52 protein-coding genes and 7 tRNA genes (2 of these 59 cut by a window edge) are annotated in these 57,671 nt (G+C 54.7%); 49 read left to right on the top strand and 10 right to left on the bottom strand.

What is annotated here, in order from left to right; all coding sequences use genetic code 11:
* The 8 genes from kdpA to potE form a co-directional block, all read left to right on the top strand.
* Positions 1-104, top strand: partial view of a potassium-transporting ATPase subunit KdpA gene (kdpA, locus tag L3069_RS06270; RefSeq protein WP_038415693.1) — the end only. Its footprint begins 1,576 nt before the window's first position; only the last 104 of its 1,680 coding nucleotides appear in the window; its start codon lies beyond the left edge, outside the window; the stop codon is at positions 102-104.
* Between the two features lie 18 nt (positions 105-122).
* The gene (gene kdpB / locus L3069_RS06265) at positions 123-2,171 is read left to right on the top strand and encodes a potassium-transporting ATPase subunit KdpB (RefSeq protein WP_038415692.1); all 2,049 of its coding nucleotides are present in this window, start codon (positions 123-125) and stop codon (positions 2,169-2,171) included.
* Between the two features lie 12 nt (positions 2,172-2,183).
* A complete protein-coding gene (gene kdpC, locus L3069_RS06260; RefSeq protein WP_022647452.1) occupies positions 2,184-2,759 on the top strand; it encodes a potassium-transporting ATPase subunit KdpC in 576 nt (191 codons plus the stop codon).
* The gene (kdpD, locus tag L3069_RS06255) at positions 2,760-5,447 is read left to right on the top strand and encodes a two-component system sensor histidine kinase KdpD (RefSeq protein WP_038415691.1); all 2,688 of its coding nucleotides are present in this window, start codon (positions 2,760-2,762) and stop codon (positions 5,445-5,447) included.
* On the top strand, positions 5,444-6,121 hold the full coding sequence (kdpE, locus tag L3069_RS06250; RefSeq protein WP_022647450.1) for a two-component system response regulator KdpE: 678 nt from the start codon (positions 5,444-5,446) through the stop codon (positions 6,119-6,121). Before kdpD ends, kdpE begins: the two co-directional genes overlap by 4 nt.
* Before the next feature lie 278 nt (positions 6,122-6,399).
* Complete coding sequence (gene speFL, locus L3069_RS06245; protein ID WP_003858645.1) at positions 6,400-6,504, top strand: leader peptide SpeFL; 105 nt, start codon at positions 6,400-6,402, stop codon at positions 6,502-6,504.
* Positions 6,505-6,759: 255 nt separating this feature from the next.
* Entirely contained in the window at positions 6,760-8,958 is a 2,199-nt protein-coding gene (gene speF / locus L3069_RS06240; RefSeq protein WP_038415690.1) for an ornithine decarboxylase SpeF, read from the top strand.
* Complete coding sequence (gene potE, locus L3069_RS06235; protein WP_022647448.1) at positions 8,955-10,268, top strand: putrescine-ornithine antiporter; 1,314 nt, start codon at positions 8,955-8,957, stop codon at positions 10,266-10,268. Before speF ends, potE begins: the two co-directional genes overlap by 4 nt.
* 110 nt (positions 10,269-10,378) lie before the next feature.
* On the opposite strand, the gene pgm is transcribed toward potE, so the two are convergent.
* On the bottom strand, positions 10,379-12,019 hold the full coding sequence (gene pgm / locus L3069_RS06230; protein ID WP_023305695.1) for a phosphoglucomutase (alpha-D-glucose-1,6-bisphosphate-dependent): 1,641 nt from the start codon (positions 12,017-12,019) through the stop codon (positions 10,379-10,381).
* A gap of 24 nt (positions 12,020-12,043) precedes the next feature.
* The gene (seqA, locus tag L3069_RS06225; RefSeq protein ID WP_003858650.1) at positions 12,044-12,589 is read right to left on the bottom strand and encodes a replication initiation negative regulator SeqA; all 546 of its coding nucleotides are present in this window, start codon (positions 12,587-12,589) and stop codon (positions 12,044-12,046) included.
* 183 nt (positions 12,590-12,772) lie between these two features.
* Between seqA and ybfF the strand changes: the two genes are divergently transcribed.
* The 4 genes from ybfF (at position 12,773) to fur (ending at position 15,386) form a co-directional block, all read left to right on the top strand.
* The gene (ybfF, locus tag L3069_RS06220) at positions 12,773-13,546 is read left to right on the top strand and encodes an esterase (RefSeq protein WP_022647446.1); all 774 of its coding nucleotides are present in this window, start codon (positions 12,773-12,775) and stop codon (positions 13,544-13,546) included.
* Positions 13,547-13,674: 128 nt separating this feature from the next.
* The gene (gene ybfE, locus L3069_RS06215; protein WP_100167669.1) at positions 13,675-13,962 is read left to right on the top strand and encodes a LexA regulated protein; all 288 of its coding nucleotides are present in this window, start codon (positions 13,675-13,677) and stop codon (positions 13,960-13,962) included.
* A gap of 155 nt (positions 13,963-14,117) precedes the next feature.
* Positions 14,118-14,648 carry a flavodoxin FldA gene (fldA, locus tag L3069_RS06210; protein ID WP_003858653.1) on the top strand — a complete coding sequence of 177 codons (531 nt, stop codon included), beginning with the start codon at positions 14,118-14,120 and terminating at the stop codon, positions 14,646-14,648.
* Positions 14,649-14,939: 291 nt separating this feature from the next.
* Positions 14,940-15,386 (top strand): ferric iron uptake transcriptional regulator, encoded by a 447-nt coding sequence (gene fur, locus L3069_RS06205; RefSeq protein WP_003858655.1) that lies wholly within the window; start codon positions 14,940-14,942, stop codon positions 15,384-15,386.
* 92 nt (positions 15,387-15,478) lie between these two features.
* Here the strand turns inward: fur and chiQ are convergent, their stop codons facing one another.
* From chiQ to nagE, 4 genes are all read right to left on the bottom strand, one after another.
* Complete coding sequence (chiQ, locus tag L3069_RS06200; protein ID WP_038417002.1) at positions 15,479-15,805, bottom strand: ChiQ/YbfN family lipoprotein; 327 nt, start codon at positions 15,803-15,805, stop codon at positions 15,479-15,481.
* Between the two features lie 47 nt (positions 15,806-15,852).
* On the bottom strand, positions 15,853-17,250 hold the full coding sequence (gene chiP, locus L3069_RS06195; RefSeq protein WP_038415689.1) for a chitoporin: 1,398 nt from the start codon (positions 17,248-17,250) through the stop codon (positions 15,853-15,855).
* Between the two features lie 447 nt (positions 17,251-17,697).
* The gene (gene glnS, locus L3069_RS06185; protein ID WP_015571127.1) at positions 17,698-19,365 is read right to left on the bottom strand and encodes a glutamine--tRNA ligase; all 1,668 of its coding nucleotides are present in this window, start codon (positions 19,363-19,365) and stop codon (positions 17,698-17,700) included.
* A gap of 169 nt (positions 19,366-19,534) precedes the next feature.
* Positions 19,535-21,484, bottom strand: coding sequence for a PTS N-acetyl glucosamine transporter subunit IIABC (nagE, locus tag L3069_RS06180; protein WP_022647444.1), 1,950 nt, complete (start codon positions 21,482-21,484; stop codon positions 19,535-19,537).
* A gap of 325 nt (positions 21,485-21,809) precedes the next feature.
* On the opposite strand from nagE, the gene nagB reads away from it, so the two are divergent.
* From nagB to L3069_RS06120, 12 genes are all read left to right on the top strand, one after another.
* Complete coding sequence (gene nagB, locus L3069_RS06175) at positions 21,810-22,610, top strand: glucosamine-6-phosphate deaminase (protein ID WP_003858663.1); 801 nt, start codon at positions 21,810-21,812, stop codon at positions 22,608-22,610.
* 54 nt (positions 22,611-22,664) lie between these two features.
* Positions 22,665-23,813: an N-acetylglucosamine-6-phosphate deacetylase gene (nagA, locus tag L3069_RS06170; RefSeq protein ID WP_023299598.1), complete on the top strand. Its 1,149-nt coding sequence runs from the start codon at positions 22,665-22,667 to the stop codon at positions 23,811-23,813.
* 8 nt (positions 23,814-23,821) lie between these two features.
* Positions 23,822-25,042 (top strand): N-acetylglucosamine repressor, encoded by a 1,221-nt coding sequence (locus L3069_RS06165; RefSeq protein ID WP_023299597.1) that lies wholly within the window; start codon positions 23,822-23,824, stop codon positions 25,040-25,042.
* A gap of 45 nt (positions 25,043-25,087) precedes the next feature.
* Entirely contained in the window at positions 25,088-25,840 is a 753-nt protein-coding gene (gene nagD, locus L3069_RS06160) for a ribonucleotide monophosphatase NagD (protein WP_003858667.1), read from the top strand.
* Positions 25,841-26,090: 250 nt separating this feature from the next.
* Positions 26,091-27,755: an asparagine synthase B gene (gene asnB, locus L3069_RS06155; RefSeq protein ID WP_038415688.1), complete on the top strand. Its 1,665-nt coding sequence runs from the start codon at positions 26,091-26,093 to the stop codon at positions 27,753-27,755.
* Positions 27,756-27,980: 225 nt separating this feature from the next.
* Positions 27,981-28,057 (top strand) — tRNA-Met (locus L3069_RS06150).
* An 8-nt stretch (positions 28,058-28,065) separates the two neighbouring features.
* Positions 28,066-28,150 (top strand) — tRNA-Leu (locus L3069_RS06145).
* Between the two features lie 23 nt (positions 28,151-28,173).
* Positions 28,174-28,248 (top strand) — tRNA-Gln (locus L3069_RS06140).
* Between the two features lie 32 nt (positions 28,249-28,280).
* Positions 28,281-28,355: transfer RNA gene (locus L3069_RS06135), tRNA-Gln, on the top strand.
* 17 nt (positions 28,356-28,372) lie between these two features.
* Positions 28,373-28,449: transfer RNA gene (locus L3069_RS06130), tRNA-Met, on the top strand.
* Positions 28,450-28,490: 41 nt separating this feature from the next.
* Positions 28,491-28,565 (top strand) — tRNA-Gln (locus L3069_RS06125).
* 34 nt (positions 28,566-28,599) lie between these two features.
* A tRNA-Gln gene (locus L3069_RS06120) sits at positions 28,600-28,674 on the top strand.
* 108 nt (positions 28,675-28,782) lie between these two features.
* Here L3069_RS06120 and ubiF read toward each other — a convergent pair.
* Complete coding sequence (ubiF, locus tag L3069_RS06115; RefSeq protein WP_038415687.1) at positions 28,783-29,958, bottom strand: 3-demethoxyubiquinol 3-hydroxylase; 1,176 nt, start codon at positions 29,956-29,958, stop codon at positions 28,783-28,785.
* 135 nt (positions 29,959-30,093) lie between these two features.
* On the opposite strand from ubiF, the gene miaB reads away from it, so the two are divergent.
* The 10 genes from miaB (at position 30,094) to rihA (ending at position 40,344) form a co-directional block, all read left to right on the top strand.
* The gene (gene miaB / locus L3069_RS06110) at positions 30,094-31,518 is read left to right on the top strand and encodes a tRNA (N6-isopentenyl adenosine(37)-C2)-methylthiotransferase MiaB (RefSeq protein WP_038415686.1); all 1,425 of its coding nucleotides are present in this window, start codon (positions 30,094-30,096) and stop codon (positions 31,516-31,518) included.
* A gap of 163 nt (positions 31,519-31,681) precedes the next feature.
* On the top strand, positions 31,682-32,728 hold the full coding sequence (locus L3069_RS06105; protein ID WP_003858674.1) for a PhoH family protein: 1,047 nt from the start codon (positions 31,682-31,684) through the stop codon (positions 32,726-32,728).
* Positions 32,725-33,192, top strand: coding sequence for an rRNA maturation RNase YbeY (gene ybeY / locus L3069_RS06100; RefSeq protein WP_003858677.1), 468 nt, complete (start codon positions 32,725-32,727; stop codon positions 33,190-33,192). The genes L3069_RS06105 and ybeY overlap by 4 nt, the downstream gene beginning before the upstream one ends.
* 84 nt (positions 33,193-33,276) lie before the next feature.
* Positions 33,277-34,155, top strand: a complete 879-nt coding sequence (gene corC / locus L3069_RS06095; protein ID WP_003858679.1) for a CNNM family magnesium/cobalt transport protein CorC — start codon at positions 33,277-33,279, stop codon at positions 34,153-34,155.
* A 5-nt stretch (positions 34,156-34,160) separates the two neighbouring features.
* Entirely contained in the window at positions 34,161-35,699 is a 1,539-nt protein-coding gene (gene lnt, locus L3069_RS06090) for an apolipoprotein N-acyltransferase (protein WP_038415685.1), read from the top strand.
* A gap of 383 nt (positions 35,700-36,082) precedes the next feature.
* Positions 36,083-36,988: an amino acid ABC transporter substrate-binding protein gene (locus L3069_RS06085; protein ID WP_022647438.1), complete on the top strand. Its 906-nt coding sequence runs from the start codon at positions 36,083-36,085 to the stop codon at positions 36,986-36,988.
* A gap of 155 nt (positions 36,989-37,143) precedes the next feature.
* Positions 37,144-37,884 carry a glutamate/aspartate ABC transporter permease GltJ gene (gene gltJ / locus L3069_RS06080; RefSeq protein ID WP_015571133.1) on the top strand — a complete coding sequence of 247 codons (741 nt, stop codon included), beginning with the start codon at positions 37,144-37,146 and terminating at the stop codon, positions 37,882-37,884.
* Entirely contained in the window at positions 37,884-38,558 is a 675-nt protein-coding gene (gltK, locus tag L3069_RS06075) for a glutamate/aspartate ABC transporter permease GltK (protein ID WP_022647437.1), read from the top strand. Before gltJ ends, gltK begins: the two co-directional genes overlap by 1 nt.
* Positions 38,558-39,283 carry an amino acid ABC transporter ATP-binding protein gene (locus L3069_RS06070; protein WP_006809622.1) on the top strand — a complete coding sequence of 242 codons (726 nt, stop codon included), beginning with the start codon at positions 38,558-38,560 and terminating at the stop codon, positions 39,281-39,283. Before gltK ends, L3069_RS06070 begins: the two co-directional genes overlap by 1 nt.
* Positions 39,284-39,402: 119 nt before the next feature.
* The gene (gene rihA / locus L3069_RS06065) at positions 39,403-40,344 is read left to right on the top strand and encodes a pyrimidine-specific ribonucleoside hydrolase RihA (RefSeq protein WP_038415684.1); all 942 of its coding nucleotides are present in this window, start codon (positions 39,403-39,405) and stop codon (positions 40,342-40,344) included.
* Positions 40,345-40,411: 67 nt separating this feature from the next.
* Here the strand turns inward: rihA and L3069_RS06060 are convergent, their stop codons facing one another.
* A complete protein-coding gene (locus L3069_RS06060; protein WP_032621827.1) occupies positions 40,412-40,894 on the bottom strand; it encodes a zinc ribbon-containing protein in 483 nt (160 codons plus the stop codon).
* 214 nt (positions 40,895-41,108) lie between these two features.
* On the opposite strand from L3069_RS06060, the gene leuS reads away from it, so the two are divergent.
* The 14 genes from leuS (at position 41,109) to lipA (ending at position 56,063) form a co-directional block, all read left to right on the top strand.
* Positions 41,109-43,691, top strand: coding sequence for a leucine--tRNA ligase (gene leuS, locus L3069_RS06055; protein ID WP_015571136.1), 2,583 nt, complete (start codon positions 41,109-41,111; stop codon positions 43,689-43,691).
* A gap of 14 nt (positions 43,692-43,705) precedes the next feature.
* Positions 43,706-44,275 (top strand): LPS assembly lipoprotein LptE, encoded by a 570-nt coding sequence (gene lptE, locus L3069_RS06050; protein WP_022647432.1) that lies wholly within the window; start codon positions 43,706-43,708, stop codon positions 44,273-44,275.
* Positions 44,275-45,306 carry a DNA polymerase III subunit delta gene (gene holA, locus L3069_RS06045; protein ID WP_023299590.1) on the top strand — a complete coding sequence of 344 codons (1,032 nt, stop codon included), beginning with the start codon at positions 44,275-44,277 and terminating at the stop codon, positions 45,304-45,306. Before lptE ends, holA begins: the two co-directional genes overlap by 1 nt.
* On the top strand, positions 45,299-45,964 hold the full coding sequence (gene nadD, locus L3069_RS06040) for a nicotinate-nucleotide adenylyltransferase (protein ID WP_023299589.1): 666 nt from the start codon (positions 45,299-45,301) through the stop codon (positions 45,962-45,964). Before holA ends, nadD begins: the two co-directional genes overlap by 8 nt.
* A 268-nt stretch (positions 45,965-46,232) precedes the next feature.
* Positions 46,233-46,550 carry a ribosome silencing factor gene (gene rsfS, locus L3069_RS06035; protein WP_003858696.1) on the top strand — a complete coding sequence of 106 codons (318 nt, stop codon included), beginning with the start codon at positions 46,233-46,235 and terminating at the stop codon, positions 46,548-46,550.
* A gap of 3 nt (positions 46,551-46,553) precedes the next feature.
* Positions 46,554-47,021: a 23S rRNA (pseudouridine(1915)-N(3))-methyltransferase RlmH gene (rlmH, locus tag L3069_RS06030; RefSeq protein ID WP_003858701.1), complete on the top strand. Its 468-nt coding sequence runs from the start codon at positions 46,554-46,556 to the stop codon at positions 47,019-47,021.
* Positions 47,022-47,049: 28 nt separating this feature from the next.
* Positions 47,050-48,951, top strand: a complete 1,902-nt coding sequence (mrdA, locus tag L3069_RS06025; protein ID WP_015571138.1) for a peptidoglycan DD-transpeptidase MrdA — start codon at positions 47,050-47,052, stop codon at positions 48,949-48,951.
* Positions 48,952-48,953: 2 nt separating this feature from the next.
* Positions 48,954-50,066 (top strand): peptidoglycan glycosyltransferase MrdB, encoded by a 1,113-nt coding sequence (mrdB, locus tag L3069_RS06020; protein ID WP_022647428.1) that lies wholly within the window; start codon positions 48,954-48,956, stop codon positions 50,064-50,066.
* Between the two features lie 16 nt (positions 50,067-50,082).
* Entirely contained in the window at positions 50,083-51,189 is a 1,107-nt protein-coding gene (rlpA, locus tag L3069_RS06015; RefSeq protein ID WP_038415682.1) for an endolytic peptidoglycan transglycosylase RlpA, read from the top strand.
* A 139-nt stretch (positions 51,190-51,328) separates the two neighbouring features.
* The gene (gene dacA / locus L3069_RS06010; RefSeq protein ID WP_003858714.1) at positions 51,329-52,540 is read left to right on the top strand and encodes a D-alanyl-D-alanine carboxypeptidase DacA; all 1,212 of its coding nucleotides are present in this window, start codon (positions 51,329-51,331) and stop codon (positions 52,538-52,540) included.
* Between the two features lie 107 nt (positions 52,541-52,647).
* Entirely contained in the window at positions 52,648-52,911 is a 264-nt protein-coding gene (gene ybeD / locus L3069_RS06005) for a DUF493 family protein YbeD (protein WP_003858718.1), read from the top strand.
* Positions 52,912-53,004: 93 nt separating this feature from the next.
* Complete coding sequence (gene lipB, locus L3069_RS06000; RefSeq protein WP_023299587.1) at positions 53,005-53,646, top strand: lipoyl(octanoyl) transferase LipB; 642 nt, start codon at positions 53,005-53,007, stop codon at positions 53,644-53,646.
* 291 nt (positions 53,647-53,937) lie between these two features.
* The gene (locus tag L3069_RS05995; protein ID WP_022647425.1) at positions 53,938-54,891 is read left to right on the top strand and encodes a YbeF family transcriptional regulator; all 954 of its coding nucleotides are present in this window, start codon (positions 53,938-53,940) and stop codon (positions 54,889-54,891) included.
* Between the two features lie 206 nt (positions 54,892-55,097).
* The gene (lipA, locus tag L3069_RS05990) at positions 55,098-56,063 is read left to right on the top strand and encodes a lipoyl synthase (RefSeq protein WP_038415681.1); all 966 of its coding nucleotides are present in this window, start codon (positions 55,098-55,100) and stop codon (positions 56,061-56,063) included.
* 80 nt (positions 56,064-56,143) lie between these two features.
* On the opposite strand, the gene tatE is transcribed toward lipA, so the two are convergent.
* Both tatE and L3069_RS05980 read right to left on the bottom strand, forming a co-directional pair.
* Entirely contained in the window at positions 56,144-56,347 is a 204-nt protein-coding gene (gene tatE, locus L3069_RS05985) for a twin-arginine translocase subunit TatE (protein WP_022647424.1), read from the bottom strand.
* A 128-nt stretch (positions 56,348-56,475) separates the two neighbouring features.
* Positions 56,476-57,264, bottom strand: coding sequence for a deaminated glutathione amidase (locus L3069_RS05980; protein WP_023299586.1), 789 nt, complete (start codon positions 57,262-57,264; stop codon positions 56,476-56,478).
* A 67-nt stretch (positions 57,265-57,331) separates the two neighbouring features.
* Here L3069_RS05980 and crcB point away from each other — a divergent pair, with 67 nt between their 5' ends.
* A protein-coding gene (gene crcB, locus L3069_RS05975; RefSeq protein ID WP_017382474.1) for a fluoride efflux transporter CrcB crosses the window boundary here: on the top strand, positions 57,332-57,671 show its 5' portion. Its footprint extends 44 nt past the window's final position; only the first 340 of its 384 coding nucleotides appear in the window; it begins with the start codon at positions 57,332-57,334; the stop codon falls past the right edge of the window.

The raw sequence follows: 57,671 nt of genomic DNA, 5'->3' as shown, positions 1-57,671 counted from the left end.
TGTTCGTCGGCCTGCTGATTGGCACCGTTCTGCTGGTAGGTGCCTTGACCTTTATCCCCGCCCTCGCGTTAGGCCCGGTTGCGGAATATCTCTCTTTACGCTGATTTTGCGGAGAATTTGTCATGAGTCGTAAACAACTGGCCCTGCTCGAACCAACCTTAGTTCGTCAGGCCCTCATGGATGCGGTAAAAAAACTGAGCCCGCGCGTGCAGTGGCACAACCCGGTGATGTTTATTGTCTGGACTGGAAGTTTACTCACCACCGCACTGGCGATTGCCATGGGAACGGGACACCTTTCAGGAAATGCAACCTTTACCGGCGCCATCAGCCTGTGGCTGTGGTTTACCGTGCTGTTCGCCAACTTTGCCGAAGCGCTGGCGGAAGGCCGCAGTAAGGCGCAGGCCAACAGTCTGAAAGGGGTCAAAAAAACCGCCTTTGCGCGCAAATTACGCGAACCTAAATACGGCGCGCAGATGGACCACGTTCCGGCGGATGAACTGCGCAAAGGTGACGTGGTGCTGGTGGAAGCCGGGGACATCATCCCCTGCGACGGGGAGGTAATTGAGGGCGGCGCGTCGGTAGACGAAAGCGCTATTACCGGGGAATCCGCGCCCGTGATCCGTGAGTCGGGCGGAGATTTCGCCTCAGTTACTGGCGGAACGCGCATTCTTTCCGACTGGCTGGTGATCCAGTGCAGCGTTAACCCGGGCGAAACCTTTCTCGACCGGATGATCGCCATGGTGGAAGGCGCACAGCGTCGTAAAACGCCGAACGAGATCGCCCTGACCATTCTGCTGGTGGCGCTCACCATTGTCTTCCTGCTGGCAACGGCGACCCTGTGGCCCTTCTCCGCCTACGGCGGTACAGCGGTCAGCATCACCGTACTGATCGCCCTGCTGGTCTGTCTGATCCCCACCACTATCGGCGGCCTGCTTTCCGCGATTGGCGTGGCGGGGATGAGCCGTATGCTGGGCGCGAACGTCATCGCCACCAGCGGACGCGCCGTTGAAGCGGCGGGTGACGTAGACGTACTGCTGCTGGATAAAACCGGGACCATCACCCTGGGTAATCGTCAGGCCTCTGACTTTTTACCCGCGCCGGGCGTGGATGAAAAAACGCTGGCCGACGCGGCACAGCTTTCTTCGCTGGCCGATGAGACGCCGGAAGGTCGCAGTATCGTGATCCTCGCCAAGCAGCGCTTTAACCTGCGCCAGCGCGACGTACAAAGCCTTCACGCCACGTTCGTGCCCTTTACGGCGCAAACCCGCATGAGTGGAATTAACATTCAGGACCGAATGATCCGTAAAGGCTCCGTTGATGCCATTCGCCGTCATATTGAAGCCAATAATGGACATTTCCCTCCGGAAGTCGACCACCTGGTGGAAAGCGTAGCGCGTCAGGGGGCAACCCCGCTGGTGGTGGCGGAAGGTGCAAGCGTTCTGGGGGTTATCGCTCTGAAGGATATCGTTAAAGGCGGTATTAAAGAGCGTTTCGCCCAGATGCGTATGATGGGCATTAAAACGGTGATGATCACCGGGGATAACCGTCTGACTGCGGCGGCCATTGCCGCCGAAGCGGGCGTGGATGATTTCCTTTCCGAAGCGACACCGGAAGCGAAGCTGGCACTCATTCGCCAGTATCAGGCGGAAGGTCGTCTGGTGGCGATGACCGGCGACGGCACCAACGACGCCCCGGCGCTGGCGCAGGCCGACGTGGCGGTGGCGATGAACTCCGGTACCCAGGCGGCAAAAGAGGCGGGCAACATGGTGGATCTCGACTCGAACCCGACCAAGCTGATCGAAGTGGTGCATATCGGGAAGCAGATGCTGATGACGCGCGGCTCGCTGACCACGTTCAGTATCGCCAACGACGTGGCGAAGTATTTCGCCATAATCCCGGCGGCCTTTGCGGCAACCTATCCGCAGCTGAATGCCCTGAATGTGATGCACCTGCACTCTCCAGCCTCGGCCATTTTGAGCGCGGTGATCTTCAACGCGCTGATTATTGTCTTTCTTATTCCGCTGGCGCTGAAAGGGGTGAGCTATAAGCCGCTGACGGCCGCCGCCATGCTGCGCCGTAACCTTTGGATTTACGGTCTGGGTGGGCTGGTGGTGCCCTTTATTGGGATCAAGGTTATCGACATGTTGTTAACGCTGTTCGGGCTGGTTTAAAAGGTGAATCTCATGACGATGTTACGTCCCGCTATACTGTTGTTTATTCTGCTGTCTCTGATTACCGGCGGGCTTTACCCGCTGATGACAACCGCGCTGGGCCAGTGGTGGTTTGAGGACCAGGCCAACGGCTCGCTGATTATCCAGAACGGTGAAAACCGCGGCTCGCGTCTGATTGGGCAAAACTTTACGGACCCGCGCTACTTCCAGGGACGCCCTTCCGCCACTGCGGAAAGCCCGTATAATCCAATGGCCTCCGGCGGCAGCAATCTGGCTGGCAGTAATCCTGACCTGGACAAAGCCGTTGCTGAACGCGTTGCCGCCCTGCGCGCCGCGAATCCGCAGGCCAGCCGTGAGGTGCCGGTTGAGCTGGTCACCGCCTCCGCGAGCGGGCTGGATTACAGCCTGACGCCGGACGCAGCGGCGTGGCAGATCCCACGCGTGGCCGCCGCCCGTCAGCTGACCGTCGAGCAGGTGAGCCAGCTGGTTGCAGAACATACGCAAAAGCCGCTGGTCAGCTTCATCGGCATGCCGGTAGTGAACATTGTTGAGCTGAATCTGGCGCTGGATGCGCTAAGGAAGAACTAAATGACCGACGAGCCCATGCGCCCGGATCCGGACAGGCTGCTTGAACAAACGGCTGAAGCCCACCGCGGCAAGCTGAAAATTTTCTTCGGCGCCTGCGCGGGCGTCGGGAAAACCTTCGCCATGCTGACGGAAGCCCAGCGGCTTCGGGCGCAGGGGCTTGATATTCTCATCGGCGTGGTGGAAACCCACGGTCGCAAAGAGACGGCGGCGCTGCTGACGGGGCTGGCGACGCAGCCGCCCCAGCGTATCAGCCATCGCGGGCGGCTGGTCACGGAGTTCGATCTTGATGCCGCCCTCGCCCGCCGCCCCGCGCTGATCCTGATGGACGAACTGGCGCACAGCAACGCGCCTGGCTCACGCCACCCGAAGCGCTGGCAGGATGTTGAGGAGCTGCTTGAAGCCGGCATCGACGTCTTCACTACGGTGAATGTTCAGCATCTGGAAAGCCTGAACGACGTGGTGAGCGGGGTAACCGGTATCCAGGTGCGGGAAACCGTCCCCGATCCGTTTTTTGATTCTGCCGATGAAGTCGTACTGGTTGACCTGCCGCCGGACGATCTGCGCCAGCGCCTGCACGAAGGCAAGGTGTATATTGCCGGCCAGGCCGAACGCGCTATCGAACATTTTTTCCGCAAAGGAAACCTGATTGCCCTGCGCGAGCTGGCCCTGCGCCGCACCGCCGATCGCGTGGATGACCAGATGCGCGCCTGGCGGGACCTGCAGGGGCGGGAGCGCGTCTGGCACACGCGTGACGCCATTCTGTTATGCATTGGTCACGGCAGCGGCAATGAAAAACTGGTCCGCACCGCCGCCCGGCTTGCGGCGAAGTTTGGCAGCGTCTGGCACGCGGTGTATGTCGAAACGCCACAGCTTCACGGCCTGCCGGAAAATCAGCGTCGCGCCATTTTGAGCGCGCTGCGGCTGGCGCAGGAGCTGGGCGCCGAAACTGCAACCCTGTCCGATCCGCAGGAAGATAAAGCCATTCTGCGCTACGCGCGCGAGCATAACCTGGGCAAGATTGTCATTGGACGTCGCCAGCATCGCCGCTGGTTTAGCCGCGAATCTTTTGCCGACAGGCTGGCACGCCGCGCGCCGGATCTGGATTTAGTCATCGTCGCGCTGGATGACAAGCCCGCCCCCCTGCCCGGCCGTACGCCGGACGCACGCACCTTTGGCGATAAATGGCGCGTCCAGATCCGGGGCTGCCTGGTGGCCGTGGTCCTTTGCGCCCTGATTACGGTGATTGCCAGCCAGTGGCTAATCGCCTTCGATGCCGCCAATCTGGTCATGATTTATCTGCTGGGCGTCGTTGTGGTCGCGCTCTTTTATGGCCGCTGGCCGTCGGTGCTGGCAACGGTGATCAACGTCATCAGCTTCGACCTCTTTTTTATCGCTCCGCGCGGGACGCTTGCTGTCTCGGACGTGCAGTACATTCTGACCTTTGCCGTGATGCTTACCGTCGGGCTGGTGATCGGGAATCTGACGGCAGGCGTGCGCTACCAGGCACGCATTGCCCGCTATCGCGAGCAGCGCACCCGCCATCTGTATGAGATGTCAAAATCGCTGGCGGTCGGTCGCACGCAGCAGGATATCGTCCAGACCAGTGAGCAGTTTATCCGTTCGACCTTTCATGCCAGTAACCTGATTTTGCTCCCCGACGAGCAGGGGCGCCTTCGCCCGCTGACCTCCCCTTCGGGGATGACGCCCTGGGATGAAGCGATTGCACGCTGGAGCTTTGATAAGGGTTTACCTGCCGGTGCTGGCACCGACACTCTGCCCGGGGTGCCTTACCAGATCCTGCCGCTGCGCAGCGCGGATAAAAATCACGGGCTGGTCATCGTCGAGCCGTCTAACCTGCGTCAGCTGATGATCCCCGAGCAGCAGCGCCTGCTGGAAACCTTCACCCTGCTGGTCGCCAGCGCCCTTGAACGGCTGGCGCTCACCGCCAGCGAAGAGCAGGCGCGGCTGGCAAGCGAGCGCGAAAGTATTCGCAATTCGCTGCTGGCAGCGCTGTCTCACGATTTGCGCACCCCGCTTACCGTGCTGTTTGGCCAGTCCGAAATTCTGACGCTGGATCTGGCGGCGGAAGGATCAAAACATGCGATGCAGGCCAGCGAAATTCGTCAGCACGTGCTAAATACCACGCGTCTGGTGAACAACCTGCTGGACATGGCGCGCATTCAGTCCGGCGGGTTTAACCTCAAAAAAGAGTGGCTCACCCTTGAGGAGGTTGTCGGCAGTGCGCTGAAGATGCTGGAGCCGGGTCTCGGCGGGCGCCATATCGAGCTGGACATGCCGGAACCCCTGACGTTAATCCATGTGGATGGCCCGCTGTTTGAGCGCGTGCTGATTAATCTGCTGGAAAATGCCGCTAAATACGCCGGGACAAAGGCCCGGCTGGGGATTGCTGCCAGGGTGGATAAACGTGTGCTGCGGCTCGATGTCTGGGATACCGGGCCGGGTATTCCGGCCGGCCAGGAGCGCGCCATATTCGAAAAATTTGCGCGCGGTAATAAGGAATCTGCCATTCCGGGCGTCGGGCTGGGGCTGGCGATCTGCCAGGCGATTGTTGACGTGCATGGCGGCACCATTTCCGCAGAGAACCGCCCGGAAGGTGGGGCACGCTTTTGTGTTACACTTCCTCTTGAAACCCCACCAGAACTTGATGAATTACCAGAGGATTTGTGATTAACGTTCTGATTGTTGAAGATGAGCTCGCTATCAGCCGATTTCTGCGTACCGCGCTGGAAGGCGACGGTTTGCGCGTTCATGAAGCCGGTACGCTTCAACGGGGGTTAATTGAAGCCGCCACCCGCAAGCCAGATCTGGTGATCCTGGATCTGGGACTCCCGGATGGCGATGGCATCGATTTTATTCGTGAGGTGCGTCAGTGGAGCCAGATGCCCATTCTGGTGCTCTCTGCCCGCACCGAAGAGACGGATAAAATCGCCGCGCTGGATGCCGGAGCGGATGATTATCTGATCAAACCGTTTGGCATTGGCGAGTTACAGGCCCGGCTGCGTGTGGCGCTGCGTCGACACAGTGCCACGACCCCTTCTGAACCGGTGTACGTCTTTGGCGATATCCGCGTCGATCTTGCCGCCCGCCGCATCGTGCGAGGGGAAGAAGAGATCCACCTTACGCCTATCGAGTTTCGTCTGCTGGCCGTGTTGCTCAGTAACCACGGAAAAGTGTTAACGCAGCGACAGCTGTTAAGCCAGGTCTGGGGACCGAATGCCGTCGAACATAGTCACTATTTACGCATTTATATGGGACACCTTCGCCAGAAACTTGAAGCCGATCCCGCGCGCCCTCGTCATTTATTAACAGAAACCGGTATCGGATATCGGTTTATGATCTGAATAAGTATTCACTTTAATTTTAAATAAAGAACACGCCAGCCTGAATATAGGCATGAAAATAACGCCGAGATTATTTTCATGCCTATATTCGCCCTCACTAAACATAATTAGAACACCAATTTAACACCAAACCAACAAAGCAGCATTTTGATCTGCGTTATTCACTCATAACGACTAATTATTTCTGAAATGATCGGTTATTGGTGATCTGTTTCACAGTTAATCCCTTTTTCCTGGATAAAATGACCGTGCTTTCAATTACTGAAAGGAAAATGAACATGGAAAACAATAATCGTTTAATGCCCCATATAAGGCGGACAACACATATCATGATGTTTGCCCACCGAAACTGTTTTGACTTTCATCTCTTTAACGCCCGGTAGTCCTTCGACTTCTGGCGCATCTGCTTACAGGTTATCCTGAAAAACGCTATTTTACAGGCTGTTGCCTGTGAACACCTGCGCTCATTCCTTGTGATTCAGATTCTCCGCAACCGGGCGGACTGAATTCTACTCAGCAAAAAAGCAATTAACTGATTTCGTATCAGCGGACACGCTTTGCTTTTTTTTCCGGAAAAAATCGATTTCTTTACCGCAAGAAGTCGAGGGACCCATATTGCCTGAAATAAAGAGATAAAGATGAAAACGTTAAAAATTGCCGTCAGCCGTGCCTGCCCTGAATGCTTTACCACTTCGCGCGAGATCGTGGATATCACCGCATCGGATTATATTGATGTGGCAGCCGTGGTTCTGGCCGTCAGTGATATTTTCAATGGCGCCATAGAAGAAATAGAAGCCACGGGATTCGGTATTCCGGTGTTTATTGCCACGCATAAAGAAGAAAGGGTTCCGGCTGAATTTTTGTCGCGTATTCACGGCGTTTTTGAGTACTCCGACACCAGCAATGCGTACTACGGACGCCAGCTTGAAGCGGCTGCGCAGAAGTACGAAACCCAGCTCCGTCCGCCGTTCTTCCGCGCGCTGGTCGATTACGTCCAGCAGGGGAACAGCGCGTTTGACTGCCCCGGACATCAGGGAGGTCAGTTCTTCCGCCGCCATCCGGCCGGAAACCAGTTTGTCGATTTCTTTGGCGAAACGCTTTTCCGCGCCGATCTGTGCAATGCCGACGTGGCAATGGGCGATCTGCTGATCCATGAAGGTGCGCCATGCATCGCCCAACAGCATGCGGCAAAAGTCTTTAATGCGGATAAAACCTACTTCGTGCTGAACGGCACCTCCTCTTCCAATAAGGTGGTGCTCAATGCCCTGCTCACGCCAGGCGATCTGGTGCTGTTCGATCGCAATAACCATAAATCTAACCACCACGGGGCGCTGTTACAGGCGGGAGCGACGCCGGTGTATCTGGAAACAGCGCGCAACCCGTACGGGTTTATCGGCGGTATTGACGCACACTGTTTCGACGAGAGTTACCTGCGGGAACTGGTGTCAGAGGTCGCGCCTGGTCGCGCGCGGGATGAACGTCCCTTCCGTCTGGCGGTGATCCAGCTGGGCACCTACGACGGTACCATTTATAACGCCCGTCAGGTGGTGGATAAGATTGGTCACCTGTGCGATTACATCCTGTTTGACTCCGCCTGGGTGGGTTACGAGCAGTTTATCCCGATGATGGCCGACTGCTCGCCGCTGCTGCTGGAGCTGAACGAAAACGATCCGGGCATTCTGGTTACCCAGTCGGTGCATAAGCAGCAGGCGGGCTTCTCGCAAACCTCGCAAATCCATAAGAAGGACAGCCACATAAAAGGCCAGCAGCGCTATGTCCCGCATAAGCGCCTCAACAACGCCTTTATGATGCACGCCTCCACCAGCCCGTTTTATCCGCTGTTTGCCGCCCTGGATATCAACGCCCGCATGCACGAGGGGCAAAGTGGGCGCAACATGTGGATGGACTGCGTGGTGACGGGTATCGAAGCGCGAAAACTGATCCTTCAGAACTGTCAGTTTATTCGCCCGTTCGTGCCGGAGACGGTGGATGGCCGTCCGTGGGAAAGCTGGGATACGGCGGAGATCGCCACCGATCTGCGCTTCTTCCATTTCGTTCCGGGCGAACGCTGGCACGCCTTTGAGGGATATGCCGAGCATCAGTATTTTATTGATCCCTGCAAACTGCTGCTGACCACGCCAGGCATCAACGCCCGCACCGGCGAGTATGATGATTTCGGCGTGCCCGCCACCATCCTCGCCAACTTCCTGCGTGAAAACGGCATCGTGCCGGAAAAATGCGACCTCAATTCCATTCTGTTCCTGCTCACCCCGGCGGAGGACATGGGCAAATTGCAGCAGCTCGTCGCCCAGCTGGTGCGCTTCGAAAAACTGCTCCAGAGCGATGTGCCGCTGAAAGAGGTTCTGCCCTCTCTTTATAAGCAACATCCGGAACGTTATGCGGATTATTCCCTGCGTCAGATTTGTCAGGAGATGCACGACCTCTACGCCCGCCATAACGTGAAGCAGTTGCAGAAAGAGATGTTCCGCAAGTCTCACTTCCCGCGCGTCATGATGAACCCGCAGGAGGCGAACTATGCCTATCTGCGCGGTGAGGTCGAGCTGGTGTCACTGCGCGACGCGGAAGGCCGTATCGCCGCGGAAGGCGCGCTGCCTTACCCACCGGGGGTGTTGTGCGTGGTTCCGGGGGAAGTCTGGGGCGGTTCCGTGCTGCGCTATTTCGCCGCGCTGGAAGACGGGATCAATCTGCTGCCGGGCTTTGCGCCGGAGTTACAGGGGGTTTATGTCGAGGAGTGTGACGGGCGCAAACAGGTACGCTGCTACGTCATTAAACAACCCGCCGCTCAGCCGTCTCTGCTGAAAGGAGAAAAATTATGAGTAAGTCCAACAAGATGGGCGTGGTACAACTCACTATCCTCACCATGGTGAATATGATGGGGTCCGGGATCATCATGCTGCCCACCAAGCTCGCTGAAGTGGGGACGATTTCGATTATCTCCTGGCTGGTAACGGCAGTCGGCTCAATGGCGCTGGCGTGGGCGTTTGCCAAGTGCGGGATGTTCAGCCGTAAGTCTGGCGGCATGGGCGGCTATGCCGAATATGCGTTTGGTAAGTCCGGTAACTTTATGGCCAACTATACCTACGGCGTGTCGCTGCTGATCGCCAACGTGGCGATTGCCATCTCCGCTGTCGGTTACGGTACGGAGCTGTTTGGCGCGACGCTGACCCCGGTGCAGATTGGGCTGGCGACCATCGGCGTGCTGTGGATCTGCACCGTCGCCAACTTTGGCGGCGCGCGCATCACCGGACAACTCAGCAGCATCACCGTCTGGGGCGTGATCATTCCGGTAGTCGGTCTGTGCATCATCGGCTGGTTCTGGTTCAGCCCGACGCTGTACGCCAATTCCTGGAACCCGCATCACGTGCCGTTCTTTACCGCCGTGGGATCGTCCATCGCCATGACGCTATGGGCTTTCCTCGGGCTGGAGTCAGCCTGTGCGAATGCGGAAGTGGTGGAAAACCCGGAAAAGAACGTGCCGATCGCGGTACTCGGCGGGACGCTGGGGGCGGCGGTGATCTATATCGTCTCAACCAACGTGATTGCGGGAATTGTGCCCAACATGGATCTCGCCAACTCCACGGCGCCGTTCGGGCTGGCGTTTGCGCAGATGTTTACGCCAGAGGTAGGGAAAGTGATCATGGGACTGATGGTGATGTCCTGCTGCGGCTCGCTGCTGGGCTGGCAGTTCACCATCGCCCAGGTATTCAAATCCTCCGCTGACGAAGGTTATTTCCCGAAAATCTTCTCCCGCGTCACCAAAGCGGATGCGCCGGTACAGGGTATGCTGGCGATTGTGATTTTCCAGAGCGGTTTGTCGCTGATGACCATCAGCCCGTCACTGAACAGCCAGTTTAATGTACTGGTCAACCTGGCGGTGGTGACGAACATCATTCCGTACATTCTGTCGATGGCGGCACTGGTGATTATTCAGAAGGTGGCGAAGGTGGATCCGCGCAAAGCCCGGGCGGCCAATATCGTGGCGCTGATTGGGGCGATTTACAGCTTCTATGCGCTCTACTCGTCCGGTCAGGAGGCGATGCTGTATGGCGCGATGGTGACCTTTATGGGCTGGACGCTGTACGGTCTGGTATCGCCGAGATTTGAACTGAAGAATAAGCATAGTTAAAAAAGAAGCCCGGTGGCGCTAACGCTTACCGGGTCTACGAGATCACTGTTTTCTCCCTCTCCCTGTGGGAGAGGGCCGGGGTGAGGGCATCAGCCCGCACCAGACACCATTTACGCGTTTTTCAGCACTTCGCTGACAATCTCTACCGCTTCTTTCTCAATCTGCTGGCGGTGCTCAGCGCCGAGGAAGCTTTCGCAATAGATTTTATACGCATCTTCCGTACCGGATGGACGCGCGGCGAACCAACCGTTTTCGGTCATCACCTTCAGGCCGCCGATGGATGCGCCGTTACCCGGTGCCGCCGTCAGACGCGCGGTGATCGGGTCACCTGCCAGGGTGCTTGCGCTGACCATCTCCGGAGAGAGTTTGGACAGAGCGGCTTTCTGAGCAGAGGTCGCGCCAGCCTGAATACGGTTATAGCTTGGCGCACCAAAGCGTGCCGCCAGGTCGTTGTAATGTTCCTGCGGGTTCTTACCGGTAACCGCGGTGATTTCCGCCGCCAGCAGGCACATGATGATGCCGTCTTTATCGGTTGACCATGGGGTGCCGTCGAAGCGCAGGAAGGATGCCCCCGCGCTCTCTTCACCACCAAAGCCGAAGCTGCCGTCGTGCAGACCGTCAACAAACCACTTGAAGCCCACCGGCACTTCCACCAGCTTGCGGCCCAGCGCATCGACCACACGGTCAATCATGGCGGAAGAGACCAGCGTTTTACCCACCGCAACCTCTTTGCCCCACTGCGGACGATGCTGGAAGAGATAATTGATCGCAACAGCCAGGTAGTGGTTAGGGTTCATCAGCCCAGCCGGGGTGACGATACCGTGGCGGTCGTAGTCCGGGTCGTTGGCAAACGCCAGGTCGAACTTGTCGCGCAGCGCCAGCAGGCCAGCCATTGCGCATTCGGAGGAGCAGTCCATACGGATCGCGCCGTCTTTGTCCAGGTGCATAAAGCGGAAGGTCTGATCGACGTGATCGTTCACGATGGTCAGATCCAGCTTGTAGTGCTCGGCAATGCGTTTCCAGTATTCAATACCGGAGCCGCCCAGCGGATCCACGCCCAGCTTCAGACCGGCTTTCTGGATAGCGGCCATATCGACGATATCCGCCAGCCCTTCCACGAACGGCTGCACCAGATCCTGCTCTTTCACGTGGCCGGACGCCATGGCTTCATCCAGCGAGATGCGCTTCACGCCGTTCAGACCGTTAGCCAGTAACGCGTTGGCGCGATCTTCCACCACTTTCGTGACGTTGGTATCCGCCGGGCCACCGTTAGGTGGGTTGTACTTGATGCCGCCATCTTCCGGTGGGTTGTGGGACGGGGTGATCACAATACCGTCCGCCTGCGCGCCACCTTTTTTGTTATGTACCAGAATAGCGTTAGAAACCGCAGGCGTTGGCGTGAAACCGTTGTTCTCCTGAACAATCACGTCTACGCCGTTTGCCGCCAGTACTTCCAGCACGGAGATAAAGGCAGGTTCAGACAGGGCGTGGGTATCTTTCCCAACATAGCACGGACCGGTGACGCCATTTTTGGCGCGCTCTTCCGCGATGGCCTGAGCAATGGCCAGAATGTGCGGTTCGTTAAAGCTATGGCGCGCCGCGCTGCCGCGGTGGCCAGATGTACCAAACTTCACTGCGTGTTCTGCGTTGCCCACCACCGGCTTCAGCACGTAGTACTGCGCGGTCAGTTGAGCGACGTTAATCAAATCGCGTTGTTGTGCAGGTTGTCCTGCACGGCTGTGATTTGCCATTGCCTGGTCCTTCTGATGCAAGGGTTAAATTGTACCGCAAACCTTTTCGATCAATTCCGCCGGGAACTGCATGGACTGCATGATATGTTCGATCATGCTGCACTTGCGGCCCGTATTGGTATTGGTGATCACCCAGTATGGCGTACCGGGAACATGTTTGGGTTTGGTTTGGTTGCCATTTTGCAGCAGGGTCTGCTCGTCACCTGCGAAGTAAACGCGCGTGCGACCGTGCAGCGACTCTGTCGCTTCTGCAAATGCGTTGTTATCCAGTGAGTAAAGTGTAGACAGCACCAGCATAAAGCGGTTAACCGCCTTTTTCTGCTCTGCATATTCATCGGACAGCAGCAGCTCGCGCATCGCGCGCACTTTGTCTTTTGCCGGCATGACGGCAGGTTTTACTTGTGCAACAACGCTCGGCTGAGACACGACATCTTTAGTGACAGGAGTGGGCTGTGAGGCGGCGGAAATTTTAAGCATGCGCCGTAAAATGTCGGACGCGCTCTCCCCAATATGCCGCGTCTGGCTGGCAATATACTGATAGAGTTCGTCATCAACTTCGATTGTTTTCATCTTAATCCAGTGCGATATCTTATCTGAATACAAGTCGTTGAGATTATAAGGTCTAATCCCAACAGCGGATAGCGTCAAACCAGGTTGGCGGCAAAAGTCAGATTAAACTGGATCCTTGCCCCCGGGCGGCAGAATGGTCAACATGATACCCTAACCTGACAAACCTAAAAAAAGAACTTTGCCATGAAATTGAATACCCGAGCGCAAACTGCACAATCGCCGAACAATAATTCTCCCATCGTACTGGTTCACGGCCTGTTTGGTAGTCTGGATAACCTGGGCGTGCTGGCGCGCGATTTAGTGACCGATCACGAGATCCTCCAGGTTGATATGCGCAATCACGGTCTTTCAGGGCGCTCTGAGGAGATGACCTACGCAGCCATGGCGCAGGATCTGCGTGACACCCTCGATGCGAATAATATCCAGAAAGCGACGCTCATCGGGCATTCAATGGGCGGTAAAGCGGTGATGGCGCTTACAGCGCTGGCCCCTGAGCGAATTTCCGGTCTGGTGGTCATTGACGTTGCGCCCGTCAATTACGACGTTCGCCGTCACGATGAGATTTTCGCTGCGATCAATGCTGTGACAGAGTCAGGCGTCTCCACACGCCAGCAGGCGGCAGCCGTTATGCGCGAGCATCTCGATGAAGAAGGCGTGGTCCAGTTCCTGCTGAAATCCTTTGTTGACGGACAATGGCGCTTTAACGTCCCGGTACTGTGGGATCAGTATTCGCATATTGTGGGGTGGGAAAATGTCCCCGCCTGGCCGCACCCTACCCTCTTTATTCGCGGCGGCAACTCCCCTTACGTCACTGACGCGTACCGTGACACGCTGCTGGCGCAATTTCCGCAGGCTCGCGCTCACGTCATCGCCGGTGCCGGGCACTGGGTCCACGCGGAAAAACCGGATGCGGTCCTGCGCGCCATTCGCCGCTATCTTACTGATACAGCGAATTGATTAAAAAGCCAGCGACCGGAAGACGACGGGCTTCCAGTCGTTGGCGTGTGGATTTGGGTGATGTATGATGGCGCGCTTATCGCCCGGGCATTAGCAGGGCGGCGTGTTTCCCCCGAAGTCTCAGAATCATGGCCAAAGAACAAACGGACCGTACGACACTAGATCTGTTCGCGAATGAGCGTCGACCGGGACGACCGAAAACGAATCCGTTTTCGCGCGATGAACAGCTGCGTATCAATAAACGCAACCAGCTTAAACGCGATAAAAATCGTGGGCTTAAGCGTGTCGAACTCAAGCTGAATGCCGATGCCGTCGATGCGCTTAACGAGTTAGCTGACGCGCGCAACATCAGCCGCAGCGAACTGATCGAAGAGATGCTGATCGCCCAGCTTGAGACGTTACGCGGCAAGGCGTGAGTCAGAAAATCCCCAATATTACCTTTTTCATGTAGCACAGAGTGCAGTCCTGCGTGATAGCTGTTTCCGCAGGGTTGCCTGTTCTGCTATTATTGCCCTTATCCGTGGACAATTTGCGCCACCATACCATTAAGTTTCAAGAGGTTATTTTACTCATGGCAATCATCGGCATTTTCTTTGGCAGTGATACCGGCAATACTGAAAATATCGCAAAAAACATTCAAAAACAGCTCGGTAAAGACGTTGCTGATGTGCATGACATCGCCAAGAGCAGCAAAGAAGATCTCGAGGGCTATGACATCCTGCTGCTGGGCATCCCGACCTGGTACTACGGTGAAGCACAGTGTGACTGGGACGATTTCTTCCCGACGCTGGAAGAAGTCGACTTCAACGGCAAGCTGGTTGCCCTGTTTGGCTGTGGCGATCAGGAAGACTACGCTGAGTATTTCTGTGATGCGCTGGGCACTATTCGCGACATCATTGAGCCGCGCGGTGCGGCGATCGTTGGTCACTGGCCAACAGCGGGTTACCACTTCGAAGCTTCCAAAGGTCTGGCAGATGACGATCACTTCGTTGGCCTTGCCATTGATGAAGACCGTCAGCCAGAGCTGACCGCAGAGCGTGTAGAAAAATGGGTTAAGCAGGTTCGTGAAGAGCTGAACCTGGACGATATCCTTAACGCCTGATATCCCTGCGGCGCAACTCCGGTTGCGCCCGTTGTCCAGGTAAAACCGATTAAATTAATTGCTACAAACTTTTAACTTTTTCGTCCAGACCTGTACAATATCCCCCTGGTAAAAAGTGGGTGCCATCGAACAAGTTTGTTGGTGATACCACGTTTTTATAAGCATACTTTGCTTGAGACTTGCAGTTTCCATTTAGCCATGGCAGTTCTATAATGAGACGCATTATCCCAAGTGCATTTTCTGTCACTTCTTCTTTTGAAGTGAATCGTTTAGCAACAGGACAGATTCCGCATGACTGACAACAATACCGCATTAAAGAAAGCTGGCCTGAAAGTAACGCTTCCTCGGTTAAAAATCCTTGAAGTGCTTCAGGGGCCAGACAATCACCATGTCAGTGCGGAAGACCTTTATAAGCGTCTTATCGATATGGGTGAAGAGATTGGGCTGGCAACCGTCTATCGTGTGCTGAACCAGTTTGATGACGCGGGCATTGTTACTCGTCATAATTTCGAAGGCGGTAAATCCGTGTTCGAGCTGACTCAGCAGCACCACCACGATCACCTGATCTGCCTCGACTGTGGCAAGGTCATTGAATTTAGCGATGATTCCATTGAATCACGCCAGCGTGAAATCGCCGCCCGTCATGGCATCCGCCTGACCAACCACAGCCTGTACCTGTACGGTCACTGCGCTGAAGGTGATTGCCGCGAAAATGAACATGCGCACGACGCAAAATAAGTCAGTGTTCATACTCTGAGCCAGCCGTGAGGTTGGCTTTTTTTTGCCTGGAAAAAGCCCGGTAAGCGCAGCGCCACCGGGCGTAAAGCAACTTATTTATTGTTATTGCGAATCTCGTCCCAAATCTTATCGCAACGCTTCGCCACTTCCTGATCGTTACCGGTTTTACGCGCCTGAATACAGGCCTGGTAATCCATCACGCGAACGTTTTCCTGCGTGGCGAATTGCTCATGGGCTTTGTCTTTTTTCAGCACGTTCAGCACGCTTTGACAGGCTTCAATCTTCTCAGGTGAACCTTGTGCGGTATTGATGCACGCGCTGTAGGCCTCTTTAAGACGGGAGTCTTCTTTCGGCGCCTGATCCTGCGCGCACGCCACCAGCCCTAATGCCAGCAGCGCAACGATTACCCTTTTTTTCATCATGTTCAGTCTCCATAACGGCGGGACACAGCCCGCCGCAGCATTCATCAGAAGATGGTAAATGGCGCAATGACCATAAATTTCACGTCGCGCTCATCCTGGAAGATGTTGCCGTAACCGCCCGCGTAGCTCGGGATATCGGAGTGGTTGTCATACTGGGTGAAGTGCAGTTTGAACATCGTGCCTTTCGCACGACCCTCCTGCAGGGTATAAATCGCATCCAGACTGTATGAAGACTCTTTCAGACGGTAGTTCGGATCGTAGTAGGCGTCTGGCGTAGCCATATCCGCTGGCTTCGCGTCCCAGGCGTACGCGTAGGACGCGCCCACTGCCCAGCCAGGCAGGTTCCAATTCTTCAGGTCATACATTGCGCCGAAGAAGACTGCCTTTTCGCCGTCGGCGTTGAAGTCAGAGCGGTTATCCCACCAGATATCCAGACGACCGTTGGAAGAGGCGTAGGTTGGCGTCATACGTTGCAGGAAATAGCCCTGCTGCCCTTCTGCCTTGACCCATGTACCCTCCAGACGCAAATCAACCTGACCCACTTTGTAGCCGAAGGTCAGCGCCTGTAACCACGCGGTGCCGTCATAAATATCATTTACGCTGCCATCGCTGACCTTGTCGCGCGTACCGTAGAACTGATAGCTGGTGCTCAGCGGGCTACCTGCGATATCAAATTTGTAGCTGGCTTTAGCAAAGTACTGATCGATATAGCCTTCAGCCTGACCAAAAGCCGCTTCCAGCACCAGATCGTTTTTGAAGTCGTACTTCGCCCCCAGCGAGTGGAGATAATCAACTTTGGTTTTTTTATCGTTTTGATAGAACTTGTCCATCTCAATGTGCCACGGCGCTTTGTACTCGTTGGTCCACATATAGGACAAGCTCAACGCCCCCGCATCGCCGTAGTCAAAATTAGCACCGGCTTCCGCGCCCTGATAGGTACCTGGCATAAAGCTCCAGTGCGGCGCTAACAGCGTCTGACCGGTTGGCTGGATATAACCACCACGCGCCCAGACCGGGCCATATTTGAATTTTGCAGCCGCTTTATACAGGCTGATTCCGCTTTTATCGCCGGACCAGTCTTCGTCGTAAGCTTTATTGCTGGAGGAGAACGCAATTTCGTTCGGATGGCCGCTGTCGCCATTTTCGGCCATTTCAATTGCGGTGAACGCTGCAATATCGATCCCGAACATATCGGCGGCATATCCCGACTGGAAATCCAGGTTGGCGTTCCAGGTCGAGTGAGAAAGGTTAGTTTTGTATTTATCTTCAGTGACGTCTTTACGGTCACGCTCACGTTGCCAGTAATAAATACCGCCCGTAAGGGTGGAATCTTCAATGAAACCTGCTGCTTTTGCCTCTGGCGCAACCACCAGGCCCGACATTGCTGTCACACCGGCGATAGCCAGCGCCAGCGCACTACGTTTGCCACTGAACGTACGCATAGATTATTCCTCTTTGACGAATTAAAACGCCTTAAACGGCGAAAAACAGAAAAGACCAAATGGTCAGGGGTAGTCAGAAATACCCTCGAATTAACTACCGTCTTTAGGTTATTTTTCGCGACGCGAATTATCAATGCTTTTAATCAGGCAAAAGTCAGGATTATGACGAAGAGCACATATTTCGTAGTGCTTTGTAACATTTACCGGGAAGCGAGTGCTGGCGGGGGAATACGCTAATTTTCAGTAAGTAACATTGAGATTGAGAATATATTTTTCAGCGTTTTTGTTTTTGGAAAACAACAAACTTTTTTTAAATAAAATAAGTAGCACCACATTGACCTGGAATGTTGGCTTTAAAAGATTATCCCGATGCTTAACGACATGATCGTTAAATAAAAAAACGCCGCATTACGCGGCGTTTGTTTCTCATTGACCAGAGCAGCGTTATTATTCGCCGATCTTAGTCCAGGTATCACGCAGACCCACGGTACGGTTAAATACCGGTTTTTCTGCCGTGCTGTAACGGCTGTCCAGGCAGAAATAACCCTCACGTTCGAACTGGAACGCTTTACCGGCTTCAGCGGCTTTCAGAGACGGTTCGGCATACCCCTGCTTGATAATCAGCGACTCAGGGTTAATAACCGCCAGGAAGTCTTCCGCTGCGCCTGGGTTAGGCACGCTGAACAGACGGTCGTAGAGACGGATCTCAACCGGCAGCGCATGCTGCGCGCTCACCCAGTGGATTACGCCTTTCACTTTACGGCCATCCGCCGGATCTTTGCTCAGCGTTTCTGCGTCGTACGTACAGAAGATGGTCGTGATGTTACCTTCCGCATCTTTCTCTACGCGCTCGGCTTTGATTACATAGGCGTTACGCAGACGTACTTCTTTGCCCAGCACCAGACGCTTGTACTGCTTGTTCGCTTCTTCGCGGAAGTCGGCACGATCGATCCAGATTTCACCGCTGAACGGCACGTCGCGGGTGCCCATTTCCGGTTTGTTCGGATGATTAGGCATAGAGACCAGTTCGCTCCCGCCCTGCGGATAGTTTTCGATAACCAGTTTCACTGGATCGATCACCGCCATCGCGCGCGGCGCGTTTTCGTTCAGGTCTTCACGAATGCAGGATTCCAGAGACGCCATTTCGATGGTGTTGTCCTGCTTGGTGACGCCGATACGTTTGCAGAACTCACGAATGGACGCAGAGGTGTAGCCACGACGACGCAGGCCAGAAATGGTCGGCATACGTGGGTCGTCCCAGCCTTCAACGTGCTTGTCAGTGACCAGCAGGTTCAGCTTACGCTTGGACATCACGGTGTATTCCAGGTTCAGACGAGAGAACTCGTACTGACGCGGATGCACAGGAATGGTGATGTTATCCAGCACCCAGTCGTACAGACGACGGTTGTCCTGGAATTCCAGCGTGCACAGAGAGTGCGTAATGCCTTCCAGCGCATCGCTGATGCAGTGGGTGAAGTCGTACATCGGGTAGATGCACCACTTGTTACCGGTCTGGTGGTGTTCTGCGAACTTAATGCGGTACAGCACCGGATCGCGCATCACGATGAACGGAGACGCCATATCGATTTTGGCACGCAGACACGCTTTACCTTCTTCGAAGCCACCGGCACGCATTTTTTCAAACAGCGCCAGGTTCTCTTCCACGCTACGATCGCGGAACGGACTGTTCTTACCGGGCTGAGTCAGCGTACCGCGGTATTCACGGATTTCGTCAGCAGAGAGCTCGTCGACGTATGCCAGACCCTTGTTAATCAGTTCAACCGCATAGGCATACAGCTGATCGAAATAGTCTGAGGAGTAGCAGATATCGCCAGACCAGTTGAAGCCCAGCCATTGCACGTCGTTTTTAATCGACTCAACGTATTCGATGTCTTCTTTTACTGGGTTGGTGTCATCGAAACGCAGGTTGCACTGCCCCTGGTAGTCTTGCGCAATACCAAAGTTCAGGCAGATCGATTTGGCGTGACCAATGTGCAGGTAGCCATTTGGCTCCGGCGGGAAACGCGTGTGGACTGTGGTGTGCTTACCACTGGCCAGATCTTCATCGATGATCTGACGAATAAAGTTACTCGGGCGGGCTTCTGCCTCACTCATCGTGGATTCCTCAAAGCGTAAACAACGTATAACGGCATATGATCTTATAAGCCGGACGTAGTGACAACCCTTAAAACGTCCCGGAAGAAAATAATGGGGGCAATTGCTGCAAAAAAAAGCGGCGGAGGATATCCCCCGCCGCTAAAGGCATAACTCTGCTCAGGAGCGATTACTTGCCTTTAATCTCATACAGTGGCGTTTGGCCTGCAACTACCTGCCCCTGCGCCTGGATCACCAGACCGCTGAAGTCGTCGATGTTGCTGCACACTACCGGGCTTATCATGGAGCGCGCGTTGGCGTTCAGGAACTCCAGATCCATTTCCAGAATCGGCTGGCCTGCCGCCACTTCAGCGCCCTCTTCCACCAGGCGAGTAAAGCCCTGACCGTTCAGCGCAACGGTATCGATACCCATATGGACAACGATCTCCGCGCCTTTTTCCGTTTCCAGGCAGAACGCGTGGTTGGTGTTGAAGATTTTCACGATAGTACCGGCTGCCGGAGAGACCACGGTTTTGTCCGTTGGTTTCACCGCCACGCCATCACCGACCGCTTTGCTGGCGAACGCTTCGTCAGGCACCTGCTCAAGCGCAACAACGTCACCTGTCACCGGAGAAACCAGCGCAGCGATGGTCACCGCATTTGGCACAGCCTGCGGTTTTGCAACCGGCGCGTCAGCCACTGGCGCGTTATCCGTTGAGGCGGCAGCGACCGGCCCACGGGCAACCACTTTTTTCATTTCATCGCCGATAGATTCGGCTTTCGCACCCACGATAACCTGGATGGTTTGTTTGTTCAGCTTCACCACACCAGACGCACCAAGGCGTTTGCACATTGCATCGCTCACGCGTGCGGAGTCGCCCACGGTCAGACGCAGACGGGTAATACAGGCATCGATCGCTTTCAGGTTGTCGGTGCCACCCACAGCGGCAATATAGCTGGTTGCCAGCTGGGTTAAACCCTCTTCGGTATTGCTGTTGGCTTCACTGGTCACAACATCATCTTTCGTATCTTCGCGGCCCGGCGTCTTCAGGTTAAACATACGAATAACCGCGCTGAACAGAACGAAGTAGATAACGAAGAAGATCAGGCCCATCACCACCAGCATCCAGACGTTGCTGCTTGCCGCCGGCAGGTTGTACATCAACACATAGTCGATAGCGCCTGCGGAGAAGGAGAAGCCTGCATGGATACCCAGAAGGGTGGCGACGAACAGGCTGATACCGGTCAGGATCGCGTGCATCAGATACAGCAGCGGAGCCAGGAACATGAACAGGAATTCCAGCGGCTCGGTCACGCCGGTCAGGAAGGCGGTGATCGCAACGGACAGCAGCATCCCGCCGACCATTGGGCGACGCGCTTTCGGCGCAGCCAGGTACATTGCCAGCGCCGCGCCAGGCAGACCAAACATCATGATTGGGAAGAAGCCGGACATGAACATGCCCGCGGTGCCGTCACCTGCGTAGAAGCGGTTGATATCACCGTGGAATACCGCGCCAGCCGCGTTGGTGAACTCACCAATCTGGAACCAGGCGATGGTGTTCAGTACCTGATGCAGACCGGTTGGGATCAGCAGACGGTTAATGAAACCGAAGATGCCCGCGCCCATTGCGCCCGCAGACACGATCCACTCGCCACCCGCATGGATAGCATGCTGAACCGGTGGCCAAACGTAGCCAAAGATGGCGGCGAGGATCAGACAGAAAAAGCCCGTCGCAATCGGCACAAAACGTTTACCGCCGAAGAAGCTCAGGAAGTCAGGCAGTTTGATACCCGCCCAGCGGTTGTACACGGCGCCACCGACCAGACCGGTAATGATACCCGCCAGTACACCCATGTTGATTTCCGGGTTGATGGTTACCATCGCTTTCGTGAGGATGAAGTAACCTACCGCCCCTGCCAGTGCCGCAGCACCGGCGCTGTCTTTTGACCAGCTTGACGCCACGCCGATGGCGAAAATCAGCGCAAGGTTGTCAAAAATGGCGCCGCCTGCCTGGGCAATAAACGGCACATTAAGAAGATCGGGTTGCCCGAATCGCAGCAGCAACGCTGCAACCGGTAGCACGGCGATAGGGAGCTGCAAAGCCCTACCGAGGCGCTGGAAAAAACCTAAAATATTCATCCTATTCCCCCTACGAGACCCTTTGTTAAGACTCGCGCATAAACTATGTTTTTATTGTGTCACGAACGATAGATACTGTTGATGATTCACTGGCAGTGTGAGTGTGTGAAAAATTAATTCGTATCGCAAATTAAACACCTATTTTTTGTGATTATTGTCACCAAATATCGTATTAAACCCTCCCTTTCACTGGCTAACCACGAAAACTTATTTTATCATTCAAAAAATCAAGACGGATTGATCCGGCCTGAAAGGTTCCAGGTTACGCTTAGTTCAGGTTGCACTAATCATCCGCCCACTTTTACTTAAACTTTAGAGGTGAATAATGAGACTGATTCCCCTGGCAACAGCTGAACAAGTCGGAAAATGGGCTGCTCGTCATATCGTTAACCGCATCAACGCGTTCAAACCAACAGCCGATCGTCCTTTCGTACTCGGTCTTCCAACCGGTGGTACTCCCCTGACCGCGTATAAGGCTTTGGTTGAAATGCACAAAGCGGGCCAGGTTAGCTTTAAACATGTTGTGACCTTCAACATGGACGAATATGTCGGCCTGCCAAAGGAACATCCGGAAAGTTACCACAGCTTTATGCACCGTAATTTCTTCGATCACGTTGATATTCCGGCTGAAAACATTAACCTGCTGAATGGAAACGCGCCTGATATTGACGCAGAATGCCGTCAGTATGAAGAAAAAATCCGTTCTTACGGTAAAATCCACCTGTTTATGGGCGGCGTAGGCAACGATGGTCATATCGCGTTCAACGAACCGGCATCTTCACTGGCTTCCCGTACCCGTATTAAAACGTTGACCCATGACACGCGTGTGGCTAACTCCCGCTTCTTTGACGGCGACGTCAATCAGGTGCCGAAATACGCGCTGACCGTGGGTGTGGGTACACTGCTGGATGCCGAAGAAGTGATGATTCTGGTACTGGGCGCAGTGAAAGCGCAAGCGCTTCAGGCTGCCGTTGAAGGCAACGTGAACCATATGTGGACGATCAGCTGCTTACAGTTGCATCCAAAAGCGGTTGTCGTGTGTGACGAACCGTCCACCATGGAGCTGAAAGTGAAAACGCTGAAATACTTCAACGAGCTGGAAGCTGAGAACATTAAAGGTCTGTAATTGAATAACCGCCTCTTTTATCAGAGGCGGTCGCTTTTTTAACCGGGGGTCGATATGTACGCTTTAACCCACGGTCGGATTTATACCGGCCATGAAATTCTGGATGACCATGCGATTGTAATCGCCAATGGCCTGATTGAACGTGTTTGCCCGCTGGCGGAACTGCCGCCGGAGATCGAACAACGTTCCCTCAATGGAGCAGTAATCTCCCCCGGTTTCATCGACGTACAGCTTAACGGCTGCGGCGGTGTCCAGTTTAACGATACCGCAGAGGCGGTAACGGTTGAAACGCTGGAAATCATGCAAAACGCCAACGAGAAATCGGGCTGCACTAGCTATCTGCCAACGCTGATTACCAGCAGCGATGACCTGATGAAACAGGGTATCCGCGTCATGCGCGAATACCTGGCAAAACATCCGAATCAGGCGCTGGGTCTGCACCTGGAAGGACCATGGCTGAATATGGTCAAGAAAGGCACCCATAACCCGAACTACGTGCGCAAACCGGATGCCGAACTGGTGGATTACATGTGCGCCAATGCCGATGTGATCACCAAAGTGACGCTGGCACCGGAAATGACCGGCACGGACGTTATCAGCAAACTGGCCGCCGCCGGGATTGTGGTATCTGCGGGCCATTCGAACGCGACGCTGAAAGAGGCGAAGGCCGGTTTCCGCGCAGGTATTACATTTGCCACACACCTTTATAACGCGATGCCGTATATTACCGGTCGCGAACCGGGACTGGTTGGCGCAATTCTGGATGAACCAGACGTCTACTGCGGCATTATCGCCGACGGCTTGCATGTCGATTACACCAACATCCGCAACGCCAAGCGCCTTAAAGGCGACAAGCTCTGCCTGGTCACGGATGCAACCGCTCCGGCAGGAGCGAATATTGACCAGTTCATTTTTGCTGGTAAAACAATATACTACCGGAATGGACTGTGTGTGGATGAGAACGGCACGCTGAGCGGTTCTTCTCTGACGATGATCGAAGGGGTACGTAACCTCGTTGAACATTGCGGCATTGCGCTTGAGGAAGTGCTGCGCATGGCCACGCTTTATCCGGCGCGCGCTATTGGCGTCGATAAACAGCTCGGCGGTATTGCGCCAGGTATGGTTGCAAACCTGACGGCGTTCACACACGATTATAAAATTATTAAGACCATCGTTAATGGTAACGAGGTCGTCACTGAGTAAGTAAAAGTATGACACCAGGCGGACAAGCTCAAATCGGTAATGTCGATCTCGTTAAACAACTTAACAGCGCGGCAGTTTATCGCCTGATTGACCAGCACGGGCCAATCTCACGCATTCAGATAGCCGAACAAAGCCAGCTTGCTCCCGCCAGCGTGACAAAAATTACACGTCAGCTTATTGAGCGCGGCCTGATCAAAGAAGTGGATCAGCAGGCCTCCACCGGCGGCCGCCGCGCGATTTCCATCGTCACTGAAACCCGCAATTTTCAGGCCATTGGCGTTCGCTTAGGACGTCATGACACCACGCTTACGCTCTACGATCTGAGCAGCAAGGCCATTGCCGAAGAGCACTACCCCCTTCCTGAGCGCACACAGGAGACGCTCGAACACGCGTTACTGAATACCATCGCGGAGTTTATCGAAAGCTGTCAGCGCAAGATCCGTGAACTCATCGCCATCTCGGTGATTTTACCCGGTCTGGTTGACCCGGAAAGCGGCGTTATTCGCTACATGCCGCATATTAAAGTAGAGAACTGGGGGCTGGTTGAGGCGCTGGAAAAACGCTTCAAGCTGACCTGCTTTGTTGGTCACGATATCCGCTCGCTGGCGCTGGCGGAGCACTACTTTGGTGCGAGCCAGGACTGCGAAGACTCTATTCTGGTGCGCGTTCACCGTGGTACAGGTGCGGGTATCATCTCGAATGGCCGCATTTTTATTGGTCGTAACGGTAACGTAGGCGAGATCGGTCATATCCAGGTGGAACCGCTTGGCGAGCGCTGCCACTGCGGTAACTTTGGCTGTCTTGAAACCGTTGCCGCCAATGCCGCCATTGAACATCGCGTCCGCCACCTGCTGGAGCAGGGTTATCAGAGCCGCGTCACGCTGGGCGACTGTAAGATCGGTGCCATCTGCAAAGCGGCAAACAAAGGCGATGCGCTGGCCTGCGAAGTGATCGAACAGGTAGGACGCCACCTGGGTAAGACCATCGCCATTGCCATCAACCTGTTTAATCCGCAAAAAGTGGTGATCGCCGGCGAGATCGTTGAAGCCGAAAAAGTATTACTGCCTGCCATTGAAGGCTGCATCAATACCCAGGCGCTGAAGGCATTTCGCCAGAATTTGCCGGTGGTGCGATCTACGCTCGATCACCGCTCGGCAATTGGCGCATTCGCCCTGGTAAAACGTGCCATGCTCAACGGGATCCTGCTGCAACATTTGCTGGAATCCTGATCGGACCTTATAGTAACGCCTTCTTTTTTTGATGTCGGATTGTCCATGACCATTAAGAATGTAATTTGTGATATCGACGGCGTGCTGATGCACGACAACGTTGCCGTGCCGGGTGCTGCGGAGTTTCTTCACCGCATCATCGACAAAGGAATGCCACTGGTTCTTCTCACGAACTACCCTTCACAGACTGGTCAGGATCTGGCAAATCGCTTTGCTACTGCGGGCGTCAATGTCCCGGACAGCGTGTTTTATACCTCTGCGATGGCGACCGCGGATTTCCTGAAGCGTCAGGAAGGCAAAAAAGCCTACGTGGTTGGCGAAGGCGCGCTGATCCACGAGCTGTATAAAGCGGGCTTCACCATCACCGACGTGAATCCGGACTTTGTCATCGTGGGCGAAACGCGCTCCTTTAACTGGGAGATGATGCATAAAGCAGCCTACTTTGTCGCCAATGGTGCACGTTTTATCGCCACCAACCCGGATACGCACGGTCGTGGTTTTTATCCAGCCTGCGGTGCGCTGTGCGCCGGTATCGAAAAAATCTCAGGCCGTAAGCCGTTTGTTGTCGGCAAACCGAGCCCGTGGATCATCCGCGCTGCACTGAACACAATGCAGGCACACTCAGAAGAAACCGTCATTGTTGGCGACAACCTGCGCACCGATATTTTGGCCGGCTTCCAGGCCGGGCTTGAAACCATCCTGGTGCTTTCTGGCGTTTCACAGCTTGATGACATTGATACGATGCCGTTCCGGCCAAGCTGGATTTACCCCTCTGTCGACGAAATCGACGTTATTTGATTCAGAACCACGCCCCAGGGCGTGGTTTTTCATTTCTGCCGCCTGAAAATATCACTTCATCTAACGAAATCAGCTCTTCATTGAGAAATCATCAATAGAATGGCTTAATGCATACTCTTTTTTTAAGATTCGGCAATTGCCATTGCACTTTTTACGTTTTCATCGGTAAATCGCTTGCGCCCCCTCCCCTTTTTGCGGCATTTTCATAAGCAAGCAACATCACAACGCAACAGGGTTAACGGAGAAGGTTATGTGTTCTATTTTTGGCGTACTGGATATTAAAACTGACGCGGGCGAACTGCGTAAAAAAGCACTCGAATTGTCCCGCCTGATGCGCCATCGCGGTCCGGACTGGTCAGGCGTTTACGCCAGCGATAAAGCGATTCTGGCTCACGAACGTCTTTCCATTGTTGATGTCAACGCTGGCGCACAGCCGCTGTATAACGAGAAAAAAACGCACGCGCTTGCTGTTAACGGTGAAATTTACAACCATCAGGCGCTGCGCGCTGAGTACGGCGATCGCTACGCGTTTCAGACCGGCTCAGACTGCGAAGTGATCCTGGCGCTGTATCAGGAGAAAGGCCCGGAGTTCCTCGACGACCTGCAAGGTATGTTCGCCTTCGCGCTGTACGACAGCGAAAAAGACGCTTACCTGATTGGCCGCGACCATATTGGTATTATCCCGCTGTACATGGGACACGATGAACACGGTAACTTCTACGTTGCCTCAGAGATGAAAGCCCTGGTACCGGTGTGCCGCACCATCAAAGAGTTCCCGGCAGGTAGCTACCTGTGGAGTAAAGACGGCGAGATCCACCCGTACTACCAGCGCGACTGGTTTGATTATGAAGCGGTGAAAGACAACGTGACGGATAAAGCCGAACTGCGTCAGGCCCTGGAAGAGTCAGTGAAAAGCCACCTGATGTCAGACGTACCTTATGGCGTACTGCTCTCCGGCGGTCTGGACTCCTCCGTGATCTCCGCGATCACCAAGAAATTCGCTGCACGTCGCGTGGAAGATCAGGAGCGCTCTGAAGCCTGGTGGCCGCAGCTGCACTCCTTTGCCGTGGGTCTGGAAGGGGCACCTGACCTGAAAGCCGCCCAGGAAGTGGCGAACCATCTCGGCACGGTGCACCATGAAATTCACTTCACCGTACAGGAAGGTCTGGATGCGATCCGCGATGTGATCTATCACATTGAAACCTATGATGTGACCACCATTCGCGCCTCCACGCCGATGTATTTGATGTCGCGGAAGATCAAAGCGATGGGCATCAAGATGGTGCTCTCCGGCGAAGGTTCTGACGAAGTGTTTGGCGGTTATCTCTATTTCCACAAAGCGCCAAACGCCAAAGAGCTGCATGAAGAAACGGTGCGTAAGCTACAGGCGCTACACATGTTTGACTGCGCGCGCGCCAACAAAGCGATGTCCGCCTGGGGTGTGGAAGCCCGCGTGCCGTTCCTCGATAAGAAATTCCTCGATGTGGCGATGCGCATCAACCCGCAGGACAAAATGTGCGGCAACGGCAAAATGGAGAAACATATCCTGCGTGAATGTTTTGAATCCTACCTGCCGGCGAGCGTGGCGTGGCGTCAGAAAGAGCAGTTCTCCGATGGCGTAGGTTACAGCTGGATCGACACCCTGAAAGAGGTGGCGGCAAAACAGGTTTCTGATCAACAACTGGAAACTGCGAGCTTCCGCTTCCCGTACAACACGCCAGCCTCGAAAGAAGCGTATTTGTACCGTGAGATCTTTGAGGAGCTGTTCCCGGTTCCAAGTGCAGCCGAGTGCGTACCGGGTGGTCCATCGGTCGCCTGCTCTTCTGCTAAAGCCATTGAATGGGATGAATCCTTCAAAGCCATGAACGATCCGTCAGGACGCGCAGTGGGCGTTCACCAGTCTGCCTATAAATAATGTTCAGAGTATCATCAGGCCCTCCGGGGCCTGATTTTTTTTCCTCTCTTTTCCCCGCATAAAATCGATTAATAACCAATAATTGTCGAATATTCGGCCTCGCTGTTCGCAACCTAACCAAACAGTCACATTCCGGCTATTTTCATTGAAAAAGGTGTTGACGCTGCAAGGGTCTATACGCATAATGCGCCCCGCAACGCCGATAAGGTAACGCGAAAAAAAGATGGCTACGTAGCTCAGTTGGTTAGAGCACATCACTCATAATGATGGGGTCACAGGTTCGAATCCCGTCGTAGCCACCATCTTTTTTGCGGGAGTGGCGAAATTGGTAGACGCACCAGATTTAGGTTCTGGCGCCGCAAGGTGTGCGAGTTCAAGTCTCGCCTCCCGCACCATTCCCAGGTAAGCGTTGCACGGATGGGGTATCGCCAAGCGGTAAGGCACCGGTTTTTGATACCGGCATTCCCTGGTTCGAATCCAGGTACCCCAGCCATATTTCTTCGATCATGCGGTTCTCCGCGGTATTGGGGTATCGCCAAGCGGTAAGGCACCGGTTTTTGATACCGGCATTCCCTGGTTCGAATCCAGGTACCCCAGCCATCGAAGATTGCAGTACTGGCTACGTAGCTCAGTTGGTTAGAGCACATCACTCATAATGATGGGGTCACAGGTTCGAATCCCGTCGTAGCCACCATATTTATGTTATCGAATACGATTCGGTAAACTGAACATTGTTGGGGTATCGCCAAGCGGTAAGGCACCGGATTCTGATTCCGGCATTCCGAGGTTCGAATCCTCGTACCCCAGCCACTTTAAAGTCGTTAAGCAGTTTGTTTAACGCAATTGGGGTGTCGCCAAGCGGTAAGGCTCTGGTTTCTGATACCAGCATTCCGGGGTTCGAATCCCTGCACCCCAGCCACTTAAAACAAACAAGCCCGCTCTGCGGGCTTTTTTGTTTTTGTTGCTCAGAATAGTGCGGCCTGATGCCCTCACCCTAACCCTCTCCCACGGGGAGAGGGAATAAAGATTAGAGTCCGAGGGCGTATTTCAGTGCCTGACGCTTCAGACCACCGGCGCGCTCCGCCGCCATCAGTCCGATATTGCGCAATATCCGCACCGGACCCACGTCATTGCTGAACCCGGCATAGAAGAGATCCATCCCCGACTGCATAATGAAGTTATCCGCCATACGGCGCGTCTGGTAGCGCTTCAGTACCTGATGGCTGGCCCAGGCTTCCGCGTGGGCGCGAGCGTTACCCAGCACATCCAGTAACGCATCGACGTCACGGTATCCCAGGTTAACCCCCTGCCCCGCCAGCGGATGAATGGTGTGCGCCGCGTCTCCCACCAGGGCCAGCCCTTCACGGGCATACTGCAACGCATGGCGTCGCATCAGCGGGAATGCGCCAGCGGCAACCGGGGTCACGTTACCCAGACGGCGCGGGAAGTGCTGGCGGATTTCGCGCTGCAACTGATCCATGGACAGCCCCTGCAACTGTCGAATGCGCGCCGGCTTGTCGTACCACACCAGCGAAGCCCAGTTATCAAACAACGGTAAGAATGCATGCGGGCCGTTCGGCGTAAAATGCTGCCAGGTGCTTTCGCCCGGCGCGTTTTCTGACTGCACGGTGATCAGCATGCAGGACTGCTGATACTGCCAGGCATGGATCCCAATGCCTGCCATCTGCCTGACCTGCGAGTTCGCGCCATCCGCCCCCACCAACAGCTTCACGGCCAGCTCATCGTTGTTATCCAGCGTCAGGAGATATCCACCTTCATGACGATGCAGGGCTTTCAGCGAGTCCGGAACGCGCAGCGTCACCTTCGGGTGCGCCTCCAGCGCCTGCCAGAGTGCCTGCTGGAGCACGTTGTTTTCCACCATATAGCCCAGGCGCGGCAGTTTCAGCTCGGCGGCGTCAAACGAGACGTGAGCATTTTCCCACTCCCAGGTTTCAAGACGGCTGTAAGGGTGCGCGCGCATCGCCAGCACCGCCTCCCAGACGCCCAGCCCGCGAAGCAGATCAACAGAGGACGCGCTGATGGCGGAAATACGCACGTCCGGTTGGCTGGAAGGATCGAATACCGGCGGAGCCGCCTGTTCAATAACGGTTACGTCAAATCCCTGCTGCGCCAGCCCCAGCGCCAGTGCGCCGCCGACCATACCGCCGCCAACAACGGCAACTTCGGTGTTCAGGAGTGTCATGGTCACTATTCCTTATTGGAGAATACCTTAAGTTTACCGGATTTTTGCGGCCCTGAGGTTGACAACCTTCATACTGGTCACAACCGCACCAAAGCATTACAATACGCGGCTTGCAATCCTGAGCTGAGCAAGTCGATGACTAAAAAACTCCATATAAAAACCTGGGGCTGTCAGATGAACGAATACGATTCATCTAAGATGGCCGATCTGCTGGATACCACCCACGGATACCAGCTGACTGAAAATGCGAAAGAAGCCGATGTGCTGCTGCTGAACACCTGTTCAATTCGTGAAAAAGCACAGGAAAAAGTCTTTCATGTGTTAGGCCGCTGGAAGCTTCTCAAACGGAAAAATCCGGACCTGATCATTGGCGTGGGTGGCTGCGTCGCATCGCAGGAAGGTAAGCTGATCCGCCAGAGAGCCCCCTATGTGGATATCGTTTTTGGCCCTCAGACCCTGCACCGCCTGCCAGAGATGATTAATCAGGTTCGCGGCAGCCGTAGCCCAGTGGTTGACGTGAGTTTCCCGGAGATCGAGAAATTTGACCGTCTGCCAGAGCCGCGCGCTGATGGCCCGACCGCCTTCGTCTCCATCATGGAAGGCTGCAACAAATACTGTACTTACTGCGTGGTACCTTACACCCGCGGTGAAGAAGTGAGCCGCCCGGCAGACGATATCCTGTTTGAAATCGCGCAGCTTGCCGCGCAGGGCGTTCGCGAAGTGAACCTGCTGGGCCAGAATGTGAACGCCTGGCGCGGGGAAAACTACGACGGCACCACCGGCAGCTTTGCTGAACTGCTGCGTCTGGTGGCGGCGATTGACGGCATTGACCGCATTCGCTTTACCACCAGCCATCCGATGGAATTTACCGACGACATTATTGACGTCTATCGCGATACGCCAGAGCTGGTGAGCTTCCTGCACCTGCCGATCCAGTGCGGCTCTGACCGCGTGCTGAATCTGATGGGTCGTCCACATACGGTGCTGGAGTATAAGTCCACCATCCGCAAGCTGCGTGAAGCGCGCCCGGATATCCAGATTAGCTCCGACTTTATCGTCGGCTTCCCTGGCGAAACCGCTGATGACTTCGAGCGCACCATGAAGCTCATCGGCGAGGTGAATTTCGACGTCAGCTACAGCTTCATCTTCTCAGCACGCCCGGGCACCCCAGCGGCCGATATGGTTGACGATGTGCCGGAAGAAGAGAAAAAGCAGCGTCTGTATATTTTGCAGGAGCGTATCAACCAGCAGGCCAACGCCTGGAGCCGTCGTATGCTCGGCACTGTCCAGCGTATTCTGGTGGAAGGCACTTCCCGTAAGAGCATCATGGAACTGTCTGGTCGAACCGAAAATAACCGCGTGGTGAATTTTGAAGGCACCCCGGACATGATTGGTAAGTTTGTGGACGTCGAGATTGTCGAAGTGCTCAAGAACTCGCTGCGCGGGAAGGTGGTACGCACTGAGGACGAAATGGGTCTGCGTATTGCACAGACTCCGGAATCCGTTATCTCTCGCACCCGTAAAGTCAACGATTCTGGCGTAGGTATTTACCAGCCCTGATCCCTCTGGCCTGCCTGTCCGGCAGGCCTTGTATTTCCTCTCATCACCCCCAATATCTACCGCAACGCTTGCGCCTTTATTCTATGGCGTGAATAATTTCGGTAATGACCGTTTTATTACGCCGTGTGGCCACAGGTCAGTTAACCAAATAAAGAGGAACAGTTTGAACATAGATACGCGTGAAATTAGCCTTGAGCCCGCAGACAACGCTCGCCTGCTGAGCCTGTGCGGGCCGTTTGATGACAACATCAAACAACTGGAGCGACGTCTGGGTATCGAAATCAATCGTCGCGATAACCATTTCAAACTCACCGGACGCCCAATCTGCGTCAACGCCGCGGCAGATATTCTCCGCAGCCTGTATGTTGATACCGCCCCGATGCGCGGTGAGATCCAGGATATTGAACCTGAACAGATCCACCTGGCCATCAAAGAGGCGCGCGTGCTTGAGCAGAGCGCGGAAAGCGTGCCGGACTATGGCAAAGCCATCAACATTAAAACCAAACGCGGCGTGATTAAGCCTCGTACCCCGAACCAGGCACAGTACATCGCCAACATTCTCGACCATGACATCACCTTTGGCGTGGGTCCGGCGGGTACGGGTAAAACCTATCTGGCCGTTGCTGCTGCGGTCGATGCACTTGAGCGTCAGGAGATCCGCCGTATCCTGCTGACCCGCCCTGCTGTAGAAGCCGGTGAGAAACTCGGCTTCCTGCCGGGCGATTTAAGTCAGAAAGTGGACCCCTACCTGCGCCCACTGTACGACGCGCTGTTCGAAATGCTTGGCTTCGAGAAAGTTGAAAAGCTCATCGAGCGTAACGTGATTGAAGTGGCCCCGCTGGCCTACATGCGTGGGCGTACACTTAACGACGCGTTCATCATTCTGGATGAGAGCCAGAACACCACCATCGAACAGATGAAGATGTTCCTGACGCGTATTGGCTTTAACTCGAAAGCGGTTATTACCGGTGACGTCACCCAGATTGACCTGCCGCGTAACACCAAATCGGGTCTGCGTCACGCCATCGAAGTCCTGGCCGAGGTAGAGGAAATCAGCTTCAACTTCTTCCACAGTGAAGACGTGGTACGCCACCCGGTGGTCGCGCGTATCGTTAACGCTTATGAGGCCTGGGAAGAGGCAGATCAGAAGCGCAGGGCCGAGCTGGCCGCAGAACGTAAGCGCGAAGCGCAGGAGCATGAACAGAAATGAGTCAGGTGATCCTCGATTTACAGCTGGCCTGTGAAGATAATTCCGGCATGCCAGAAGAGGCACAGTTTCAGAAATGGCTGGATGCCGTTATCCCCCAGTTTCAGGAAGAATCAGAGGTCACGATTCGCCTGGTGGATGAAGCAGAAAGCCATGAGCTCAACCTGACCTATCGCGGGAAAGATAAGCCGACCAATGTGCTCTCTTTCCCGTTCGAAGCCCCTCCGGGCATTGAGATGCCGCTGCTGGGCGATCTGATCATCTGCCGTCAGGTGGTTGAGCAGGAAGCCAAAGAGCAGCAAAAGCCGCTGGAAGCGCACTGGGCACACATGGTGGTGCACGGTAGCCTGCATCTTCTGGGTTACGACCATATTGAAGATGACGAAGCGGAAGAGATGGAATCCCTTGAGACAGAGATAATGCTTGCTCTGGGCTATGAGGATCCGTACATTGCCGAGAAAGAATAGTCAGTCACTGACTACCATGCCGCCGCGCAGGGACATAGCGCGGCGGTTAACGTTGAACTAACAAGAGAACCCTTAACAAACGCCATGAGCGACGACAATTCACACAGTAGCGACACGACAACCACTAAAAAGGGATTTTTCTCCCTCATCCTGAACCAGCTTTTCCACGGCGAACCGAAAAACCGTGATGAACTGCTGGAGCTGATTCGTGATTCCGGGCAGAACGACCTTATCGACGAAGATACGCGCGAAATGCTCGAAGGGGTGATGGACATCGCCGACCAGCGCGTCCGCGACATCATGATCCCCCGCTCGCAGATGATTACCCTGAAACGCAACCAGACGCTGGACGAGTGCCTCGATGTGATTATCGAATCGGCTCACTCACGTTTCCCGGTCATCAGCGAAGACAAAGATCACATCGAAGGGATTTTGATGGCGAAAGATCTGCTGCCGTTTATGCGCAGCGATGCCGAAGCCTTCAGTATGGAAAAAGTGTTACGCCCGGCCGTGGTTGTGCCGGAAAGTAAACGTGTGGATCGGATGCTGAAGGAGTTTCGCTCCCAGCGCTATCACATGGCGATTGTTATTGATGAATTTGGTGGCGTTTCCGGTCTGGTCACAATCGAAGACATCCTTGAGCTGATCGTGGGCGAAATCGAAGATGAGTATGACGAAGAAGAGGATATCGACTTCCGTCAGCTGAGCCGCCACACCTGGACCGTGCGCGCGCTGGCCTCCATTGAAGACTTCAATGACACCTTTGGCACCAGCTTCAGCGATGAAGAAGTGGACACCATTGGTGGTCTGGTGATGCAGGCCTTCGGCCATCTTCCGGCCCGCGGTGAAACCGTTGACATCGATGGTTACCAGTTCAAGGTCGCAATGGCTGACAGCCGACGTATTATTCAGGTTCATGTCAGAATGCCGGACGACTCACCGGTGCCAAAACTGGAAGATTAATGTAAATGGCATTTGCCCCACTCTTTGAACGCCAGCGCGTCCGTTTGCTGCTGGCGCTGTTACTCGGAGCCAGCGGTACGCTGGCTTTTTCTCCTTACGATATCTGGCCAGCCGCTATTCTCTCCCTGATGGGGCTACAGGGTCTTACCCTGAACCGTCGTCCGGTACAGGCCGCGGCCATAGGCTACTTCTGGGGGCTGGGGCTGTTTGGCTCTGGTATCAACTGGGTCTACGTCAGTATCGCGCAATTTGGCGGAATGCCGGGGCCGGTTAACGTCTTCCTGGTTGTGCTGCTCGCCGCCTATCTTTCGCTCTACACTGGCCTGTTCGCCGGTATTCTATCTCGTCTGTGGCCTAAAACGACCTGGCTGCGCGTCGCGATAGCGGCTCCCGTTGTCTGGCAAATCACCGAATTTCTGCGCGGCTGGGTACTGACCGGCTTCCCGTGGTTGCAGTTCGGCTATAGCCAGGTGGACGGCCCGCTGAAAGGTCTGGCTCCCGTCATGGGCGTGGAGGCGATTAACTTCCTGCTCATGGCGGTCAGCGGCCTGCTGGTGCTGGCTCTGGTGACACGTAACTGGAAGCCGCTGGTTGCCGCGTTAATCCTGTTTGCCCTGCCTTTCCCACTGCGTTATATCCAGTGGTTCACGCTGGAGCCCGCGCGCGCCACGCAGGTATCGTTGATACAGGGCGATATCCCGCAGTCATTGAAATGGGATGAGAATCAGCTGCTGAACACGCTGAAAATCTACGCCAACGCCACTGAAAAGGTGATGGGCAAATCGCAGCTCATCATCTGGCCTGAGTCTGCGATCCCGGATCTGGAGATCAATCAGCAGCCCTTCCTGAAGATGATGGACGATCTGCTGCGCGCGCGCGGCAGTACGCTGATTACCGGAATTGTGGATGCGCGTCTCAATCAGCAGAACCGCTATGACACGTACAACACGATCATTACGCTCGGTAAGGACAGCGAATACAGCTATACCTTCACCAATCGTTACAACAAAAATCACCTTGTACCGTTTGGCGAATTTGTTCCGCTGGAGTCTATTCTGCGCCCACTGGCACCGTTCTTTGACCTGCCGATGTCCTCATTCAGCCGGGGCCCTTACGTTCAGCCGCAGCTGCATGCGCACGGTTTTGCCCTGACGGCCGCTATTTGCTACGAGATTATCCTCGGCGAGCAGGTGCGCGATAACTTCCGCCCGGACACCGACTATCTGCTGACCATCTCAAACGATGCGTGGTTCGGTAAATCGATCGGCCCGTGGCAGCACTTCCAGATGGCACGAATGCGTTCTCTGGAGCTGGCACGTCCGCTGTTGCGCAGCACCAATAACGGCATCACCGCCGTGATTGGCCCGCAGGGTGAAATCCAGGCCATGATCCCGCAGTTCACCCGTGAGGTGCTGACCACGAAAGTGACGCCAGCTACGGGCCTGACGCCTTATGCGCGCACCGGGAACTGGCCGCTGTGGATCCTGACCACGCTGTTCGGTTTTGCCGCCGTAGTGATGAGCCTGCGTCAGCGTCGTAGATAACCTGGCCTTCTGTTGCCGGGTGGCGGCTACGCCTTACCCGGCCTACTCTCCGGCGCAGCCGCCACCCGACAATTTCCTCCTAAACTTCAATTCTGGCACGCCTGTTGCTTTGTTTAATTACGCAAACGCTGTCTGGCTTAACGTGCAACCTTGTCGCACCAGCATGGATCTCCGGTAGCACCGAAACGGTGCAACGAGAGATTATTGCCTCTGAATGGTGCGGCGCGCTTCGCAAAAATAAACAATAACGCAGCAAAATCTTTACATTAAGCCAGACTAAATGTTAACAAGCTTGCATAACACTGCACTCGCATTGCGCGAGATATAACAACATCACAATGGGTATCAAAGCGTCACTGGCGCTGATAAGAAAGGAGTTGGGTATGCAATTACGTAAACTGGCCACAGCAATGCTGGTTATGGGAATGTCTGCGGGTATCGTTCACGCTGAAGACGCTCCGGCAGCAGGAAGCACTCTCGACAAGATTGCCAAAAACGGCGTGATCGTGGTCGGCCACCGTGAATCTTCTGTCCCGTTCTCTTACTACGACAACACGCAAAAAGTCGTGGGCTATTCACAGGATTACTCCAACGCCATCGTTGAAGCCGTGAAGAAAAAGCTGAACAAACCTGACCTGCAAGTGAAGCTGATCCCCATCACTTCACAGAACCGTATTCCTCTGCTGCAAAACGGCACATTTGATTTTGAATGTGGCTCAACCACCAACAACCTTGAGCGTCAGAAACAGGCCGCTTTCTCGGACACTATCTTCGTTGTAGGCACCCGCCTGCTGACGAAGAAAGGCGGCGATATCAAAGATTTTGCTGACCTGAAAGGCAAAGCGGTTGTCGTGACCTCCGGTACCACGTCCGAAGTGCTGCTGCACAAGCTGAACGACGAGAAGAAAATGGACATGCGCATCATCAGCGCGAAAGATCACGGCGACTCCTTCCGTACCCTGGAAAGCGGTCGTGCCGTTGCGTTTATGATGGATGACGCTCTGCTGGCAGGCGAGCGCGCCAAGGCGAAGAAACCAGACAACTGGGAAATCGTCGGGACTGCGCAGTCGAAAGAAGCTTACGGCTGTATGCTGCGTAAAGGCGATGAAGGCTTCAAAAAGCTGATCGATGACACCATCGCTCAGGCGCAAACCTCTGGCGAAGCGGCAAAATGGTTCGACAAATGGTTCAAGAACCCAATTCCACCAAAAAACCTGAACATGAACTTTGAACTGTCTGACGACATGAAAGCGCTGTTCAAATCACCAAACGACAAAGCTCTTAACTAACTAGAACGACAGGGGCGGGATCTCCTGCCCTCTCGATTGTCGGGAAGCATGGACAGACTATACGTTGAGTGGTCGTTCCCCACTCAGCGCAAAAATTGAGCTTCTCACCAATCTTCGAGGGTAGCGCTGCTACCCTCTTTTTTCTGGAGTTTACTATGTCAATTGACTGGAACTGGGGCATCTTTCTGCAACAAGCCCCGTTCGGCAACACCACCTATCTCGGCTGGCTGTGGAGCGGCTTTCAGGTTACCGTTGCGTTATCGATAACGGCGTGGATTATCGCGTTTCTTGTCGGTTCGCTGTTCGGTATTCTGCGTACCGTCCCTAACCGTTTTCTCTCTTCGATTGGCACGCTCTATGTGGAACTGTTCCGTAACGTTCCGCTGATCGTGCAGTTCTTTACCTGGTATCTGGTGATCCCGGAACTGCTGCCGGAAGATCTCGGCATGTGGTTCAAGGCCGAGCTGGATCCTAACGTACAATTCTTTGTCTCCTCCATGCTGTGTCTGGGACTGTTCACCGCTGCGCGCGTCTGCGAGCAGGTGCGTGCCGCCATACAGTCACTGCCACGCGGACAAAAGAATGCGGCACTGGCGATGGGCCTGACCCTGCCACAAGCCTACCGTTACGTACTGCTGCCTAACGCTTACCGCGTCATCGTTCCGCCGATGACCTCCGAGATGATGAACCTGGTAAAAAACTCGGCCATCGCCTCAACCATTGGTCTGGTAGATATGGCGGCGCAGGCGGGCAAACTGCTGGATTACTCCGCTCATGCATGGGAATCCTTCACGGCAATCACGCTCGCCTATGTTCTGATTAACGCTTTCATCATGCTGGTGATGAACCTGGTTGAACGCAAAGTACGCCTGCCGGGCAATCTGGGGGGCAAATAATGTACGAATTTGACTGGAGTTCCATTGTTCCCTCCATGCCTTATCTGCTGGATGGCCTGGCGATCACCTTAAAGATTACCGTAATCGCCATTATCGTCGGTATTGTCTGGGGCACCCTGCTGGCAGTGATGCGCCTGTCGAGCTTTAAACCGCTCGCCTGGTTTGCTACGGCTTACGTTAACGTGTTCCGCTCCATTCCACTGGTCATGGTGCTGTTGTGGTTTTACCTGATTGTTCCCGGCTTTTTACAGAACGTGCTGGGACTGTCGCCGAAAACCGATATCCGCCTGATCTCTGCCATGGTGGCATTCTCCATGTTTGAAGCCGCCTACTACTCCGAGATCATCCGCGCAGGTATTCAGAGTATCTCGCGCGGGCAGTCCAGCGCTGCGCTGGCGCTCGGTATGACGCACTGGCAGTCCATGAAGCTTATTATTCTGCCACAGGCGTTTCGCGCCATGGTTCCGCTGCTGCTGACGCAGGGCATCGTCCTGTTCCAGGATACCTCCCTGGTCTACGTGCTGAGCCTGGCAGACTTCTTCCGTACCGCCTCCACCATTGGCGAACGTGACGGAACGCAGGTTGAGATGATCCTCTTCGCGGGCGGGGTCTATTTTGTGATTAGTTTAAGCGCATCGCTGTTGGTCAGCTGGCTGAAGAAAAGGACCGTATAATGATTTCCCTGAAAAATGTTTCTAAATGGTATGGGCACTTTCAGGTGCTGACCGACTGCTCAACAGAAGTGAAAAAAGGCGATGTGGTGGTGGTATGCGGCCCGTCCGGCTCCGGTAAGTCGACGCTTATCAAAACCGTTAATGGGCTGGAACCTGTCCAGCAGGGCGAGATTGTCGTTAACGGCACCAAAGTGAATGACCGCAAAACCAACCTTGCCCAGCTTCGCTCCCACGTTGGGATGGTGTTCCAGCATTTTGAGCTGTTCCCTCACCTCTCCATCATTGAGAACCTGACGCTGGCGCAGGTGAAAGTGCTGAAGCGCGACAAAAAAGCGGCGCGTGAAAAGGGGCTGAAGTTGCTGGAACGCGTCGGGCTGTCTGCACATGCGGATAAGTTCCCGGCGCAGCTTTCGGGCGGCCAACAGCAGCGCGTGGCAATCGCGCGTGCGCTGTGCATGGATCCGGTGGCGATGCTGTTTGATGAGCCGACGTCCGCGCTCGATCCTGAGATGATCAACGAAGTGCTGGACGTTATGGTGGAACTGGCGCACGAAGGGATGACCATGATGGTGGTGACGCACGAAATGGGCTTCGCCCGTAAAGTGGCCAACCGTGTGATCTTCATGGATGAAGGGAAAATTGTTGAAGACTCACCGAAAGAAGAGTTCTTCGCAAATCCTAAATCTGAACGTGCAAAAGACTTCCTCGCCAAAATCCTGCATTAATCTTTTTAGTGCGCAATCTGTGGATTGCGCACTGCTTCACGCTTTAGATCTCTTTTTCTATTCGGCGTCACATCGCAGCGTTAACCTTGTCACAAATAATGCTAAGAATGGAGAACGCCATGGCACAGCCTATTATTCTCGACTGCGATCCGGGTCATGATGACGCAATCGCACTCGTCCTTGCTCTTGCCTCCCCTGAACTGGACGTAAAAGCTGTCACCGCCTCTGCAGGGAACCAGACGCCGGATAAAACCCTGCGAAACGTGTTGCGCATGTTAACGCTGCTAAAACGCACCGATATTCCGGTCGCAGGTGGCGCCATTAAGCCGCTAATGCGCGAGCTGATCATTGCGGATAACGTTCACGGTGAAAGTGGGCTGGATGGCCCGGCGCTGCCGGAGCCGGGTTTCGCACCACAAAACTGTACTGCCGTCGAGCTCATGGCGAAAGTTCTGCGTGAAAGCGCAGAGCCCGTGACGCTGGTGGCGACCGGCCCACAGACCAACGTAGCGCTGCTGCTGAACAGCCATCCTGAACTGCACAGCAATATCGCCCGTATCGTCATCATGGGCGGGGCAATGGGGCTGGGGAACTGGACGCCAGCCGCGGAGTTCAACATCTTTGTTGACCCGGAAGCCGCAGAAATCGTCTTCCAGTCGGGCCTACCGATTGTGATGGCGGGGCTGGACGTTACCCACCGCGCACAAATTATGGCGCAGGACATCGAACGATTTCGTACTGTGGGTAACCCGGTTGCAACAACCGTGGCAGAGCTGCTCGATTTCTTTATGGAGTATCACAAAGCCGAGAAGTGGGGATTCCACGGCGCCCCGCTGCATGACCCATGCACCATCGCCTGGCTACTGAAGCCGGAAATGTTTACTACGGTCGAGCGTTGGGTTGGTGTGGAAACACAGGGGAAATATACCCAGGGAATGACGGTGGTGGACTATTACTCGCTGACGGGAAACAAGCCGAATACCACAGTGATGGTGGATATCGATCGGAAAGCGTTTGTGGATTTGCTGGCGGAGAGGCTGGCTTATTATTCTGCGGCCTGATGCCCTCACCCACAGGGAGAGGGAGCAGACACTAAAAACGGCAACGACGTTGCCGTTTTGCTTTTACCTACGGCTCAAACGGCCGACGCTGGAACTGGTCGTGCCCGCATTTCGGACACAGCGACAGCACCTCCGGCGTATAAACGGCGATATGGTGGTGGCACTTCTCACACACCAGGTTCCCCAGCCCCACCACTTCGCCGCTGTGATAGACACCGTGGTGGTTTAAATCCTGGAACACCTCGCGCCACTCCAGTTGGGTTTTATCGGTAATATCCGCCAGCTCCTGCCACAGGCTCTCTTTAATTACCCGCATAAAAACACTGTCGGCGATTTCGTCCTGGCTCTCTTCATAGCTTCGCGCAAACTCTTCCAGGTCGCGGCGCACGGCGCGCGTCACCTCTTCCACTTCGGTTCGCGATAACTCACCCGTTTGCGTTACGCGTGCGCGTGCCTGTTCGACCAACGCGTCGATATCACGCTCGCCGTTACGCAGCCTTTCCGTCAGAGTCGCTACCAGTTCACGGTAAAATTGAGCAACCTTGTTCATCATTTTGCCTCCCGGGTAAGTAACTGTCTCTAATAATAGACCTTATTTCGTCGCCGCTTTGTCAGGTGAAGCACAGACCCGGTAAATTCCTGCAAAGTGCATTTGCGTGAAAGGCTGTTTTGACGCGGGCGTTTGGGCTATGCTATGCGGATCTGAATTACCACATCCATTGGCTACATTTGTAGCTGTATTGAACACAGGACCACTGGCTGCCATGCAAGAGCAATACCGCCCGGAAGAGATAGAATCAAAAGTCCAGCAACACTGGGACGAGAAGCGCACCTTTGAAGTAACCGAAGACGAGAGCAAAGAGAAGTATTACTGCCTGTCGATGCTTCCCTATCCTTCTGGTCGACTACACATGGGCCACGTGCGTAACTACACCATCGGTGACGTGATTGCACGCTACCAGCGTATGCTGGGCAAAAACGTACTTCAGCCTATCGGCTGGGATGCGTTCGGCCTGCCTGCTGAAGGCGCGGCGGTGAAAAACAACACGGCACCGGCTCCGTGGACGTACGACAACATCGCGTACATGAAAAACCAGCTGAAAATGCTGGGCTTTGGCTATGACTGGAGCCGCGAGCTGGCAACCTGTACCCCGGAATACTACCGCTGGGAGCAGAAGTTCTTCACCGAGCTGTATAAAAAAGGCCTGGTCTACAAGAAAACGTCCGCCGTTAACTGGTGCCCGAACGACCAGACCGTTCTCGCGAACGAGCAGGTTATCGATGGCTGCTGCTGGCGCTGTGACACCAAAGTAGAGCGTAAAGAGATCCCGCAGTGGTTTATCAAAATCACCGCCTACGCTGACGAACTGCTGAACGATCTGGATAATCTGGATCACTGGCCTGACACCGTTAAGACCATGCAGCGCAACTGGATCGGCCGTTCCGAAGGTGTGGAAATTACCTTTAACGTAGAAAACTACGACCAGACGCTGACCGTCTACACCACCCGTCCGGACACCTTCATGGGCGCGACCTACCTGGCCGTGGCCGCAGGTCACCCGCTGGCGCAAAAAGCGGCGGAAAACAATCCGGAGCTGGCGACCTTTATCGACGAATGCCGCAACACGAAAGTGGCCGAAGCCGACATGGCGACGATGGAGAAAAAAGGCGTTGATACCGGCTTCAAAGCGATCCACCCGCTGACGGGCGAAGCGATCCCTGTCTGGGCCGCCAACTTCGTACTGATGGAATACGGCACAGGCGCCGTGATGGCCGTGCCGGGTCACGATCAGCGCGACTACGAATTTGCCACCAAATACGGCCTGACCATCAAGCCTGTTATTCTTGCTGCTGACGGCTCTGAACCCGATCTCTCTGAGCAAGCGCTGACTGAAAAAGGCACCCTGTTTAACTCCGGTGAGTTCAGCGGCCTGAGCTTCGAAGAGGGCTTCAACGCCATCGCCGACAAACTGGCCTCCCTGGGCGTGGGCGAGCGTAAAGTCAACTACCGTCTGCGCGACTGGGGCGTTTCCCGTCAGCGTTACTGGGGTGCGCCAATCCCAATGGTGACCCTGGAAGACGGCACCGTGATGCCAACGCCGGAAGATCAGCTGCCGGTGATCCTGCCGGAAGACGTGGTCATGGACGGCATCACCAGCCCGATCAAAGCCGATCCTGAGTGGGCAAAAACCACCGTCAACGGTCAGCCAGCGCTGCGTGAAACCGACACCTTTGACACCTTTATGGAATCCTCCTGGTACTATGCGCGCTACACCTGCCCGCAGTACAAAGAAGGCATGCTGGATTCCGATGCTGCAAACTACTGGCTGCCGGTAGACATCTATATCGGTGGCATTGAACACGCCATCATGCACCTGCTCTACTTCCGCTTCTTCCACAAACTGATGCGTGACGCAGGCCTGGTCAACTCCGACGAACCGGCAAAACAGCTGCTGTGTCAGGGTATGGTGCTGGCAGATGCGTTCTACTACGTTGGCGCGAACGGTGAACGTAACTGGGTTTCTCCGGTTGATGCGATTGTGGAGCGCGACGAGAAAGGCCGTATCGTGAAGGCGAAAGACGCCGAAGGTCATGAACTGGTTTATACCGGCATGAGCAAGATGTCCAAGTCTAAAAATAACGGTATCGACCCGCAGGTGATGGTTGAGCGTTACGGCGCTGACACCGTGCGTCTGTTCATGATGTTCGCCTCCCCGGCAGATATGACGCTGGAATGGCAGGAATCCGGCGTTGAAGGGGCAAACCGCTTCCTGAAACGCGTCTGGAAACTGGTTTACGAGCACACCTCACAAGGTGATGCGCCAGCGCTGAACGTGGCTGCACTGAGCGAAGATCAGCAGGCGCTGCGTCGTGATGTTCATAAAACCATTGCGAAAGTCACCGATGATATTGGTCGTCGTCAGACCTTCAATACCGCAATTGCGGCTATTATGGAACTGATGAACAAGCTGGCAAAAGCCCCGCAGGACGGCGAGCAGGATCGCGCGTTAATGCGCGAAGCGCTGCTGGCGGTCGTTCGCATGCTGAACCCGTTCACGCCGCACGTTAGCTTCACCCTGTGGCAGGAGCTGAAAGGCGAAGGCGATATCGATAACGCGCCGTGGCCAGTGGCGGATGAATCCGCTATGGTGGAAAACACCACGCTGGTTGTGGTGCAGGTTAACGGTAAAGTGCGCGGTAAAATTACCGTCGCGGTCGACGCAACCGAAGAACAGGTTCGCGAGCGCGCAGGCCAGGAGCATCTGGTCGCGAAATACCTTGAGGGCGTTACCGTACGTAAAGTGATCTACGTACCCGGTAAACTGCTGAATCTGGTCGTTGGCTAAGCGCGGGAGGAAACGTGCGACACCTGGCAACAATACTCTTATCTCTGGCGGTGCTGGTCACCGCTGGCTGCGGCTGGCACCTGCGCAATACCACGGCAGTGCCGGCTCAGATGAAAACAATGATCTTCGACTCATCCGATCCGAATGGTCCGCTGAGCCGGGCCATTCGTAACCAGCTGCGTTTGAACGATGTTGAGCTGATCGAGAAGGGAACCCTGCGTCAGGATGTTCCTTCGCTCCGCGTCCTGAAATCAACGCTGTCACAAGACACGGCATCGATCTTCCAGGATGGACGAACCGCGGAATATCAAATGGTGCTTACCGTTGATGCGGCCGTTTTAATGCCAGGTAAAGATATTTACCCTATCAATACCAAAGTCTACCGCTCGTTCTTCGATAACCCGCAGACGGCCCTGGCAAAAGACGCCGAACAGCAGATTATCATCAAGGAAATGTATGATAAGGCCGCGGAGCAACTGATCCGCAGACTGCCTGCCATTGCCGCGTCGACGAAAAAAGGCGCTGACGTTATCGAAACACCGGATGCCAGCACGCCGGATATGCCAACGTCGCTGGGTAACTGATGATCAGGTTGTATCCTGAACAACTCCGCGCGCAGCTCAACGAAGGGCTGCGCGCGGCCTATCTGCTACTCGGCAATGACCCCCTGTTACTTCAGGAAAGCCTTGATGCGGTTCGCCATGCGGCAGCCGCGCAGGGTTTCGATGAGCATCATACGTTCCAGATCGATAACAGTACCGACTGGAACGCTATCTTCTCGCTTTGTCAGGCCATGAGCCTGTTTGCCTCTCGTCAGACAATCCAGATCGTGCTGCCAGAGAATGGTCCTAACTCGGCCATCAATGAACAGCTGACCATGCTGGTGAGTTTATTACACGGCGATCTGCTGCTTATCGTACGCGGTAACAAGTTCACGAAAGCGCAGGAAAACGCGACCTGGTTTACCCAGCTTGCTACCAATGCGGTACTGGTCACCTGCCAGACGCCAGAACAGGCGCATCTGCCAAAATGGGTTGCCGCGCGCGCAAAGCTGCACAATCTGCAACTGGATGATGCCGCCAGCCAGCTCCTTTGCTATTGCTATGAAGGCAACCTTCTGGCACTGGCGCAGGCGCTGGACAGGCTCGCCCTGCTGTGGCCCGATGGCAAGCTGACGCTACCGCGCGTGGAACAGGCGGTGAATGATGCCGCGCACTTTACTCCCTTCCACTGGGTTGATGCGCTGCTGTCGGCGAAAAGTAAGCGAGCCCTGCACATACTGCAACAGCTGCGCCTGGAAGGGAGTGAGCCGGTCATTCTGCTCCGCACGCTCCAGCGCGAATTACTGCTGCTGAACAACCTTAAACGTCAGTCGGCACATACGCCCCTGCGCGCCTTATTCGATAAACATCGCGTCTGGCAGAACCGTCGGGCGATGACCACGGAGGCGATAAACCGCCTGAGCCAGGAGCAGTTGCGTCAGGCAGTGCAACTTCTGATGCGCGCCGAACTGACGTTAAAACAGGACTACGGCCAGTCTGTCTGGGCGGAGCTGGAGAGCCTCTCTTTGCTGCTCTGCCATAAGGCGCTGGCAGACGTATTTATCGATGGGTGATATGCATTCTTTACAGGCAATGTATGGCGGGACCTTCGACCCGGTACACTATGGGCATCTTAAACCGGTAGAAATCCTCGCGAATTTGATTGGGTTGCAGCGGGTAATCATCATGCCCAACAATGTTCCTCCGCATCGTCCTCAGCCAGAAGCAACCAGCGAGCAGCGCAAAGCGATGCTCGCGCTGGCTATCGCAGATAAGCCTCTCTTCACGCTGGATGAGCGCGAATTGCGCAGGGATACCCCTTCCTGGACATCGCAAACGCTGCGGGAGTGGCGCGCTGAGCAGGGGCCCATGCAACCGCTGGCGTTTATCATCGGCCAGGATTCCTTGCTCAACTTTCCCAGCTGGTACCAGTACGAAACCATTCTGGAAAACAGTCATCTGCTGGTCTGCCGCCGTCCGGGCTACCCGTTGACCATGCGCGATGCGCAGCATCAGCAGTGGCTTGACGCGCATCTGACGGACAATATAGAAGACCTGCACAGTCTACCCGCCGGGAAAATTTACCTCGCTGAAACGCCGTGGTTTGATATTTCCGCGACCCTCATCCGCGAGCGTCTCCAGCAGGGTTTAGACTGTGACGATCTCCTGCCCTCGCCCGTGCTGGCCTATATCCACGCACACGGTTTGTATCAGAAAAGTACAGATGCCTGATCATCACCGGCGAAATTGTCTGTTAATGTTTATCCTGCCTTGACAGGCTAAGCCATACTGATATCCTCCGCTGCCAGACTTTCCCGCCGATCGCTGCTTTACAGAAATTGTTTTACAAAAATGGCGATGCAATCTCAGGCGGAGGGTGGGATGATACCCGCCTTCAAAAGCCGGGCGGTGACATTTGTCCCGCGACTGGCGTCAGTTCAGGTATACTGACTGGCCACGAATTCATAGTTGTACAATCTCATTCACCCAGGGGGAAAACTTGCAGGGTAAAGCACTCCAGGATTTTGTTATCGACAAAATTGATGACCTGAAAGGTCAGGACATCATCGCTATCGACGTTAAGGGTAAATCCAGCATCACCGACTGCATGATCATCTGCACCGGGACCTCAACTCGTCACGTTGTTTCGATTGCTGACCATGTTGTTCAGGAATCGCGCGCGGCAGGGCTGCTTCCGCTGGGCGTTGAAGGTGAAGCGACCGCTGACTGGGTGGTTGTCGATCTCGGCGATGTGATTGTCCACGTCATGCAGGAAGAGAGCCGTCGCCTGTATGAGCTGGAAAAACTCTGGGGTTAATGCGTGAAGTTGCAACTGGTCGCCGTCGGCACCAAAATGCCGGACTGGGTACAAACCGGTTTTACTGAGTATCTGCGTCGTTTCCCAAAAGATATGCCGTTCGAACTGGTGGAGATCCCAGCAGGAAAGCGCGGCAAGAACGCAGATATCAAACGTATTCTCGATAAAGAGGGAGAGCTGATGCTGGCTGCCGCAGGCAAAAACCGCATCGTGACCCTCGATATCCCGGGAAAACCCTGGGATACGCCGCAGCTGGCGCACGAACTGGAGCGCTGGAAGCAGGATGGTCGTGACGTCAGTCTGTTGATTGGCGGACCAGAGGGGTTATCTCCCGCCTGCAAAGCGGCAGCAGAACAAAGTTGGTCACTCTCGGCGCTGACGTTGCCCCACCCGCTTGTGCGGGTTCTCGTGGCAGAAAGTTTGTATCGCGCATGGAGCATCACTACCAACCACCCTTATCACCGCGAGTAATGACAGACCAGGGTAATTTAAGCAGCGGATGAAACTACAGAATTCTTTTCGCGACTATACGGCTGAGTCCGCGCTGTTTGTGCGCCGGGCGCTGGTCGCCTTTACGGGGATTTTGCTGCTTACCGGCGTGCTGATCGCCAACCTCTATAATCTGCAAATTGTCCGCTATACCGATTACCAGACCCGCTCAAACGAAAACCGTATCAAGCTGGTACCCATCGCGCCCAGCCGCGGCATTATCTACGATCGTAACGGCACCCCGCTGGCGCTAAACCGCACCATCTACCAGATAGAGATGATGCCGGAGAAAGTGGATAACGTGCAGGATACGCTGAACGCGCTGAGAAGCGTTGTCGACCTGACTGATGACGACATCGCTGCGTTCAAAAAAGAGCGCGCACGTTCTCACCGCTTCACCTCTATTCCGGTAAAAACCAACCTGACGGAAGTGCAGGTCGCCCGTTTTGCCGTTAACCAGTACCGTTTCCCCGGTGTGGAAGTCAAAGGCTATAAACGCCGCTACTATCCTTACGGCTCCGCGCTGACGCACGTCATAGGCTACGTCTCCAAAATTAACGATAAAGACGTCGAACGCCTTGATAAAGACGGCAAGCTGGCTAACTACGCCGCAACCCATGATATTGGCAAGCTTGGGATTGAACGTTATTACGAAGATGTCCTGCACGGTCAGACCGGGTATGAAGAGGTTGAAGTTAACAACCGTGGCCGCGTGATCCGTCAGCTCAAAGAGGTACCCCCACAGGCGGGACATGACGTTTATCTGACGCTCGACCTGAAGCTACAGCAGTATATCGAAACGCTGCTGGCGGGTAGCCGGGCCGCCGTGATCGTGACCGACCCGCGTACCGGCGGTATTCTGGCGATGGTTTCTATGCCAAGCTACGATCCGAACCTCTTCGTGGATGGCATCTCCAGCAAGGATTACTCCGGCCTGCTCAACGATCCAAACACCCCGCTGGTGAACCGCGCCACGCAGGGGGTTTATCCTCCAGCCTCAACGGTAAAACCGTATGTCGCCGTTTCTGCGCTGAGCGCGGGCGTCATTACCCGTAATACCAGTCTGTTTGACCCTGGCTGGTGGCAGTTACCTGGCTCTGAAAAACGCTACCGTGACTGGAAAAAATGGGGTCACGGCCATCTAAACGTGACCAAATCACTGGAGGAGTCGGCGGATACCTTCTTCTATCAGGTCGCCTACGACATGGGTATTGATCGTCTGTCTGAATGGATGAGCAAATTCGGCTACGGACATTACACCGGTATAGATTTGGCGGAAGAACGTTCCGGCAACATGCCAACCCGCGAATGGAAGCTGAAGCGCTTTAAAAAACCCTGGTATCAGGGTGATACCATTCCGGTGGGCATCGGCCAGGGCTACTGGACGGCAACGCCGCTGCAAATGAACAAGGCGATGATGATCCTCATCAACGATGGCGTTGTGAAAGTACCGCACCTGCTGCAAAGCACCGTAGAAGACGGCAAAAAAGTGCCATGGATACAGCCGCACGAGCCGCCGGTGGGTGACATTCATTCCGGGTACTGGGAAATCGCGAAAGACGGGATGTATGGCGTAGCCAACCGCCCTAACGGGACGGCGCACAAATATTTCGCTGGCGCACCGTATAAGGTTGCCGCGAAATCAGGTACGGCTCAGGTCTTCGGTCTGAAAGCGAATGAAACCTATAACGCACATAAAATTGCCGAACGTCTGCGTGACCACAAGCTCATGACGGCGTTTGCCCCTTATGATAACCCGCAGGTTGCGGTGGCGATGATTCTTGAGAACGGCGGCGCAGGCCCGGCGGTGGGTACCATCATGCGTCAAATCCTCGACCACATCATGCTGGGTGATAACAACACCGAACTGCCAGCTGAAAACCCGGCAGCCGCTGCGGCGGAGGACCAATAATCATGACGGATAATCCGAATAAAAAATCGCTGTGGGACAAGATCCACATCGACCCTGCCATGCTGCTGATCCTGCTAGCTCTGCTGGTGTACAGCGCCCTCGTTATCTGGAGCGCCAGCGGCCAGGATATCGGCATGATGGAGCGTAAAGTTGGCCAGATCGCCATGGGTCTGGTCATTATGGTGGTGATGGCGCAAATACCACCGCGCGTGTATGAGGGCTGGGCGCCCTATCTCTATATTTTCTGTATCATTTTGCTGGTGGCAGTAGATGCGTTCGGTGCTATCTCGAAGGGGGCGCAACGCTGGCTGGATCTGGGGATTGTCCGCTTCCAGCCGTCAGAAATCGCCAAAATCGCCGTTCCGCTGATGGTGGCGCGCTTCATTAACCGCGACGTCTGCCCGCCGTCGTTGAAGAATACCGCCATTGCGCTGGTGCTAATTTTCCTGCCGACGCTGCTCGTGGCCGCACAGCCTGACCTCGGTACCTCGATTCTCATCGCCCTCTCCGGCCTGTTCGTCCTGTTCCTGTCCGGCCTGAGCTGGCGTCTGATCGGCATCGCGGTGGTCCTGCTGGCTGCCTTTATTCCTATTCTCTGGTTCTTCCTGATGCATGATTACCAGCGCCAGCGCGTGATGATGCTGCTCGATCCCGAGACCGATCCGCTGGGCGCAGGCTATCATATTATTCAGTCGAAGATTGCGATTGGCTCCGGCGGCCTGCGCGGAAAAGGCTGGCTGCACGGGACACAGTCGCAGCTCGAATTTTTACCGGAACGCCACACCGACTTTATCTTTGCCGTTCTGGCTGAGGAGTTAGGGCTGGTTGGCATTCTGGTGCTGCTTGCACTCTACGTGCTGTTGATCATGCGTGGGCTCTACATTGCCGCACGCGCGCAGACCACCTTTGGCCGGGTTATGGCGGGTGGATTAATGTTGATTTTGTTCGTTTATGTCTTCGTAAATATTGGTATGGTGAGTGGTATTCTGCCGGTTGTTGGCGTACCGCTGCCGCTGGTGAGTTACGGGGGCTCGGCACTGATCGTGTTGATGGCCGGGTTTGGTATCGTCATGTCGATCCATACCCACAGGAAAATGTTGTCCAAAAGCGTATAAAAATAAGGGGATCGCAATGCGTAAGCAGTGGCTGGGGATCTGCATCGCAGCAAGTTTACTTGCCGCCTGTACAAGTGATGATGGTCAGCAACAGGCAACCGTCGCGCCGCCGCAGCCTGCGGTCTGTAATGGCCCGATTGTTGAAATTAGCGGTGCCGATCCCGTTTATGAACCGCTGAACGCCAGCGTGAATCAGGATTATCAGCGCGACGGTAAAAGCTATAAAATCGTTCAGGATCCTTCCCGTTTCAGCCAGGCCGGCTTTGCTGCCATCTATGACGCTGAGCCAGGCAGCAATCTGACCGCGTCAGGTGAAACCTTCGATCCGATGCAGATCACGGCGGCACACCCGACACTGCCTATTCCAAGCTATGCGCGCATCACTAACCTGGCGAATGGCCGGATGATCGTGGTACGTATCAACGATCGTGGCCCTTACGGCAACGATCGCGTGATCTCCCTGTCACGCGCGGCAGCCGACCGTCTGAATACCTCAAATAATACAAAAGTGCGTATCGACCCGATTATCGTGGCGCAGGATGGTTCGCTGTCTGGCCCGGGCACGGCCTGTACCACGGTCGCGAAACAGACCTACGCCCTGCCCGCACGCCCGGATCTAAGCGGTGGTATGGGGGGCGCTTCAATGCCAGCAGAGCCCGCGCAGCCGCAGGGTGAAGTGCACGCCATCAGCAACGATACGCTACAAAGTGAAGATGCGACAGGCGCCCCGGTGAAAAGCAGTGGTTTCCTTGGTGCACCCACCACGTTAGCGCCGGGCGTGATTGAATCAAATGAACCTGCCCCAGCGCCTGCGCCCGTTGTTGCTGCACCCGCTACACAACCCGCCCCGGCGACCGCACCGGCTGCTACGCAGACTGCGGCGCCTGCGACGGCGAGCGGCAGCTACGTGGTTCAGGTTGGCGCCGTCAGCGATCGGGCCCGTGCAGAGCAGTATCAGCAGCGTTTAAGCCAGCAGTTTGGCGTGCCAGGCCGCGTTGAGCAAAACGGTGCGGTATGGCGGATCCAGATGGGTCCGTTTGCCAGCAAATCGCAGGCAGCGTCCCTGCAACAGCGTTTGCAGAGCGAGGCGCAGCTCCAGTCGTTTATCGCTGTTGCGAAGTAATTAATCGGTGGTATCCGAAATGTCAGTTTGTGTAAACCACGTTAACACTCTCATGATGAAAGTCGGATGCCTGCCCGTATAGCATTTGCTATAGTAAGGCACTTTTTTTAATTCCATCACGGATGTCGTAGTTCTGACCATGAAGACCACTTTTTCTGCTCGTTTTGTGCAGCGCATGGCGCTGACCACGGCCCTTTGCGCTGCTGCGTTCTCCGCAGCTCACGCGGATGACCTGAACATCAAGACCATGATCCCTGGCGTTCCGCAGATCGACGCGGAATCCTACATCCTGATTGATTACAACTCCGGCAAAGTTCTGGCAGAACAGAACGCCGATGCCCGCCGCGACCCGGCCAGCCTGACCAAAATGATGACCAGCTATGTTATCGGCCAGGCCATGAAAGCGGGTAAATTTAAAGAAACCGATCTGGTGACTATCGGTAACGATGCGTGGGCAACCGGCAACCCGGTGTTCAAAGGTTCATCGCTGATGTTCCTGAAGCCAGGCATGCAGGTTCCGGTCTCTCAGCTTATCCGTGGCATCAACTTGCAGTCCGGTAACGACGCCTGCGTGGCAATGGCCGATTTTGCAGCGGGCAGCCAGGACGCGTTTGTGGGCCTGATGAACAGCTACGTCTCTGCGCTGGGCCTGAAAAACAGCCACTTCCAGACCGTTCACGGCCTGGACGCCGAAGGTCAGTACAGCTCCGCGCGTGACATGGCGCTGATCGGTCAGGCGCTGATCCGCGATGTGCCAAACGAGTACTCTATCTACAAAGAGAAAGAGTTCACCTTCAACGGCATTCGTCAGACCAACCGTAACGGCCTGCTGTGGGACAATAGCCTGAACGTCGACGGCATCAAAACTGGTCACACCGACAAAGCCGGCTATAACCTGGTGGCTTCTGCCACTGAAGGCCAGATGCGTCTGATCTCTGCCGTGATGGGAGGCCGCACGTTTAAAGGACGCGAAACGGAAAGTAAAAAACTGCTGACCTGGGGCTTCCGCTTCTTCGAAACCGTGAATCCGCTGAAAGCCGGTAAAGAATTTGCCTCTGAACCTGTCTGGTTTGGCGATAACGACCGTGCTTCCCTGGGTGTGGACAAAGATCTCTATCTGACGATCCCACGCGGTCGTATGAAAGATCTGAAAGCCAGCTACGTGCTGAATACCACCGAGCTGCACGCCCCGCTGCAAAAGAATCAGGTCGTGGGTACCATCAACTTCCAGCTGGATGGCAAAACCATCGATCAGCGCCCGCTGGTGGTGCTGGAGGAAATTCCTGAAGGCAATTTCTTCGGCAAAATCATTGATTACATTAAGCTGATGTTCCATCACTGGTTTGGTTAAAAATTGAACACTTGAAAGTGTGATTTTGATCCCCATATACTACGTATCAGTAAAACTCCCGCCCCGTGGCGGGAGTTATTATTTTTTATACACACGCCGGAGCTGACATGAAAACCAAACTTAACGAACTGCTTGAATTCCCTACCCCTTTTACTTACAAAGTAATGGGTCTGGCGAAACCTGAGCTGGTTGATCAGGTGGTTGAAGTGGTACAGCGCCATGCGCCGGGCGACTACTCTCCATCAGTCAAACCGAGCAGCAAAGGTAACTACCACTCGGTCTCAATCACCATCACTGCGACACACATTGAGCAGGTTGAGACGCTGTACGAAGAGCTCGGCAATATTGAAATTGTTCGTATGGTGCTGTAGTCCTTCTGCGGTTACCCGGTTTGCCGGGTAACCCACTTCCCCGCTGTGATATACTCCCCGTACCTATTCTCCCTTGTCTTCGGAGACATCCTTTTGTACCAGGATAAAATTCTTGTCCGCCATCTTGGGCTACAGCCTTACGAGCCTGTCTCTCAGGCTATGCATGACTTTACCGACAGGCGCGATGACACCACGCCTGATGAAATCTGGCTGGTTGAACACCTGCCGGTGTTCACTCAAGGCCAGGCAGGAAAAGCCGAACATTTATTGATGACGGGCGATATCCCAGTGATCCAGAGCGATCGCGGTGGACAGGTGACCTACCACGGCCCGGGCCAGCAGGTGATGTATGTTCTGCTTAACCTGAAACGCAGAAAGCTGGGCGTGCGTGAGCTCGTGACCTTACTGGAGCAAACCGTGGTGAATACGCTGGCTGAGTACGATATTGACGCTCACCCTCGCGCCGATGCCCCGGGCGTTTATGTGGGAGAGATGAAGATCTGTTCGCTGGGGCTGCGTATCCGAAAAGGCTGCTCGTTCCACGGGCTGGCGCTGAATATCAATATGGATTTGGCCCCCTTCCAGCGCATCAACCCATGTGGGTATGCCGGTATGGAAATGACGCAAATGCGCCAGTGGGTCGATACCGCCACGCCTGACAATATCCGGCCCGTGCTTCTGAAGAACTTTTTAGCACTGCTTAACAATCCCACCTACGAATATATTGCTGCTTAACTTACCTCGGGCAGTGGCTCAATTATTTGACCAGCCACTGCTTAATTACCGCATTTACGCTTTACAATAAACCGCATATTCTATATTTTCGAGTCGCCCATATATTAGCGTCACATATTAATTAGAACCTTAATAGAACCATCGCCGGGTTTCGTGTAACGTGCGTGACAATCACCCAACTGCTTGTTTTCGATAAATAATGGAAACTTACTAAACACTTTACGAATCTCTGCAAGCATAATAAATAAATTCAACTATCATTCATATTGTGAATGGATACGGAGTAAGAGCGTGGAGCCTACTAATTTACCAGCCAAACGCCTGAATGAAACCAGCGGCGAAGATAAGCCGCAAATTTTTCGGACTTTACGTAATATTGATCTCAATTTATTGACTATTTTTGAGGCGGTATATGTCCATAAAGGTATCGTTAATGCTGCGAAAATTCTTAATCTCACGCCCTCTGCTATTAGCCAGTCAATTCAAAAATTGCGCGCGATATTTCCCGATCCGTTATTTATTCGTAAAGGCCAGGGCGTAACCCCAACCGCGTACGCCACCCATCTGCACGAGTACATCAGCCAGGGTCTGGAATCAATACTGGGCGCGCTGGATCTCACCGGCAGTTACGATAAGCAACGAACTATCACCATAGGCACCTCTCCCTCAGTGGGCGTTCTGGTAATGCCGGCCATCTATCAGGCGGTGAAACAGCATGCGCCACAGTTGCTTATCCGCAACGTGCCCGTCACCGATCCGGAAACACAGCTGGCGCAATTCCAGACGGACCTGATCATCGACGGCAATAGCTTTACGGCCAGAGCGTTAGGGCATAACGTACTTTATACCGACACTCTGGCGCTCGTTTGTCGTCAGGCTCACCCTGCGTTGAGCGCACCTTTGACGCCAGAAAATTTGCGCCATTACGAACATGCGACATTTATGTCCGAAGGACAGGGTCAGGATCCGCTGCGACAACGTATTGACGAACTCTTCCCGGACCGTCCGATCAGCTTTAGCAGTTACAATATGTTTACCCTCGCGGCCCTGATTGGCAGCAGCGACTTGCTTTGTATCATGCCTGTGCGTCTCTTCACTTTGCTTCAAAAGTGCTGGCCACTGGAGAGCATTCCATTAAGTCAACTTACGACGGAATCTATTGAAATCTCACTGCATTACAACAAGCTAAGCCTGCGCGATCCGGTGCTGGAAAACGTCATCAATGTGATCCGCCAGACTTTTTGATCCGCCTTTCAGCGTAAGGCCCTGCCGCATGCGGGGCAAAAGGCACAAAACAACAACTATTTTACAAATTGGCGACCTGGCAGGCTGCTTTACCGCCCCTTTAAATGTTATACTGCCTGTCGTTCGTTCAAAAATAGTTGATAATTACAACATTCCCTTGAATTGAAACGCTTTCCTTCGATATTCGCAACTGGAACACGCACGCTATGAGTAAACCCATTGTGATGGAACGCGGTGTTAAATACCGCGATGCCGATAAAATGGCCCTTATCCCGGTTAAAAACGTGGCTACAGAGCGCGAGGCGCTGTTAAGAAAACCGGAATGGATGAAAATTAAACTTCCGGCTGACTCTTCGCGTATTCAGGGGATCAAAGCGGCGATGCGCAAAAATGGCCTCCACTCTGTCTGTGAAGAGGCCTCCTGCCCTAACCTTGCTGAATGTTTCAATCACGGTACCGCGACGTTTATGATTCTGGGTGCCATCTGCACCCGCCGCTGTCCGTTCTGTGACGTTGCCCATGGCCGTCCTGTTGCGCCTGACGCTAACGAACCGCATAAACTGGCGCAGACCATTGCCGATATGGCGCTGCGTTATGTTGTTATCACCTCCGTTGACCGTGACGATCTGCGCGATGGCGGTGCTCAGCATTTCGCTGACTGCATTACCGCCATCCGCGAAAAAAGCCCGAACATTAAGATTGAGACGCTGGTGCCGGACTTCCGTGGCCGTATGGACCGCGCGCTCGATATCCTGACCGCGACGCCACCAGACGTGTTCAACCACAACCTGGAGAACGTACCGCGTATCTACCGTCAGGTGCGTCCAGGTGCAGATTACAACTGGTCGCTGAAGCTGCTGGAGCGCTTTAAAGAAGCCCATCCGCATATTCCTACCAAGTCTGGCCTGATGGTGGGACTGGGTGAAACCAACGCTGAGATCATTGAAGTGATGCGCGATCTACGTCGCCACGGCGTCACCATGCTGACGCTGGGGCAGTATCTACAGCCAAGCCGTCACCACCTGCCTGTACAGCGTTACGTGAGTCCGGATGAGTTCGATGAAATGAAAGCCGAAGCGATGGCGATGGGCTTTACCCACGCTGCGTGCGGTCCGTTTGTTCGCTCCTCTTATCACGCCGATATGCAGGCGAAGGGCGAAGAAGTGAAATAAAGCTGTAAAACTTATTTACAGTAAAACAAAAAACCGGCCTCGTGAGCCGGTTTTTTTATGCAAGCCTTGCAGCATTGCCATTACTCTTTGTGTGAAAGCTTCTGTGCTGCGATGTCATCTTCGGCACTTTTCTTCGCTGCCGCGTCGTCATCGTTCATTGCTTTCTTAAAGCCCTTGATGGCAGCACCCAGGTCTCCACCCAGCGTGCGTAACTTCTTGGTACCGAACAGCAGGACGACCAGTGCGGCAACCACCAGCAGTTTGGTAATACTAATCTCACCCATAAATACCTTCTTTACATGAAACAGGCTGCATTCAGCGCCAAAGAAACCTGAACGTATTAACGGTCATCAGGCGCGCGCACACAATAGCAATCTGTAACAAGGTGAATCAAGCATTGTTGAAAAAAACATCATATTAATTGCGGTGGCGCAAACCTGCGGTTGCGCAGAACAGGTAATTGCTGACGCGCAAGCGTTATTCGTGCTGACGTTATCTCTGTCAGCAGTAAAGCAGGCGCTTCCGCCGCCGCGGCTACGGTCACTCCCAGCGGATCGACAACCCTGCTCTGCCCGATATTTTTATTGCCACATTCACCCGCAGCCACTACATAGCAGGTGGTGTCCAGCGCGCGTGCGGCCAGTAGCGTTACCCAGTGATGCTCCTTAAGCGGTCCTCTGACCCACGCGGCGGGCAGAACCAGCACCTCGGCCCCCTGTAGTGCCAGGTTCAGCGCCAGCTCCGGAAAACGGATATCGTAGCAGGTCATCAGGCCAACCTTAAAACCCTCCACCTCAATCAGCGGCGGAATTACACTCCCCGGATCGACCAGTCGCGACTCCTGGACGCTGAACGCATCATACAGATGAAGTTTGGCGTAGCTTGCGACAATTGTGCCTTCACGTATCGCCACCAGCGTGTTCACCGCCCGCCCCGGCGTGGAGGGAACATGGATAGTCAAAATGGTGGTGAGCGCGTTACCGACGCTTTCGGCCAGCAGTCGTTTCAGAAACGCCCCTTCCAGCATTTGCGCAGACTTTACCGACAGGTCCGGATCGCCATCATCGCGCGCCAGTAACGCTTCAGGAAGCACCAGCAGCGCCGCCCCTTTTTGCTTCGCCTGGTTCATCAGGGAGATGCACTTGTCCGCGTTTTCATTCCAGTCCGGCGTCACCGCAAACTGCCCTACTGCAACATACATAATTGTCTCCCGGTTAAAAACAGCGTTACACTCGACGCACTTACACAGCAAATAGCAGGTATTGACAGTGTTACAACTACTTATAGCCGTTTTTATTGGTGGGGGCACGGGTAGCGTTGCGCGCTGGCTCTTAAGCATGCGGTTTAACCCGCTGCATCAGGCCATTCCGATGGGGACACTGGCGGCAAACCTGATCGGGGCATTTATCATCGGGATGGGGCTGGCGTGGTTTAATCGCATGACCAACATCGACCCTATGTGGAAGGTACTGATTACAACCGGTTTCTGCGGCGGTTTAACGACGTTTTCTACCTTCTCTGCGGAGGTGGTGTTTCTGTTTCAGGAAGGCCGGATGGGCTGGGCGCTGACGAACATTGCCGTTAACATGCTTGGCTCGTTTGCGATGA

Source organism: Enterobacter cloacae complex sp. ECL411 (assembly GCF_021869665.1).
GTDB classification, from domain to species: domain Bacteria; phylum Pseudomonadota; class Gammaproteobacteria; order Enterobacterales; family Enterobacteriaceae; genus Enterobacter; species Enterobacter intestinihominis.
Note: the sequence above shows the minus strand (reverse complement) of the source record. Positions and strands in the feature narration are given on the sequence as shown.

Coding starts and splice junctions, on each gene's coding strand:
- kdpB (WP_038415692.1), top strand. CDS start 123: ATGAGTCGTAAACAACTGGCCCTGCTCGAACCAACCTTAGTTCGTCAG.
- kdpC (WP_022647452.1), top strand. CDS start 2,184: ATGACGATGTTACGTCCCGCTATACTGTTGTTTATTCTGCTGTCTCTG.
- kdpD (WP_038415691.1), top strand. CDS start 2,760: ATGACCGACGAGCCCATGCGCCCGGATCCGGACAGGCTGCTTGAACAA.
- speFL (WP_003858645.1), top strand. CDS start 6,400: ATGGAAAACAATAATCGTTTAATGCCCCATATAAGGCGGACAACACAT.
- speF (WP_038415690.1), top strand. CDS start 6,760: ATGAAAACGTTAAAAATTGCCGTCAGCCGTGCCTGCCCTGAATGCTTT.
- potE (WP_022647448.1), top strand. CDS start 8,955: ATGAGTAAGTCCAACAAGATGGGCGTGGTACAACTCACTATCCTCACC.
- pgm (WP_023305695.1), bottom strand. CDS start 12,019: ATGGCAAATCACAGCCGTGCAGGACAACCTGCACAACAACGCGATTTG.
- seqA (WP_003858650.1), bottom strand. CDS start 12,589: ATGAAAACAATCGAAGTTGATGACGAACTCTATCAGTATATTGCCAGC.
- ybfF (WP_022647446.1), top strand. CDS start 12,773: ATGAAATTGAATACCCGAGCGCAAACTGCACAATCGCCGAACAATAAT.
- ybfE (WP_100167669.1), top strand. CDS start 13,675: ATGGCCAAAGAACAAACGGACCGTACGACACTAGATCTGTTCGCGAAT.
- fldA (WP_003858653.1), top strand. CDS start 14,118: ATGGCAATCATCGGCATTTTCTTTGGCAGTGATACCGGCAATACTGAA.
- fur (WP_003858655.1), top strand. CDS start 14,940: ATGACTGACAACAATACCGCATTAAAGAAAGCTGGCCTGAAAGTAACG.
- chiQ (WP_038417002.1), bottom strand. CDS start 15,805: ATGAAAAAAAGGGTAATCGTTGCGCTGCTGGCATTAGGGCTGGTGGCG.
- chiP (WP_038415689.1), bottom strand. CDS start 17,250: ATGCGTACGTTCAGTGGCAAACGTAGTGCGCTGGCGCTGGCTATCGCC.
- glnS (WP_015571127.1), bottom strand. CDS start 19,365: ATGAGTGAGGCAGAAGCCCGCCCGAGTAACTTTATTCGTCAGATCATC.
- nagE (WP_022647444.1), bottom strand. CDS start 21,484: ATGAATATTTTAGGTTTTTTCCAGCGCCTCGGTAGGGCTTTGCAGCTC.
- nagB (WP_003858663.1), top strand. CDS start 21,810: ATGAGACTGATTCCCCTGGCAACAGCTGAACAAGTCGGAAAATGGGCT.
- nagA (WP_023299598.1), top strand. CDS start 22,665: ATGTACGCTTTAACCCACGGTCGGATTTATACCGGCCATGAAATTCTG.
- L3069_RS06165 (WP_023299597.1), top strand. CDS start 23,822: ATGACACCAGGCGGACAAGCTCAAATCGGTAATGTCGATCTCGTTAAA.
- nagD (WP_003858667.1), top strand. CDS start 25,088: ATGACCATTAAGAATGTAATTTGTGATATCGACGGCGTGCTGATGCAC.
- asnB (WP_038415688.1), top strand. CDS start 26,091: ATGTGTTCTATTTTTGGCGTACTGGATATTAAAACTGACGCGGGCGAA.
- ubiF (WP_038415687.1), bottom strand. CDS start 29,958: ATGACACTCCTGAACACCGAAGTTGCCGTTGTTGGCGGCGGTATGGTC.
- miaB (WP_038415686.1), top strand. CDS start 30,094: ATGACTAAAAAACTCCATATAAAAACCTGGGGCTGTCAGATGAACGAA.
- ybeY (WP_003858677.1), top strand. CDS start 32,725: ATGAGTCAGGTGATCCTCGATTTACAGCTGGCCTGTGAAGATAATTCC.
- corC (WP_003858679.1), top strand. CDS start 33,277: ATGAGCGACGACAATTCACACAGTAGCGACACGACAACCACTAAAAAG.
- lnt (WP_038415685.1), top strand. CDS start 34,161: ATGGCATTTGCCCCACTCTTTGAACGCCAGCGCGTCCGTTTGCTGCTG.
- L3069_RS06085 (WP_022647438.1), top strand. CDS start 36,083: ATGCAATTACGTAAACTGGCCACAGCAATGCTGGTTATGGGAATGTCT.
- gltJ (WP_015571133.1), top strand. CDS start 37,144: ATGTCAATTGACTGGAACTGGGGCATCTTTCTGCAACAAGCCCCGTTC.
- gltK (WP_022647437.1), top strand. CDS start 37,884: ATGTACGAATTTGACTGGAGTTCCATTGTTCCCTCCATGCCTTATCTG.
- L3069_RS06070 (WP_006809622.1), top strand. CDS start 38,558: ATGATTTCCCTGAAAAATGTTTCTAAATGGTATGGGCACTTTCAGGTG.
- rihA (WP_038415684.1), top strand. CDS start 39,403: ATGGCACAGCCTATTATTCTCGACTGCGATCCGGGTCATGATGACGCA.
- L3069_RS06060 (WP_032621827.1), bottom strand. CDS start 40,894: ATGAACAAGGTTGCTCAATTTTACCGTGAACTGGTAGCGACTCTGACG.
- leuS (WP_015571136.1), top strand. CDS start 41,109: ATGCAAGAGCAATACCGCCCGGAAGAGATAGAATCAAAAGTCCAGCAA.
- holA (WP_023299590.1), top strand. CDS start 44,275: ATGATCAGGTTGTATCCTGAACAACTCCGCGCGCAGCTCAACGAAGGG.
- nadD (WP_023299589.1), top strand. CDS start 45,299: ATGGGTGATATGCATTCTTTACAGGCAATGTATGGCGGGACCTTCGAC.
- mrdA (WP_015571138.1), top strand. CDS start 47,050: ATGAAACTACAGAATTCTTTTCGCGACTATACGGCTGAGTCCGCGCTG.
- mrdB (WP_022647428.1), top strand. CDS start 48,954: ATGACGGATAATCCGAATAAAAAATCGCTGTGGGACAAGATCCACATC.
- rlpA (WP_038415682.1), top strand. CDS start 50,083: ATGCGTAAGCAGTGGCTGGGGATCTGCATCGCAGCAAGTTTACTTGCC.
- dacA (WP_003858714.1), top strand. CDS start 51,329: ATGAAGACCACTTTTTCTGCTCGTTTTGTGCAGCGCATGGCGCTGACC.
- ybeD (WP_003858718.1), top strand. CDS start 52,648: ATGAAAACCAAACTTAACGAACTGCTTGAATTCCCTACCCCTTTTACT.
- lipA (WP_038415681.1), top strand. CDS start 55,098: ATGAGTAAACCCATTGTGATGGAACGCGGTGTTAAATACCGCGATGCC.
- tatE (WP_022647424.1), bottom strand. CDS start 56,347: ATGGGTGAGATTAGTATTACCAAACTGCTGGTGGTTGCCGCACTGGTC.
- L3069_RS05980 (WP_023299586.1), bottom strand. CDS start 57,264: ATGTATGTTGCAGTAGGGCAGTTTGCGGTGACGCCGGACTGGAATGAA.